Genomic DNA, 57,395 nt, shown 5'->3' with positions numbered 1-57,395 from the left:
TCCATGTGGCAGAGCACCGCGCACACCTGATGCTACGATCATATCAAAGGCAGAGCCTGTCGCTCCTTGTTTGCGCATGAAGAATTCCAATTCCAAAGCAACATCGGATTCACGTACACCTGGCTTGATGTAGCCTTGAATATGCGTAAATGCCGCTTCCGCGATACGAACCGCTTCACGAATAATAACCATCTCGGATTCGTCTTTAAACATGCGGATTTTTTCAAGCAGACCGCTTGTTGGCACCAGTTCTACTCCGTCAAATCCTTTGTTCCATTCCTGATAGGTGCTAAAGGACACGCTGCTCTCGAATGCCAAGCGCTTAATCCCTTTTTCTTGCAGGAGCTTTGCCATCGCTTCAACAGCTTTTCTCTCGTTATTTACCACCGTAAATTCAGGTGCTTGTTCTTGCGCTTGTTCCACATAGCGGAAGTCTGTGACGAGAAACGCCTCTGTTTCGGTGACAATCACCCATCCCGTTGATCCGGTGAAACCACTCAAGTAGAAGCGATTCTCTGTTTTTTCGGTAATAAACGCCTCTGCTCCAACTTGTGTAAGTGCCTCACGCAATTTATGCAGACGTTGTTTCATGGCAGCTTTTTCCCCTTTTTGAATGCTATTATTTTTTTTCGATTTTACGGACGAGCGCTCTTAGTGCCCATTCATATCCATCGATCCCCAATCCGACAACTTGCCCAATCGCGATAGGAGCGATGACGGAGTGATGGCGAAATGGTTCCCGTGCATGAATATTGGAAATATGTACTTCAATCGTTGGCAGAGCCACACTGGCCAATGCGTCTCGGATCGCATAGCTGTAATGTGTGAATGCCCCTGAATTGATCAAGATGCCGTCATGGACACCTCTCGCCTCATGAATCGCATCGATGAGGACACCTTCATGATTCGATTGGAGATGCTCAAGCTTTCCGCCCAACTCATCCATGACACCCGTCAGGATTGTCACCACATCCTCCAGCGTTTCCCTTCCGTAAACATCCGGCTCTCTTGTCCCCAATAAATTCAGATTGGGCCCATTCAGTAACAAGACGGAAGTCATCGACCATTCCTCCCCCATAATTTACAGTCTTCGAAAAAAGTTTTTTTACTAATGAAACATTTTACCACAAGCCGTCCTGGTTCCATAGTGGGCATTCATCTATACAACATTTTGAACATTGTTACATCCATTTTGACAAGGAATGGAGAAATCCTCCTACCTTGTGGACTCATTCCATGTATGATTCTCGTCTGATTGCTCGAGTATGATGGTCATCCCAATGAACAAGCCAAACGTCAAATACCAAGCGGCTTCCGTACTTAAAGTGGCCACCTCCCAATTTTTGATATGGAAGAAGAAACCCGCTATCACTAACATGACTGCGCCGTAGACGAGTCCCAACCACCACGCACGGATCCGGCTAAAAAGCAAGCTGAACACAAATGAAGCAACGGCTGTTTCAACGAACAAGACGATACCGCCAAGACACACGCTCGTAAACGTATTTTCGTCCTCGATGCGGATAAAGGGACGTGCAAAGGCTCCAACTCCATATGGAGTCATGTTCAAAAAGTGAGCCATCAAACGAACGAGCCCCCAAATGATCGTTCCCCAGAAGGCGACCTCCAAAATCTTCGAAGTGGAGATTCTTTTACTCCCTTGTCTGCCTTCTTCTGTATGGGATACGCGCGCTTGCTTGTGCTTCCGCCCTAGTTTGCTTATTTCCATTTCCATCACCTCTGTTCTCTAGTATGCTCTTCCTCTAAGCTTTTCACTTTCGCTTTACATTTGTTGGAAAAGTGCGAACTCCTTGTAGCTTCAAGTCGCCATTTCCGTTAATATAGTGGTAAGGATGGTGATAGTATTGGCGCAACAAAACGTACCTAGCTACGGCGGTCAGGCCGTCATCGAAGGTGTTATGTTCGGTGGCAAAACCATGACTGTTACGGCTGTTCGCAAAAAAAATCATGAAATTGAGTATTTTGAATCCCCAAGATCGGAATATAAATGGATTACTACGCTGAAAAAAATTCCGTTTTTGCGTGGGATTGTTGGTTTGGTCGAAGCCAGCGCCAATGGGGCCAAACATCTCAACTTCGCCTCTGAACAATACAGTATCGAGTCTGGAGAAGAGGTTTCTGAAAGTCCATCGAAGCTCACCATGATTTTAGGTGTTGCTGTTGTCGGGGTACTTTCCTTCCTGTTCGGGAAATTCGTATTTACACTCGTTCCCGTTTTCCTGGCAGACTTTTTACTCGGAAAATGGGTACCGGATGGCGTTCCACAAACGTTGGCTGAAGGCGGATTTAAAATCTTGCTCCTCCTCGGCTACATTACAGCGATTGCACAAGCGCCGTTGATTAAAAGGCTCTTTCAGTACCACGGAGCCGAGCATAAAGTGATTAACGCATTCGAATCCGGGGTAGAATTAACAGTAGCGAATGTACAAAAATTTTCCGCTCTGCATTATCGTTGTGGGAGCAGTTTTCTCATTTTCTCAGTGTTTGTCGGTGTCGTGATTTACTCACTGTTCAGTTATGACTCCCTGACGGAGAGGGTCGTACAGCGCATTGTTCTTTTGCCACTGGTAATCGGTGTCTCTTATGAGGTTTTGCAGTGGACAAACAAGCTCCGTGATGTACCAGTCCTACGTTACCTTGGTTATCCAGGATTGTGGTTGCAAAAGATCACGACTCGTGAACCAGATGACAGCCAAGTCGAGGTAGCCATCGCTTCCTTCCAAAAGATGCGGGAGCTTGATCAGAAGCACGTGCAGGAAAGAATGGTTACGACCGGATAACGTGAGGCATTTTTATTCCCATAGAGGTGAAGCCCTATGTTACGCCGTATTCCACCAGTGATTATGATAGTGATCGTATTGGCGATTTACGGATTTTTGATAACACTCATCAATGATCCTGTCAGTACGATTATCATCTTGGGATTATCCGTTGTACTTTTCTTGGTCGTGCGCAACTATTTACAAACTGGCTCCTTCTTTTCACTAGGCGCAGGGGCGGGCAAACCTAGACAACCAAAGGGCAAGGTGAAGCCAAAGCCCTCCATTGCTCGGCAAGCAGTGAAAAAGCAGTCGACCACCCCGCGAAAGGATCATCCGTTTCGTGTGATCGAAGGCAGCAAAGGGAAGCCAAAAGAGAAACAAGACGAAAAATCGCAAAATAATATCTCTCATTAAAAAACAAAAACAGGTTGCCTGAAATGGCGACCTGTTTTTTTATTAGACCAGCATTTTCGGAGAGCTATTGCGAAACACCTTGACGTAATCTTCAAAGTCCCATTGTGCCAAAAATTTGTGAGCGGCTGCCTCCCCTGACTCAAACAATTGTTGTCGCATTTCTTTTGACAGTTGAAACTGAGTAGTCCTCACCCCTAATGTATGAATGAAAATCGTCCGAACGGCTTTTGCCTTTTCCACAAACAGACGGTCATGGGCATCAAGCATGGTCGCCAGCAATCCCCGAGAGAAGGAAAAAAGACCCTTGATGCTAGTCGCTTCTCTCTTGTCCTGATCATCACTCAGGCGAAAACCAATCGTCGGCCACCGGGGAGTCCCCGGTACATCAAATAACCACACGGGGTAATTGCTCAATAAAGCACCATCGACGATGTAGTGCAAATGTCCAGCACTTGTCAGCTTTGCCGGCTGAAAAAAGAATGGAATCGAGGAAGACATACGAACGGCCCGTGCCACAGGAAAATGATCGGGTTCTACACCATACCGTGCCAAATCGTCTGGTAATATAAGCATTTTTCCGTCCGTTACATCAGATGCGACAACTTTCAGCTTACCAGGAGGAAGATCTCCGAATGTTCGTACTCCTTTTCGTAGTAACAACTCCTCTATGAACAACTCGATTCGATCTGCTCGATAAATCCCTTCCCGCACGACTAGTTCATAGATTGGTCCGATGAGAGGGAGCCTGCCCAGCCCTGAGCGCTTGAGAAAATGAAGGTAATCCAGCTCTTCAAAGATCGGTTTCAATTCATGGCTGGAATAGCCTGCGCCGAGCAAAGCTGCAACAATGGAGCCTGCCGAGGTACCAGCGAGCCTTTCCCATGTGTATCCATTCTCCTCCATGACTCGCAAGGCACCGATAAAAGCGATTCCTTTTACGCCGCCACCTTCAAAGACCGCATCCGCTTTCACCTTTTTTCCCCTCCCTAAGATTCCTCCCCATTTTCCATGTATAAGACGACAGCTTTTCCGTTACCACAAAGAAAAACGCAAGCCTGGTCGGCTTGCGCTTTAATACGATAACGATATAGACTATTCCTCTTTTTGCTCATCTAACAAACGAATGTTACGAAGCTCTTCTATACGTTTTGGATCTGCCTCGAAGTACTGAACCAGATACTCCAGGCATGTAATCGATTCCCAGCTCAGGTGGTGCTCGATTCCTTCCACATCCTGATAAATATGCTCTTCATCCAAGCCAATGATCCGCATAAATTCTTCCAGAAGACTGTGACGGTCCACTAGGCGTTTTCCGATTTTCTTCCCTTTTGGCGTCAAGACAAGCCCACGGTATTTTTCATAGACGAGATACTTGTCTTTGTCTAGCTTCTGAACCATTTTCGTGACCGAAGAGGGATGTACTTCCAACGCTTCAGCAATATCGGAGACACGAGCATAGCCCTTTTCTTCAATTAAGTTGTAAATGCGTTCCAAATAGTCTTCCATACTCGGCGTCGGCGGCATTGTGAACCCCTCATTTCCAAACCGTTATTTCATCTAGCCAAAAAAGGCACGTAGAAATATGATACCGTGTAATGAGAAGCATTTGCAAGAGAAAAGTACCTATCGCAGTTGTTTTTCTGGTGTTTGGTTCATCATTTGGACATATTGGACGAGTTGTTGACCCAACTGCTCCATGCGCGCTTGCAGACGCTCATCCTTTAGCTTGCCTTCTGGTGTAAAGGCATTGTAAGCACTCGGGATGGAAGGACTAGATGGCAACGGCCATGCATGCAGATTGCGCATGATTAACTGCAACGTGTTGACCGTGTTCGTAGCACCCATGCTTCCCCCAGCTACGCCAATGATGGCAACCTGCTTATCACGCAAAATGCGCCCTTCCAGGAAGTCGATGGCATTTTTCAAAGCACCTGTCATTGTGCCATGGTATTCAGGCGAACCAATCACAAGTCCATCTGCTTCAGAAACCGCTTTGACAAATTGATGGACAATTTCAGGGTACGTACTGGTATCATCACGATCATCATACAGCGGCAGCTTCCAGTCCGCGAGATGAATCATTTCAACATCGGCACCTGCAGCCTTCGCTGCTTCGAGTACAATATGAACCGCTTGTTTTGTCGTAGAATTGGCATTCATGCTTCCGGCTATTCCTACAATTTTCATGGTTTCACCCCATCGATAATCTAAATACTGGTATGATCATCATTATATTCCATTAAGTATATTTTGTAAACATTTATGTTTATTTAATATCATCTGTTCTGAACAGACCTGTTTGTCTCATACACTTGTACCAAGTTGCAAGTGAGGATGATGCCTATGGACAAAGTCGCTTGGCATATCGCCGTGCTTTTTGCAGGGTCTGCGTTAGGCGGATTCTACTTGGGTGGATATGAGTGGCTACGCTTTTTTACTTATTTCGGTTCCTGGGGGACAATCGGCATTGCACTTGTGGCTCTTGGCCTCGGCTGGTTCGGCGTCCAGTTGTTGACCTTTTGCCATCGCAAGCAAATTGGCTCCCTGTACGAGCTGTACTACGTATTGTGTGGCGAAGCATTCGCTTCTAGCCTATCTGTCATTACCCACATTCTGCTATTGGGCTATACAGGAGTCATGCTTGGCCAACAGGCAAATTTCCTTTTGGAGGAGCTCTCTCCTCTATGGTTCATCCTTCTGACTATTTTAGCTATCTTCTTTATCATAAATCGTTGGAGATGGATTGTCACTGCAACAGCCATATCTCTATCCATCGGTTTATTATTATTCGGATTGATTTTCAGTGCACAATCCCATGTCCCCATGCCAAGCTTGGGTTATCAATTGAATGTGAACTGGCTGATTCACGCCGTCTTTTTCCTTGCCTTGCATTTTCTTATCAGCTTGGCTACGACTCTACCTCTTGCAGTACGTGCGTCCCACGAGCGAACTGTTCGAACGGGGGCCATCATCGGAGCTGGAATCTTCCTTTTGTTCACCATGTTAGGTCAAGCTATCCTTCTTGCCCACTGGCACGATGCCCACGCCTCTGTACTGCCTATCAAACAAATTATGGTTCAAATGATAACCGGTGGCGATTGGCTTCTCGCTATCCTCTCGCTTGTACATGGTGGAGTCATTGTCGCAGCCCTACTCTACTCGCTGACACATCCAATTGTGACACGTCAACATCTACAAATACTGCCACTGATTGTCGTCATGCTGCTTACCGTATTTGTATTCGCTCTCCTCACACTCCTTGTTCCGTGGAGTATGTCTGCGATCGCCAGTGCAGCGACCTATTGCGGCATGTTCTTAATGGGCTGGTACGTTTGGAAGCATCAGAATTAACCTGGATGGTATACTCGTAGCTCCTCTTGTGGTCAAGACAAATCTTGGCCACTTTTTTTCGCATTATAGGATCGCATTCAATATACCAATCAGTACCAAAAGTACAAGGATAAACACCAAAATATTTAATGGACTCATCGTCACGTAGTCCTCCTCTATATATGGTTGCTTCCCCTCATTTTACCACAAATGAAAAACGTCCCCCGTAGGAGACGCTTACTGTAAAGCCTCACTTTCCGCTCTCAGTTGTCCCCCATTTGGAGAACCCATCGGATAAGCTGGCGTTGTTTGATCCGTAATTTTGTGAATCGCTGAAAGTACCGCTTTCGTCGCCGTGGCAATATGTTCCCAATCCAATTGCGCTAATGAGTCATCTGTTGCCTGTACCGTCCCTGCACTCGTCAAAAGTGCCGTAGGAATGCCTGCGGCTGCCAAAGAGCCCGCGGCACCGTTTCGTTCACGCCTCCCATCCTTATCGGCAGGAGACACCCCCGCTGCTCTCAGCAGTTGGATTGGCAGGTTTTCGTTGCCCAGCGAATTGGTTGCAACCAGCTCTGCCTTTTGACTGCCCACCCCATCGACATAGAAGGCTGCTATCATGGCTTGTCGGTCCTTGGCTGATAAGGCATTCGCATAAGCTATCGGGCCTCTGCTTCCCGCTGTAACCGCGCCAAAGCTTACGAACCTCACTTCCGTATCAATCGGCTTGTCAGCCATATTACGCGCTATCTCTAGCAAGGCCGCTACACCGGAGCCATTGTAATTTGCCCCAGATGATAATCCAGCGGAATCATGGTGAGCAGATACCAGGACGACCTGACCGGTGTCGTTTTGATTGGGCTTTCGGCTTGCCACGATATTATACGAGGTTTGCTTAATGGTTGCGGCTCCTTCTACCTTGACGGTTCCCTTTACGGGTCGTTTGTCCATGATGCGTTTTTGGAGCCTCATGCCATCCGCCTTGGACAAAGCAATTACAGGAACAGCGATATCCAGGGGTTCGCCCAGTGAAGCATTCCACCCTTCCTCTCGATCATTCCAGATGATAAGAGCAACGGCTCCGGCAGCGGCTGCTTGGCGAACTTTTTCTCCGAACGGAATCTCACCTCGCTTGACCAAGGCAATCTTCCCTCGGGATGCCTCATTCGCAAAATCAACTGCTCTTCCCAAGCCTGCATTCACCACTTCTGCTGTCGCGGTTCCATTGATCCCAAAAGTAAATCCGCTTACTGTCCAGTTTTGACCCGGCCATTCTTCTATCGTCAGTGATAGAGTAGTAGGCTTTCGGTACGTATAATAAGAAAACGGATCGAGCTTAGTCTTGTACCCGTAAGATCGAAGTGTATTTTCCACATAGATAGCTGCCGCAAATTCCGTTTCAGTCGCAGGTGGACGGGCCGTTCTCGCCAGTTGCTCGACATGGCTGTACAAGCGTTCACTATCGATCCAATCTTGAGCTACCTCTGCATGAGCACGATGTGAAAGGAAAGGTAACGGCAATATCGTTCCACAGACAAGCAGGGCACATAGCGCATAATGACGGACAGATCGCATGGCATTCTCCCTTTCCTTCGCTCTTTGCATTTATTATGGGCGGTTACGACAAACCGAGTCTAGTCAGAATAGTTAGTCAAATAACTTCATCCTGCGCCATCCCTGGACAGCTTTCGCTTTCTTTTGCCCAAAACGTCGATATTTCGCGTGACTCCCTTCCATATGAATTCTTAATAGAAAGGGGCTTTACTTCGTAAAATTATTGATAAAGAAAAGGCGACTTTCAAATTGACCGATGTCCTTGCCTTTTGCTAAGGTGGAATCAACAAAATACCGTTTGAAAGAAACGGATTGGAATCCTGAGGGGGAAGTACCATGCTCTATGTAGATGGCAAATGGGTAGAAGAAGGACAAGTCGCAGTTCATCCAGAAGACCGCGGTTATAACTTTGGGGATGGCATATATGAGGTAGTACGCATTTATAAGGGGCGCATGTATCAATGGGATGGACATCTTACCCGTTTGTTTCGAAGTGCCAAAGAAATAAAAATGGAGCTTCCTTGGAGCGAAGAAGAGCTGACAGACTTAGCGAATCAGCTCATGTCCAAAAACAACATCACGGAAAATGATGACGCCAGCCTTTACTTGCAAGTATCTCGTGGCACCTCTCCGCGTGTACACGATATTCCGTCTGGCATCAAGCCTGTGATCATGGGCTTTGTCCGTCGCAAGGACCGCCCTGTCGCCGATATGAAAAAAGGCTGGTCCGCTCAGCTCATCGAAGATATCCGCTGGCTGCGTTGCGATATTAAAACGCTCAATCTGCTAGGGGCTGTTCTTGTCAAACAATACGCAAAGGATGCAGGTGCCCAAGAATCGATTTTGCACCGCAACGGCGTCATCACAGAGTGCAGCTCTTCCAATTTGTTCGTCGTGAAAAATGGCGAGCTGTATACGCATCAGGCTGACAATCTGATCCTGCACGGAATTACCCGCCAAGTGGTCATTGATTTGGCTCGGGACAATGGCATCACTGTCCATGAAGAAGCATTTGACATTGCTTTCTTGAAGCAAGCCGATGAAGTATTCCTCACCAGCACGACCGCAGAAATCATGCCGCTCATCTCGATAGATGGCGTTGCTGTGGGCAACGGACAGCCGGGATCAGTCGTTCTTACGCTACAAGATTTGTTTGAACAGCATATCAACACAAGTGTACTCGTGTAATGAAAAAAAGCTCTCCCGGTGTGCAGCGTATACATCCAAGAGAGCTTTTCTTTATGGTTTAACGACGCAGATTCCATTCGTCTGTGGCATAGCGCGTCTTAACGAGTTCTTCTGCCAACGCGAGTTCTTCATCGGTAAGCGTTGAAGGCATCAGCTCCACTTCCAATCCGGATGCAAAGCCTTTCGAGAACGCCTCGATGGATTCTTGGAGACTGATTGGCCGAGGGCTTACTTCGTTGATCGTCACTGCTTTTTGTCGGAAACTATCAATCATCCGTTGTTTTACGCGCTCCGATGGGAAATGCAAGAGCGAGAATAGCAAATCTACGTCCATATCAAGCAGAATAGAGCCGTGCTGAAGAATAACACCCTTTTGTCTGGTCTGAGCGCTGCCCGCTACTTTTTTCCCCTCTACCACGAGCTCATACCAAGAGGGCGAATCGAAGCAGGCGGATGACCCTGGAGAGTTATACTTTTCCTTCTCCTCTTCACTTGCCAAGGAGACCATTTCCGCCGAGAGTCCAAGGTTTTGGAATCCGTGCAGCAGTCCCAGGCTGATGATTTTGTAGGCTTCCGTCACACTCGAAGGCATTTTCGGATGGTCTTCGGATACGATGACACTGTATGTCAGCTCCTGATCGTGGAGAACAGCACGCCCTCCTGTCGCTCTACGAACAAAGCCCAGTCCTCTATTTTGAACTTCTTCCAGGTTGATTTCCTTGATGGCCTTCTGGAAATAACCAATTGACAGTGTCGCCGGGTCCCATGTGTAAAAACGAACGGTCGGGGGAACTTTGCCCTCACTGTGCAACTGCAAAATTGCTTCATCTACTGCCATATTCATCGCGGGTGACATTGCTTCCGTCACGATATAGCGCCACTGTTCCATCTATGTACCTCCTCATTCACAACGCCTTCATTGTACGCTTCTGGCATGAAGGACGGCAAGCTTTTGATGGGCTATTTTGCGCGGGCTGTTTCCTGCAAAATGGCCAAGACCTGCGCCAATGCATCTGTTTTCTTCTCATTCTCTTCGCGCATTCGCCGCAAGATGGACTCCCTGCTCTTTTGCAAGTCATTCACCGCTTGGAAAAAGCGATCATCCGTTAGCTCTTCTTCCAGCAAAACATGACACAAGCCCTGCCTTTCAAAGGACTGTGCATTTAAAATCTGATCGCCCCGACTTGCATCACGGGACAACGGTATCAAAAGCATTGGCTTTTGCAGGGCTAAAAACTCATAAATCGCATTGGAGCCTGCTCGTGACACGACAAGATCAGCCATCGCCAACAAATCGGGTAATTCCTCCTGGACATACTCGAATTGCTTGTAGCCTGCCACCTGAATCGTTTCATCTACTTGATTTTTGCCACAAATATGTACAATTGAGAAATGCTCGAGCATGGCAGTAAGCGAATGGCGCACCACCTCGTTTATTCTCCGTGCTCCCAAGCTTCCACCCATGACAAGCAGGACAGGTTTCTTTGCAGAAAAGGAGCAGGATACCAGGCCCGCTTCTCTTCTCCCCTGCTTCAGCTCATCTCGCACAACTGCACCTACGTGAATCCCTTTGTTTTTCGGCACTTTCGAAAGCGTATCCGGAAATGTTACGCACACCTTGCTGGAAAAAGGGACAGCCAGCTTGTTTGCGAGACCGGGTGTCAGATCCGATTCATGGATAACAACAGGAAGACGGTTTAGCCACCCTCCCAATACGACTGGCACGGAGACGAAGCCCCCTTTGGAAAAAATCACATCCGGCTTCCACTTGCCGAGAAAGCGAGAAGCTTGCCAAATGCCTTTGAGGACTCGCAGCGGATCACTCATGTTTTTCCAATCAAAGTAACGTCGCAGCTTTCCTGAAGAAATGCCAACATAGCGAACATCCGGATGGCTGGCGACCAGCTCTCGTTCGATCCCTGTCGCAGAACCAATGTAGGCAACTTCCCAACCCAGCTTGATAAAGTGGGGGATGAGTACAAGATTCACCGTGACATGTCCTGCCGAACCACCACCAGTAAACACAATCCTTCTCTTCATTCGGCTCGAACCATCCCCTGCCTCTTCTTCCCTCATGATAGCACCAATCCGAAAGAAAAGCCGCCCGTAACAACAGGCGACTTTTCTGGAATCTAGAATTATGCTTGCGGTTGATAACGCAGGATTGGCTTTCTTGCCGCTGTCGCTTCATCCAAACGTTTGACTACAGTAGTATGAGGAGCTTCCTGAACGATTTCGGGCGTTTCCTCGCACTCGCGGGCGATTTGCAGCATCACGTCGATGAACTCATCGAGCGTTTCTTTTGTCTCGGTTTCAGTCGGTTCGATCATGAGGCACTCGTCGACGATCAATGGGAAGTAGATCGTTGGCGGGTGATAGCCGAAGTCGAGCAAGCGTTTTGCAATATCGAGCGTGCGTACACCCAGCTTCTTCTGGATTACACCAGACAGGACGAACTCATGCTTGCAGACGCGATCAAATGGCAGATGATAAGCCGTTGCCAGACGACGCATCATGTAGTTGGCGGAGAGCACCGCATTTTGAGAAACTTGCAGCAAGCCTTCTGGACCCATGGTACGGATGTAGCTGTACGCACGAACGAGAATACCGAAGTTTCCGTTGTAGCCTTTTACGCGACCGATGGAAGCCGGACGATTGCTGTCCCAGTAGAAGCTTCCGTCTTCCTTTTTCGCTACGATTGGTGTTGGCAGGAATGGCTCGAGAATTTTTTTCACGCCGACCGGACCTGCACCTGGACCACCACCGCCGTGAGGCCCTGTAAACGTTTTGTGCAAGTTCAGATGCACCACGTCGAAGCCCATATCTCCCGGACGGGCAATTCCCAAAATCGCGTTCGCATTCGCACCATCATAGTACAAGAGGCCGCCAGCTTCATGGACGATTTTCGCCATTTCCACAATATCTTCTTCAAACAATCCGAGTGTGTTCGGGTTCGTCAGCATCAACGCAGCCGTGTCAGGTCCTACTGCATCACGCAACGCTTGAATGTCAACCAAACCACGCTCGTCAGATGCGATGGTTACAGTATCCAAACCAGCTACAGCAGCAGAAGCCGGATTCGTACCATGTGCGGAGTTCGGCACGATTACTTTGGTACGATGTCCTTCCCCACGGCTCTCGTGGTAGGCACGGATCATCATCAGACCTGTCCACTCGCCCGCAGCACCAGCCGCTGGTTGCAGGGTAACTGCGTCCATGCCTGTAATTTCACCCAGTTCTTCTTGCAGGTTGTACAACAGCTCCAAAGCGCCCTGTACGGTTTCTTCCGGTTGGTACGGATGTGTCTGCGCGAAGCCTGCGTAACGGGCAACATCTTCGTTGATTTTTGGATTGTATTTCATCGTGCAAGAACCAAGCGGATAGAAGCCATTGTCTACCCCGTGGTTGCGACGAGACAGTTCGGTATAGTGACGAACCAATTGCAGCTCAGATACTTCTGGCAGCTCAGCCGGCGTTTCGCGAATGAGGTGCTTTGGCAAAAGGCTTGCTACTTCTACTTCTGGAACATCCAGTGCCGGCAAATTGTAGCCCACACGGCCTGGTTTGCTCATTTCAAAGATCAGTGCTTTCTCCTGGTCGTTACGCACGTGTGATCGCCTCCAATTCAGCCGCCAATGTGTCGATTTCTTCTTTGGTACGTAGCTCGGTTACTGCAAGCAAGGTATGATTCGCAAACTCTGGATAGTCGAGACCGAGATCATAACCCCCGATCATTCCGGCAGCCAACAGACCTTTGTTCACTTCTGCAACTGGTTTGTTCAGCTTCACGACAAACTCGTTGAAGAATGGAGAAGTGAAAACGATCTCCAAGCCTTTTGCTTCCAGGGCATTTTTGGCGTAATGAGCTTTTTGCAGGTTCATCATCGCCATTTCTTGTACACCCTGCTTGCCGAGTGCTGTCATGGCAATGGAAGCAGCCAATGCGAGCAGCGCTTGGTTCGAGCAGATATTGGAAGTCGCTTTTTCACGACGAATATGTTGTTCACGCGCTTGCAGCGTCAATACGAAGCCGCGTTTGCCATTTTCGTCCTTCGTCTGACCGACGATACGACCTGGCATTTTGCGCATCAGTTTGGATGTGGTAGCAAAATATCCGCAATGTGGTCCGCCGAAGGATGCTGGGATACCGAATGGCTGCATGTCTCCCACTACGATATCTGCGCCCAATTTGCCCGGCGCCTCCAATACACCCAGAGCAAGCGGATTGGAGGATGAGATCAACAGTGCGCCTTTTCCGTGTGCAATAGGTTCAATCGCTCCCAAGTCCTCTACATTTCCGAAGAAGTTCGGATACTGCACGATGACCGCTGCTGTGTTTTCATCAACAAGCGCTTCCAGAGCCGCTGTATCCGTAACGCCATCGCTGTTGATACCTACTTCAACCAGCTCAACGTTTTGTCCATACGCATAGGTTTTCAAAACACCACGCGCTTCCGGGTGTACAGCGCGGGAAACGATTACGCGCTTTTTGCCAGTGTGACCTGCAGCCATCATCGCTGCTTCTGCCAAAGAAGTCGCGCCGTCATACATCGAGGAGTTAGCTACCTCCATGCCAGTCAGCTCACATACCATCGTTTGGAACTCAAAAATAGCTTGCAGCTCACCTTGGCTGATTTCTGGCTGATAAGGTGTATAAGCAGTAAAGAATTCCCCGCGGAGCAGCATGTGATTGACTGTGCTCGGCGTGTAATGTTGATAAACACCCGCACCTAGAAAGTTAACATGCGTGCTGAAGTTTACGTTTTTATTTGCGAGGTGTGTAAAATACTTCACCAAATCTGGCTCGGAAAGTGCTTCTGGAATATTCAAAGCACCTTTGAAGCGTACTTCTTCCGGAATATCAGCAAACAGTTCTTCTATACTCGAAATGCCGAGGGTTTCCAGCATTTCGCGCTTGTCCTGATCAGTTTGGGGCAGGTAGCGGTATTTCACGGACGTTGTCCTCCTCTAAAAGGATGTATGTGGTGTATCGTTTAGTTTTTTGGGCGTTTATAAAATGGAGCGGCAACGACTTCTGCTTTCAGACGTTTTCCGCGAATTTCTACTTCTACTTGTGTACCTAACGCAGCATGCTCGGTTTTTACGAGAGCGAGACCGACGTTCTTCTTCAAGGTTGGAGATTGTGTTCCCGTCGTCACTTCGCCAATGAGCTCTCCCCCCACATAGACGGGGTAATGCGTGCGCGGAATCCCACGGTCGATCATTTCGATCCCTACCAGCTTGCGTGGAGCACCGTTTTCTTTTTGTGCCTTCAGCACTTCTTGACCGATGAACGGCACTTCTTTGTCTACCTTGACAGCAAAGCCAATGCCCGCTTCGATCGGAGTGATGTCTTTGCTGAGCTCTTGTCCGTACAGTGGCAGCTTGGCTTCAAAACGAAGCGTATCGCGCGCACCGAGACCACACGGCAAAAGACCTTCTTCTTTTCCCGCATCCAGCAAGATGTCCCACAGCTCTGCTGCACGATCGGCATCCAAATAAATCTCGAAGCCATCTTCGCCAGTATAGCCAGTGCGGGAGACCAAACCCGGAATACCGCTCACTTGCACATCACGCTCAAAACGGAAAAAGCCGATTTGAGACAAGTCTGTAGTCGTCAGCTTTTGCAGAATGGATTCTGCCAAAGGACCTTGAATCGCGATTTGTGCTGTTTGTGGCGAAATATTCTCAATCGTTACGCCTGGAATCAGATGTTCTTCTAGCCACGCATAGTCTTTGTCGATATTCCCCGCGTTGATGACGAGCAGGTAATGATCATCTGCATATTTGTAAACAAGCAGATCGTCTACCGTCCCCCCATCTGGGTAGCAAAGCACACTGTACTGCGCCTGCCCGACTGCCAGCTTGGACACGTCATTCGTAGTCACACGCTGGAGATAAGAAAGAGCGTTTTCCCCTTTTACGTCCACTTCTCCCATATGGGAAACATCAAATAGACCAGCTTTTGTCCGAACGGCTTCATGCTCTTGACCAATGCTTGTAAACTGCACCGGCAGATCCCAACCACCGAAGTCGATGGTTTTCGCGCCATACTTTGCATAAGAATCAAATAGTGGCGTACGTTTCAAATTGGACATGTGGCACCTCCTGTGAACAATAAGATCTTAGAAAACTTGGCTATCGACCAAAACAAAACAGAGGGGGAAAAACGGGTACACCAAAAGAATGGCGCCCATTTCTCCTCCTCTGTCCTTGGTACCTGAGAGTTACCTTGCGAACCACATGGGAATTACTTTCCCCACTTGCAAGTTTCCCCTTTGGTGGCTCGTGTGAGCTCTCTCCAGAGTTGCGTCCAGTAGAGGTACTTTTGCCTGAGAGATTCACCGTTACCGGCTTGCTCCTTCGGCGCTGCCAAACGTTCAAGCAGTCTCTCCCTACTACCTTCATTCGCGGTTGTTTCATGGTCATACATAAGTTTTTGCTATCATTTCCATACTAATGGATGTACTACCTCTTTATCCTACCATGAGAGACCAAAGTTGAAAATATACAAATTAACAGTCAGATTCAGAAAAACTTAACAAAACACATTGACAATACATAAACGTTCAGTTTTTTGACGTCAATCATGAAAGTTATGGCAGAGCTATGAAAAGGAGTATCTTATATGCCGAATGTTCCTATTTCATTTGACACCAGTTGGATTAATCCGCTTACAGAACGTATGCAAGAGGATGGTCCCTGGGATAAGTGGGAGCTGTTCAAGCTCTCCTTGGAAGCCGAGGAAGCGATGGCTGTTAGCGAATTTGATCAGCTGCAATGTCTGAAATATCTTCCACTCTTGTCGCCATTTCCTCACCAGTTGGAAACAGCGAAACGTGTCCTATTAGAGATGCGCGGCCGAGCCATTCTCGCTGATGAGGTCGGTCTGGGAAAAACGATCGAAGCAGGCTTGATCATGAAGGAGTATATGGTTCGCGGCTTGGCTAAAAAAATTCTCGTTCTGGTTCCAGCCTCTCTCGTGATTCAATGGACAAAAGAGCTTCATCAAAAATTCGGCATTGCAGCAGTCGCGCAAAAAAAAGAATATATGTGGCGGCAGCACGAGGTCGTTGTCGCATCCATAGACACAGCAAAACGAGATCCTCACAGGCGTCACGTCCTCGACATCGATTACGACATGCTCATCATCGACGAGGCCCATAAACTCAAAAATAAACGGACACGAAACTATCAGTTCGTCAAAGAAATCCGCAAAAAATATTGCTTGCTCCTTACCGCAACTCCTATTCAAAACGAGATGGACGAGCTGTACAACCTCATCAATTTGTTAAAACCAGGTCATCTTGGCCATACTTCTACCTTCTCTACTAATTACGTTGAGGGCAAACGCCAATCCAAAAACAGCGAGAAATTGCGGGAAGAAATTGAAAAGGTCATGATTCGCAACAAACGAAGTGATGGCGGTATTCAATTCACCAGTCGCCGCGTTCAGTCGATTCCGATTGACCTTTCTCCTGAGGAAATGACCTTGTACGAAGGTGTGACCCACTTTGTCCGCGAGCAATACCGAACAGGATTTGGGGTTGGCGGCTTCAACTCGCTCGCTCTGATCACCTTGCAGCGTGAGGTCTGCTCCAGTAAGGAAGCTGCGTTCATGACGCTGTATAACATGCACCAGCGGACCAGCGAGGACTCTCCTTTACGCGCACAAATTCTTGAGCTAGTCGAGTTGATCAAACAAATTGAAACGCATTCCAAGGCTGCCAAAACGGTTGAGCTCATTCAACAAATCAACGACAAAGTGATCATTTTTACAGAGTACCGAGCAACTCAAAACTATCTCCAAAAGTATTTGCACGACCACGGCATTACTTCCGTCCCCTTCCGCGGTGGCTTTAAACGCAGCAAAAAGGACTGGATGACTGATCTTTTCCAAAATCGTGCACAAGTCCTGATCGCGACGGAAGCAGGCGGCGAAGGCATCAATTTGCAGTTCTGCAATCAGGTGATCAATTACGACATGCCTTGGAATCCCATGCGAGTGGAGCAACGAATTGGTCGCGTCCATCGTCTCGGACAAAAAAGGGATGTACACATTTATAATTTATCGACAACCGGAACGATCGAGGAGCATATTCTCAAGCTGCTGTATGAAAAAATCGACCTATTTGAAATGGTCATCGGTGAACTCGATGATATTGTGGAACGCTTGAATTTAAGTCATTCCTTGGAAGACAATCTGATTCAAATCATTATGGATTCCCGCTCCTCCAAAGAAATGGCGTTGAAGCTCGATAACATTGGACACGCGATTCGGGCAAGCAAAATAACAAAAGACGCTGTTCCACTTTCTGAGGCGGCTGACCAATAACTCTTGTTGGAAACGAAAAAGAAATGAGGTCTCCTGATGCAGCAACAACAGGTCAGACAATTTGTCGAGCGCTATTTGGCGACGTTTTCTGCCCATATCGTTGAGTCTCACCCGGATTATTTAACAGTCAAACTCCCTGTCGAGGTGGACAAAGATATCGGCAATCGTCCTTTTTACTGGAGCTGGGTGGATAAGATGAATTTGGCTTATCAGCCATTGGTGCTCACCTTTACTTTTCATCCGGAATGCATGCCTGAAGGTTTGCGATCCGAGCATCTGCATCTAGGGGCTGCACGCATGCAACAAATTTTCGCTTCAGCCAAAAAGCATGGCAGCTTTGTCTGTATGTACGAGCAACAAGGGGGCCTCTTGGGCAATGCCGGCAAACGTCGGTCAACCCCTCTCATGCCTTGGCTCGGGATGAACCTGAAGGTATCTCTGCTTTGTGATAAGCGACGTGACATTTTATTGTACCTGGGGATAAATTTGCATCAGCCACGGATAGTGACGGATTTCACTTCGTTTTTATTTTCACTTTCCTTGACCCCTGCGATCCCCGATTACTATTACACGTTGGATCGAAAGGTAACGATACAGGAAGCCCTTCAAATGGCACAACAGGAAGTCGAGCATACATTGGAACAAGAGGATCAGCAATGGGCAGAGGAAGCGCGTACACGTCTGAGCGAAGAAATGGCCATCTTGGAAGCGTATTATGAAGAGCTGGCACGGCGCGAACCAGAAAATGAGCAGACAAACGCTGACCAAACCGAAGAAGAATCAGAACAGCCGGAAGCCCAGTCGTTACTCGAGCGAGAAGCCCTGCACCCCGAACCTGGTTCAGTTGGACCACCTTCTGTCGAACAACCCCTATCTTTTGACGAATACAGGACTTCTGGCGGACGAATCCTCGACTTTTTGCGTGCAAATGGAATCCAAACGACTCCACGTGAAGAGATTCATCAGGCAGAATGGAAAAAAAGCACGCCAGATGAGGAGAGACAACGCCGAAAAGACGAGCTGGCATGGCAATACGAGCCGCGGATCGAGGTTTCGTTCATCAACGGTGGCTTGTTCTATTTATCTTCCGTTCCTCCACTCATGCGGTCATCGAAAGCAAAAAGCATGCGACATCTCCCCGCATCAGGGCGAATCATGTAAAAGATCAACGAGAAAATGTGAAATAGAAAAGACACGTTGCAACAAATCTTTTTGTCATAGCTGGTTACAATAGGAATAGGTTAAGCCTTTACAAAAGGTGGTGCATAGTTGTGACCAGACGATTTCTTCCTGTTATCGCTGCTCTTTTGTCTCTGATGCTGCTTTCCTTACCAGCTTTTGCGCAAGACGAACCAAGCTGGGACCAGCAATTCCAAGCACAAATTCGAGAATGGATGGATGCAATCGCAAGCCGAGACCCTCAATTCAAGCAATGGCAGGACGCAAAAACGGACGTGCAAACACTTGGTGCAGGGCAGCATCAATGGCTGGTAAGTATAAAAAAAGCGGACAAGCAAGTAGGGTATTTGGTGATAGGAGAAGCACCTGATTCTACTTCCCATGAGAAATTTGTTCTGCTGGAATACGGTGTCGGGGAGTACATCTTGTTCGATGACGCTTTTGCTCCGAAAGAAATCGCGGCAGAGCCAGTTTATGACGGGTTCGCTTCCTACTGGCTGATCACCCAGAAGTCAGATACCCAAATGGTCAATGCCAAAACGGGAGAAATGTATCCCACTTCCTTTCAAATTAGTGAGCCCGCCGTCGGTGCTTTTGCAGGCGAGCAGCTCATACAAAATGGACAACGCCTGACTCAAATGAGAATTTTAAGCGCAGCCGAGGCTGATCCTTTTGATCATATCGGGTGGGTCAGCCAAATGAGTAAAACGAACGCAGATGTGTCTTGGAACCAATTGTGGCAGCAAGATTATACCTCGCCAGTAACATTAGCCGTCCCGATTCATCAGTCACAGGTTTTGGCACCCTTTGTCGTGGGGTCCCTGCATTTATGGAATGACCAAAATGCTTATGTAGGCGTATGGGATGAGGGCCTGCGCTTTGTCCCCTATTCGTATGCCCATCGCGTCGGACGATTTTTCGTAAATGAAACAAGCTCTCCTGCCGAATAACCGGTTGGAGAGCTTGTTTTTTTACGATTTCTATTCACCGATGTTCTGTAGGAGAGAGGCGTTCATGAACGGCATGAAAAATTTCATTGACCGTCATTCCCTCTGCATTAATAACGGGAGCTCCTGTAATCGTTTTGTTTTGATTACCCAGAACGTTGATATCCTGTCCAGTAATGACAATCGCATCTACCACCTGCTGCCAGTTGCCTAAATCAACAACTTCGTAACCATTTTGACGCAGCATCTTGCACACTTCAGACAGGGAATTTTCTACCGCTACTCTCGCCATATGCACCCTCCGTCTTCGTTCATAGGTTTACGAATTTTATTTGCGCCACAACAGTCGAATGGACATGGGAATGGCACCAAACCAGCGTGATGACCAGGACTCGCGTGGAGTCTTACGCAAACGGCGTTCATCTTTTGGGGTATCCATGTACTGGACAAACAGTTTCGTCAGGTACTTTAAATATTCCTGAAAGGACATCGCACTTGACCTCCTTCTTACTCGCGGATTCACACCGCGGCGCAAGCGCTGTCCCCTCTATTGTTCCCCGTCCTGCGTTCTTTCAACCACTTGGCTCGTAATTTCCATCACAATATCGGAAAGGCTCTTTCCTGTCGTATCCACCTGAATCGGCGCGAAATCGTATACACTTGCGCGCTCTGCCATTAAGGTCTTTACCCTTGTCGCTACTCCTCCTGCCAATAAGGGCCGTCCTGTATCCTTTTCCAAACGCTTGATGAGCTCCTCTTCCGTGGCATGCAGCGCGATTACGATGCCTTGCTCCATCATCATCTCTACGTTTTGTTTCCGTAATACAGCTCCTCCCCCAGTTGTTACGACCTGAGATCCTACTGCCAGTAATTGCGCAAGACATTTCGTCTCGACGTCTCGGAAATACACTTCTCCTTGATCCGTGAAGATCTCTGGAATGCTGCGGCCTTCCCTTTCCACAATCGCATCATCCAAGTCTGTATGCTTCATCCCCAAACAGGTAGCGAGTGCGGCACCAACCGTGGTTTTTCCTGTTCCCATAAATCCGACTAACACCAGGTTTTTCATTTTGTTTCTGCCGCCTTTCCAATCGTTCGGTATGTATTGATCTTCACCGTTTTTTGCTGTTGATTGTACGCTGTCTCATATCCCAATGCTTTTTCAAAAAAGGACAGTGGAACCATCGTACGTTCTTTGATTTCGATTAACGGGCTGCCTAAATCTATTCGCTTCCCATCTACGTCAGCAAAGCGCTCCCGTTCCTTTATAAATACTTCGCGCCCATTTCCTTTTACTCGGATCATTTGTTTCTTGTCGTCCCAGCTAATCGCTAATCCCATTTTCTCACCGAGCTCACGTAACGGAATATACACCGTATTTTGGGTGACCCGAGCCGGAATCGAAGGATAAAAGCTCATGTTATTGATAATCGTTGTGATATAGGGCTCCAATTGCACTGCACCAAAGCCATTCTTATTTGCACTGTTGGTATACAGGGTGAAATATTTGGCTTCCCCTTGCAAAGTTTGCCCAAGCGCCTGATCGAGATGCTCTGCACCAATGACACTGCCATGATAATTTTGCTGGACGCGCTGCAAGAATCGCTTATAGGCATCATCACCGATTTTGCGGCGGAGGTTGTCAAACAAGAGTGCTCCCCGGGAATACCAGGTCAGCTTAAACTCTTCTTCGGTGGCGAACTTCTGCAATGGCTTGTCCAGCTTTCCATTTGGATAACGCTCTTGCAAACGTTTGACATCCCGGTTGTACTCATCTAACAAAGTCGTAGCTGATTGGGCACCATAACGCTTCTGCAAGTAATGAGACACGCCGAGCTCCACCAGCCCCTCATCAAGCCACCCATGTGAGGATTCCAAGGTAGCCACACTGTTGTACCACCAAAGATGCCCTACCTCATGCGGCAGCCAATGATCGATCAGATTGTTGTGATGCATGTCTCTTTTGAATACGGCGAGATTCGCGTATTCCATGGCGTACGTCGTTCCTGTACTTGTTTCTGCAATCGCCACGTGCGGATACGGCAACGGCCCGTACATATCGATGAAAGTAGGAAATACTGATTGAGCTATGTTCTTGATTCTTTCTATGTTTCCTTTATCAACGGAAGCAATGTCAACCGTTAAATTTGGAGAAAATTGAATCGTTTCAATGTGATAAAGCGGACTTCCCACAAGTCCAAAGTTCAACAGATTTTTGGCTTGATAATGGACTTGCTGCTTACTGCCACCGATTGATTTCGTTTGTCCTCTGCCCCATGAACTGACCCATTTGTAGCCTTGTGGTGAGGTAAACGACACATCGTAATCTCCATAGTGGTAGACGAATGGATCACCAAAATCAACGCGTTGCGGCGGGTCGTACCAAACACCTTTTTGATTTTGGGCCCCGAGCATCGGGTACCATGTCGTTAACGTCCAAATATCGTCTTTGACCCCAAAACGTGTGCCCCTACGTGGAACCGGGTTCTCGAATTCAATGGTTAGAGCGCCACGAAGCTCCTTACCGAGAGGATTTGCCATCTTCACCAGCGATTGACCACGTTCAAAAGAAAGCGGCTTGTCCTTGTATCGAATCGACTTCACCGTCATTTTGTTCCAAAGGTAGTCGTAAATATACAGCCGTACATCTGGAGTTTTCGGGTTGTCGAACTCCAAGGTCATGTTTCCGGTTATTTTTGCTTCGGACGTATGTAATTCAGCTTGAATCTTATATACAGGGTTCAAATCCTTTACATAAGACGGCAGAGGCGGATCATAAGAAAATGGATCAACGAACGTCTGCTCCTCCCCAGGTGATTGATTCATGGCAATGATTTGAGAAATGGCTGGCCAATACGCGACGACCCCAACTGAGCCAAAAAATACGAGGATCGTCACACATACTAGCAAGCTCGTTTTATGTAGTGATTTCATGACAGCCCCCATATAATAAACCGCCCGGCGGCAGGCGCTAAATGTTTTTGTTTCATTGTAGCAAATATATGTCAAACTGAGTAGAAATTCAGGAGATTCTGTAGAGAAAACGCCTTATTTGACGATGTTCTTCCTGGTGAAATAAAAAAGCCGCCACTCATTGTATCGTAATGATTGGCAGCTTTCTTTAGCCTTTACCAGGTTTCGTACATAATTTTTCCGGTCTGGCTAAGATCATAGCCCCCGACTGCTTCCAATTCCATTTGAAACGGTCGCGACCCGAGAACATCAAGAACGGCCTGAATGAGTTGTTCATTGTCCTTATTTTTCAACAAGACGAGGTCATATCGCTCACGCACAGTTGGGACAAACTCGACTCCGACGAGTGAAGCTGCCTTTTCAATACCCACCCCTACGTCTGCCTCGCGCCGTGCTACTACCCCTGCAACTGCCAGGTGATTGGACTCTTCCCTTTCATAGCCAATCACATCACTTCCCGCTATTTTTGCCAGTCGAAACTGTTCTTCAATCAGCGTGCGTGCACCGGACCCTTTTTCCCGATTGACCATTCGAATGCCCGGCTTCGTAAAATCGCTCCATGCCTTGATCTGTTTCGGATTGCCAGCCTGGACGTAGAATCCGGCCCAACGTGACAACATATTGATAACAACAAAACGATGCCCACATAAAATGCGACGAACATACGGGACATTGTATTCGTTGGTATCCCCATCGTACAAGTGCGTGCTGACGATATCAGCCTTACCCGTATACATCGCCACGAGGCTGTTTAGAGAGCCCACGTACGATCGGAGCGGTCGGTATGCCGCATCCTTTTTCTCCAAATGACCAGCCAGTAGGTCCAAGCTCACATCCTGCCCGCTGATAATGATATTGCGGCCTGTACCAGCCTGCTCATGTCGTGACATTTGCTGAGCTTGTCCTGTCTGTGGGATGCTAACGGCTGAGGCTTGTCTGTACTCTCCTTTTGCCTTCGCCTTGTACGCTTCCAGATCGCTTTCGTCGACGCGCATTTGCCGGCCGACGCGATATGCGGGCAGCTCGCCTTTTTTAATCAGATCGTAAACCGTCAGCTTGGAAATGCGTAGAATCTTTGCTATTTCTTCGGTGGTATAAGAATTTTGTTGACTCATGTCCCGCCTCCGTCATCTCCTTTGCTCTATTTTCAAACAAGTGTCGTAAAATCGCAATTGATTATTCATTACGAATCCATATAATCTAGTTATGTCCAATTATAATTAATTATAACTAAAAATAATTATGGAGGTCTTTTTTTATGAAGAAGCACTGGTTAGCCTTATTGACGGCATTTTGCTTGATGCTCACTGCTTGCTCCACAACGCAAACAGCCCCACAAGCAAGTGAGCCAGCCAAAACCGAACCAGCAAAGGTAGAACTGATGATTTCTGCTGCTGCTAGCTTGACGGATGCTTTGAATGAGTTGAAAACGCAATATGAAACGGAACATCCGGGAACGACCCTCACCTTTAACTTCGGAGGCTCTGGCAAACTCGCCACACAAATTACGCAAGGCGCTCCGTCTGATGTATTTTTGTCGGCTAGTAAAAAAGACATGGACGGTCTAGAGGAACAGCAACTCATCGCCAAAGACACACGCCAAGACTTCACAAAAAACTCGCTCGTTCTCATTGCAGGTAACACGAGCGCTGTCCCTATCTCTTCTTTTGAAGAGATGAACAACGCAGCCATCAAGCATATTGCCGTCGGTGAGCCTGAGACAGTCCCTGCTGGACGATATGCGAAAGAAACATTGGATACGCTGAAAATGTGGGATTCTCTTTCGGCACAAATGGTATTTGGCAGCGATGTTCGCCAAGTTTTGACCTTCGTAGAATCCGGTAACGCAGAAGTCGGTATTGTCTATTCCAGTGATGCCGCAGCTTCGAAAAATGTAAAGGTATTGGCGACAGCCAAGCCTGAATGGCACAAGCCGATCGTTTATCCAGGTGCGGTCGTCAGCGCATCAAAGAACCCAGATGCGGCAAAAGCTTTTCTTGCCTACTTGACAAGCGACAAAGGAAAAGCGATCTTACAGAAGTACGGTTTTCAATAAACCAACCGAATCGAATTGGAGGTGGCAAGCGTGATCGAAACCAATCTTACTCCTCTCATGCTATCCCTTAAAGTAGCTGCGCTCTCCACCTCCTTTGTATTTGTCCTTGGGATGCTTTCTGCAAGGTGGATGACACAAAAGGATTTTTGGGGGAAGAATGTGCTAGAGTCCTTCTTTTTGCTTCCGCTTGTTCTCCCTCCTACTGTTGTTGGCTTCGGCTTGTTGATGCTTTTCGGAAAAAACGGTTTTCTCGGCCAGCTTCTGCATGAATGGTTCAACATTACCATCGTCTTTACGCTTTCAGGAGCCGTTATTGCTTCGATTGTCGTTTCCTTTCCGTTGATGTATCAGAGTGCAGTCGCAGCCTTCACGGGAGTGGATCGTCGTTTGGAGAATGCGGCACGCACGATGGGCGCTTCCGAATGGCGATTATTCTGGACCGTTACCTTTCCGTTGGCTTGGCCTGGCCTGTTGGCTGGCTTTGTTCTTTCTTTTGCTCGCGGTTTAGGGGAGTTTGGTGCTACGCTGATGCTCGCTGGCTACATCCCTGGGAAAACCGATACGATTCCCGTCGCCATTTATTTTGCTGTTGAGGCTGGTCAAATGGATAAGGCATTGTTTTGGGTCATCATTATTGTTTCCTTGGGTATGGGCACGACTCTCTGGCTGAATTGGTGGAGTCGTCGCAACGTGCGCAGGTACGCTAATCAAAAGTAAGGCAGGTGAATGGTAAATGCTCTTTGTCAACATACAGAAGCGTTTGCCTGATTTTATTTTGGATGTGTCCTTTTCGGTACAGAAGGAAATTGTCGTATTGTTCGGACCATCCGGCTCTGGTAAAACAACGATATTGAACAGTATTGCAGGTCTGGTACATCCTGAAACTGGCGTGATCCAATTAAACGAGAACGTTTTTTATCGCGAAGGACAGAAGCCGCTTCCCGTACAAAAACGCAACATCGGGTATTTATTTCAAGATTATGCGCTGTTCCCTCACATGACGGTCGAGCAAAATGTTCGATACGGCTTAAAAAAGGGACATGAGCTCAATTTAGCCCCATTGTTGTCCACAGTGGGCATCGATCATCTACTGCAAAAATATCCTCACCAGTTATCCGGGGGACAAAAACAACGGGTGGCACTCGTACGTGCACTGGCTACTGAACCAGACATCCTGCTCCTTGATGAGCCTTTATCGGCGCTGGACGCGGATACGCGTAAACAATGCCAGGATGAGTTGCTACGCCTTCACGCCATGTGGAACATCCCGTTTTTACTGGTCACCCATGATCGTGAAGAGGCCGAGAAGCTCGCAGATGTCATTTTGCTGATCGATAACGGCACAATCAAAGAACGGAAACATGAAAAAAGCCATTCAGCAACGTCCATTTCCCGATGATGGGATGGCATTGCTGAATGGCTTTTTACTATCGAGCTGTGATTGGTTCAATTTTCACATCGTTTTGCTTTGCCCACTTATGTACTTCGCCAAGGAATTGCAGTACGTCATGGCTCTCGTGATGGACACAAAGGGTATCGGCCGCCAAGTCAATGTGCTCGCCATTGACCGTCATCACTCTTTGTTTTAAAACGAGCTGTCGTGTCTGCTCCATGCGTTCTTCCTTGCTGATCAGCACGCTTCCTTCCAACTCACGCGGGGCCAATCGACCATTCGGCAAATAAGCCCGCTCTGCAAATACTTCCTCTGCCACCTGAAGCCCGTGTTCCAAGCCTGCCTCTACAAGCTTACTGCCAGACAGTGCATAGAGGATCAGTTCTTCATCAATATCCGCAATGGCTTGGACAACCGCTTCGGCGAGCTCTGGGCGTTCAGCCGCTTCGTTATAAAGTGCGCCATGCAATTTCACATGGTGCAGCTCCCCGCCAAGTGCTTTTGTAGTCCCAGCCAAGGCTGCGATTTGATACAGCACCAGCTCATACACTTCATTGACAGACAAGTTCATCGAACGACGTCCGAAGCCTTGAATATCTGCATAACCAGGATGTGCCCCGATTTTCACATCATGTTTGAGTGCAGCTTCGATTGTTCTGCAAATAATATGGGGGTCCCCTGCATGCAATCCGCAAGCAATATTAACGGAGGTGATCCATTTCATAATCCCCAAATCCTCTGATTGTCGACCTCTGCTGAAGCCCTCTGCCATATCGCAGTTAATATCCAGATGAATCATGTATGCTCACCTTTCTTTCGCTAATCTATCTCTTGAAAACGCATTCACACGCGTGGCTTCTCGTTTTCTTCCACTTTAGCATACCATGTACGCCAGTTTAACAAAAGCAAAAAAGCTGCCGAAAAATGGCAGCTAATGAACAACTTATGTCGAACCAACGGTTGCTTGGCTGCTTTCTTCTGTCTGTAAGGTCTCTGCTAGTGCCATTACCTGGTTCTTCTCTTGTTTATAATCGTATTCCTTTGCCTTATCCGGTCTGGCATTGTTGTATTCTACCGGGATCTCATGGCGATGGGAACGTTCAATTTTTGTTACGAAGTGCAGCTTTTCCATAATGCGAATCGTTTCATCCAACAAATTGGCATCCACATACATCGAAACGTAATTTAAGCGTTTGGAGATGTAATGAATGGTGCCAAATTTGCGTAAATTTTTAGCGGCACGCGTGTTTTTCACCCACACGGCGACTCCCAGACGTCGCTCTCTCATGTTTGGCCGTCGGTCTCCTTCCCAATCGTGGTATACTTACTGGTGAAAGCTAATTACAGAAAGGAATCGTGGTCTATGCTGGCTACGTTTTATCATCAATTCGAGGAAGCGCTTCACCGCGAAAATATCGTGACCCATAGCAGTTGGCGAACATATGCTGGCCAGCTCTTTTTCTATGTATGCAGTACGCTCCCCGCTCCTATGCTGACAAAGCAGCTCATGGAGACAGGAGAGCGCCTGACCACTGATACCAAATTACAGCCAGAATGCATTTACGTGCGTTCTGATGACGCGCAGCATGTGTATCGCTTCCGCTTTCGCGTACCTGACGAAAAGCAATTTTGCTGTGGCAATCTTTGTGAAGACTGCTTTTTGCTGCGCCAAAATGAACCGGGAACAGCGTAAATTACGATGGCTTTTTCACACTACAGCCGCAGCTTCCACCTGTCCCGCAACCACTACCCTGCGCCTCTAAAAATGGATTGTTGCTCGGTACCTTGATCGTTTCCGATACAGAATGAGCGATGGTTCTACTCACCTGATACAAGAGCTCATCCAGAGCATCCTCTGCCCGCTTGAATGCCTGCACGGAATCCCTCAGTTCAATGTTGCGCTTCAGTTCCCGTACTTCTTTGGATATATGATTGTAATCCGGGTGATACTTCCCGAACCGTTGCACATCTTCGTACTGTTCCTTCTTAGCCTCGAACACGACGAGCAGACGTTGCACTTCCTCATCTGCTTCCATTTGGCGTTTGGCCTCCAGATACTCCGAGACCTCGCGCGATTGGTTAATCATCGTGGACAGCTCATGAGACTCCATGATCAACTGTGACATATCCACAGCCTCCAATGTTTCCATAAAGCGAGACCTCCTTTCGCCGTAAAGCTAGAAAACTTTACGTCATTCTTGATTGTATCACGATGCACACCCTTAGTACAGATATTCAGGCACTACAATGCGCACTCGCTCAATGTTGTCGAGACGGTAACCCTGTTTGCCGCCTTGTCCGGCAATCGTAACCATCCAGTACCCCATTTCCAGGCGTACTTCTGTCGGTAGCCCTCGCAGCTTTTCTTTTCCGCTTTGCTGAATCTCGACTTCCAGCTTCAGTTCTATTGCGCGCTTAAACAAATCCCGCATCGATTGTGGATGATACGATTGGAAATGCTTTGTCCACATTTTGGGTAGTGCTGCGATTTGCTCATTTTGCTCAGGAAACGTGTTTTCTATAGCATATCCGTCCCAAGGTCGTTCGATGAGAAGCAAGCCTTTATTTCCCGCTTGACTGTTTTGGTGCGGCTGGAGCTCTTTGCTTGCGCTAGCAACATGTGACAGCACTTGCGGCTCATAACCGAAGTGACGAAGTAAACGGATCAGTTCTTTTTCCTGTGAGTACGGAATCAAAAACGAAGTCGGCGATATCACTTGGGTAAGGAATGAGCGAAAGTCAGGAATTTCGCGCCATTCCTCCAGAAATCCAGCATGTGCTGTCCGAACGAGGAAGTACGGCTCCATTTGAATCTGCCTTGCTGTTCTCGCCCATTGGCTGACAACTTCAATCAAGCTCTCAGGCAACGGATGAACACACGAGACACGGAGCTTTTCGATGACTTGCTCCTCCGTCCCTCCTTGTGCCAAATACGATTGCAACAGCCTTGCTTGCAATTCACCCCGAATCAATTGCCCATCAAATTGGAGCTGGCAAAATCGGCTGATTTCCCATACATCCAGCAACGGAACAAGCGGAGGGATTGTAATGGCACCTGTAGGGTCTACAAACCAGCCTTCCTCCGACGATAATCGCGGCAAGCTGCTCCAACGCCAAAAAACCCCTCGCTCCTCGTCCAGCCCAAGCTGAATCCATCCCAAGCCTAACAGCAAATGCATCCATTGCTCCACAATGAGCTCCTCTGCATGGTCGGGCAAAGGGAATCCTGCTTCTTTTAGCATGCGCAATTGCTCATGAATGGAACACCACTGCTCGACAGGAACCTGTCTCATCAATTGAATGAAAAATTCCCACCAGTCGCCATGCGGCAAAAATTGTTCCATGACGAGTTGGTACATCTCTTCCCAACGTACAAGCGGCGGTTGATGCAGCCATTGCTTCGTTCGATTGAGATCAAGCACGAGTTCTCGCTCTTTTCTATACACCAAGCCCAGTCTGAGCGCAATATCAAGGACAATGGTCAAGGATAAGCCCTCTCTATGTTCCTGATCGAGCGGCGGAATCACGATTCCTTTTACATGCTCGTCTGTAAACGAGAGCAGCGGCAGCATTTTTTGCGACATCCTGCGATGAATACTTCCTTTTTGCGTAATGGGAATTTGGTTGTCTCGAATAAACAACAGAAGCCCAAAAAGATCCAGATGTATCCCTCTGCCTGCTGATATATAATAAGGGAGCGTTTTTGAAAGAGAAACAAAAGCCAGGGAGGCTTTCGGCAGCATTTGATTCGTAAACTGCTCTCGAACCTCTTGTGGCATCAAATAGCCGATCTCACTCCACATTTTCCGTACAGTCAAGATCAGTCCAAGCCGTCGCAATTTCGTCAAGCCGACTGACAGATGTCTGTGCTCTTTTGCCGTTTCGCGTTCCCAAGTTCGTTTGCTAAAAAAGCCTCTCGTCGCTTTGGTTACGAAAAGCCGGATAACGGTTCGTTCCAGCTCATCTGCCTGTTCCCATACTCGCCCAATAAAAGCGGGATCCAATAATCTCGCTGTTAAATCTTGCTCTTCGGCAATCTGATATCGTTTGGTCTGTTCATGTAGAATCGCTTGTCGCGTTGATTCGGACAGGTATTCCAGCGAATCCTTCACACGCACGCCTGTCACCTCAGTCTATATGATGTTCGATTCATTACTTTTACCAATTGGAGGGATCTTGATGTTGCATGTATTTCCTAGCTTACTTTTAACAGCAACTTTGGCAGTAACGGGTACACAAGTCTTGTCACCTCAACATCCTACCGTATCTGAGCCTGTGGCGAAAGAGGCTGTACAAGCAGATGCTGCTTACGAGGCCGTTGCTGCTCCTTATCCGCCGGCTGTGCAGGAAGCTTTGAAGAAAGTTCGTAAAAATGGCGGACACACTATTGTTCGTGCCAATGGAAAATCCTATGTAGTCGTGGGTGCAGGACAGCGCCCTACAGGAGGATATCGTTTAGTGGCGGACCAAGTCAAGCGGACAGGCCCTCATGCCTTTGCCGTACACGTTCGGGTACAAGCACCAGCTCCAGGTTCGATGAAAACACAAGTCATTAGCTATCCGACTTTGGTGATTGCCCTGCCAGACCAGCAAGCAAAAGTCAGTGTGCATATGCGCTAATCTATCTCTATCCATGAAAAAAGCCGACAGTTCGAAAGCCACAAGGCGTATCGAAGTCGGCTTTTTTCCTTTTCCCAACAGTTACCCTTGCTTATCAGGGCTTTACCTCAATGGAAAAGCTCTCTGCAACACCATACGACTCGTGGTTATTATGGGCCAATTCTACCTTGACTTCATGCTTCCCAGCCGGGATATCCTTCATGACATAGCTAGGCTCAAATACTTTGGCGATCTTTTTGCCGTCGAGGTACAGGTGAACATGCCCTTCTCCGTGCTTGTTTTCCTTCCCCATGTTTTCAAGGGAAAAAGAGAAATTCGTAACAGCCAATTTGAGTTGCAAATCATCTTTCACAAGGGTATGCGTCACAGCGAGTGTCGGCGCCGCATGATGAGCGTGCGACTCGTCTGCTACCACTTCGGTCTGCGCTTGTTGGTTCGCGTACACAAACCATTCCACACCAGCCGCAATGGCAATCAATAGAAACAAGCGGAAAAGAAATCGTTTGGTTTTCACCGGAGCTGCTCCCTTCCAAAATGAGTCTTACCCCAGTGTGCCCGACACCTGATTGGTTCATTCATCCATTTTTTCCTCATGATCTTACTAACCATCATACATACTCAGCTTTCCAATAGGTAAAAGTAACCACAAGAAGCTCTGGGGAGGTCAGTGACTACATATGAATGTAAGGAATGAAACTCTTTCTATTTTTGCTTTAGGAGGAGTATATGAAATCGGCAAAAACATGTACGGGATTCAATGCGGGGATGAAATTGTCCTCATTGATTGTGGCTCGAAGTTCCCGGATGAGAGTTATTTAGGAATTGATCTGATCATACCAGACATTAGTTATCTGCTGGAAAATGAGGAAAAAGTCCGAGCCTTGATTGTCACGCATGGGCATGAGGATCACATCGGAGGTATTCCCTATTTTTTACGACAATTAAACGTCCCTGTTTACGGTACCCGCTTAACATTAGGACTTATCGAATTGAAGCTGAAGGAGCATAATTTGCTTCATCAGACTACCCTCATCTCCATCGACCGTCACTCTACTATTTCATTAGGCTCGCTCACGATCAGCTTTTTTCAGACGAACCATAGCATTCCTGATTGCTTGGGTGTCGTGTTTGAGACAAAAGCAGGCTCTATTGTGCATACGGGCGATTTTAAATTTGATTTAACGCCGGTGCATAAGCAATCCCCCGATTTGCACAGAATGGCTGAAATCGGGCAGAAAGGTGTATTGGCCTTGTTGTCGGAGAGTACCAATGCGGAGCGCCCAGGCTTTACTCCATCAGAAAAACACGTGGGCGATCGTCTATTAGAAGCATTCAGTAAGGCACAGCAGAAAATATTTGTCTCGACATTTGCTTCCAATGTATACCGCCTGCAACAAGTCATTGATGCCGTAGAAGCGACGAATCGAAAGCTTGCTTTGTTGGGCCGAAGTATGGTCAATGTGGTCAAAATCGCATCGGAACAAGGCTATTTACATATACCGGATGACATGCTGGTGGAAGTAGAAGAAGTGAACGAGCTCGATCCAGCCCGTGTCGCTGTTCTATGCACGGGAAGCCAAGGCGAACCAATGGCAGCCTTATCCCGGTTGTCAACCTCCGGGTATCGGCACGTGAAAGTAGAACGCGGCGATACTGTCATCCTCTCTTCTTCTCCCATTCCAGGGAACGAACGAAATGTAGCCCGCATCGTCGACAACTTGTTTATTATGGGTGCCAACGTTATATATGGCTCTGGGACAGGCATGCATGTGTCCGGCCATGGCTTCCAAGAAGAGTTGAAGCTCATGCTCACTCTCATGAAGCCACAATACTTTATCCCCATTCACGGTGAGTATCGGATGCTCCATCAACATCGTCTGTTAGCCGAATCCGTCGGTGTTGATATCGAGTCCATTTTCATTGTAAATAACGGAGATGTCGTGGATATTCAGGATGGTGTGGCTGTGCAGGAAAGAAAAATCCCTGCCGGAAATACCTTGGTGGATGGTTTAGGTATCGGTGATGTAGGGAATGGAATATTACGGGATCGCAAACATCTTTCGGAAGATGGCATTCTCGTGATCGTTGTGACGCGCAGTAAAACCGACGGCAAAATTTTGTCGGGTCCTGACCTTATTTCTCGCGGATTCATTCACGCCCCGGAATCAGAGGGCCTGTTGGAAGAAGCGACTCGCATTGCATCCGAGGTGATCACCAATTTGCAGGAAGCGAATGTGAGTCAGTGGAACCGCTTGAAGCAAGGCATGCGGGAATCGATTGGGAAATTCGTATATGCCAAAACAAAGCGCAGACCTATGATCCTGCCAATTATTATGGATGTGTGAGGGAAAAGCCTTCTCATAATAGTCATTCCACCTGCCTTTGAACCGCAGCAGCCATAAAAACAAAAAGAGAGCCCTCCAGCTCTCTTTTTCCCCCTCAAAATATCTTCTTCGCATCCCGCTCTTCCTTCAAAATCTCTACAGCTTCGCGAAAACGCATCGAGTGAACGACTTCCCGCTCTCGCAAAAACTTCAAGCTGTCCTGCAAATCAACATCATCGGTCATGTCAATCAGCCATTGATACGTCGCACGGGCTTTTTCTTCGGCCGCGATATCCTCATACAAATCCGCGATCGGATCTCCCTTGGCAGCGATATAGGCTGCCGTCCACGGTACACCACTGGCATTGTTGTAAAAGAGCGCCCGATCATGATTGGCGTAATGCTCACCCAATCCCGCTTCCTTCAACTCTTCGACAGTCGCGTCTTTGGTCAGCTTATACACCATCGTGGCAATCATTTCGAGATGCGCAAACTCTTCGGTAGCGATATCCGTTAATAATCCGACCACTTTATTCGGGATCGTATACCGCTGGTTCATATAGCGCAGTGCGGCTGCCAGCTCACCATCCGCCCCTCCATATTGCTCAATCAAATACTTCGCCATTCTTATATCGCACTTACTGACACGAACCGGATACTGCAATTTTTTTTCATAGATCCACATCGGTGTCGTTATCCCTCTCTTCTAAACTTGCCAAGGCCATGGATCATCATTCCACTGCCACGGATAGCCTGAATAGCTGCGGCCAAGATTTTGCAAAGGCCCGTACAAATTCTCATATTCGTTTGCCAAAACCCAGCGTTTCTCCGTTAAATCATTAAACTGCTGAAGCGCATTCTGATCGGTGGGATGCGTATCTAAATAAAGACTGAGCTCTACCAGTACAAAGTCGATCGCTTGCAGTTGTTCAAGCAATGCATAATATTGTTCATCGCCAAATCTATTTTCAGCTGTCATGAGTGCCCCCTCCCTAAATGACTCAGTCTGGGATCATACGGGCTAAAAAGTGCCGGCCATAACGTACCTAATTTCAACGCTTCCATCGGGCTATATTGCGGTAAGTTCTCCGGCTGAAACGTCATGAACAGCTGAGGGGGCACCTGGTACGTCTTCACCCGAATTGGCGGACAAGGATCGTAGGGACCAACGTACGGATAATAGTCGCGTGTTTGCGAATGCAATGCCAATATCCTCCTCCAACTTGCAATGTCTGTTCCTTCATGACTACACTATGCAGCCCACCCAGTAGGCGTGATTAATCCCCAAAAAGAAGAAACCGCTCTCCTCCAAAAAAGGAACGCGGTTAACATCTACGATTCCACCTGTCCAGTCCATTTCGCCATGCCACCGTCCAGATTCGCAACATCCTTGTAGCCATTTTCAAGCAGGAGATTTCCACTTTCTACTCCCATCCGGCCAGTATGGCAGACGAAGACGACTTTTTTGTCTGTGGGAATGCTTCTGTATTTCTCATTGATCTCTGCAAAAGAAATATTAATGGCATAGGGGACTCTTCCCTCTTCAAACAGCTCAGGCTCGCGCAAATCCACAATCACCATATCTTTTTCATCCGTCATCCATTGTGACAACTGTGCTGAATCAATGATTTGCAATGATTGTTTCGTATTCCAAAATACTAGTGCTACAGTCGCGAGTACAACCACCAAAGCGCTCGTTATCCATATCTTTTTCATCCGATCCACCTTTTCGTATGTTATCTTGTCGCAGCCTTACCAAAATGCCATAAAGTCCGAAATACCGAGCAGGACAAACACGATTCCAGCCAATTTTTGCGTTGCCGTACCCCATTTCCTTGTTTTCTTCATCAGAGAAGGGCTATCACTTGCGACGGCTAGCAGTAGTAATACGATGAGTAGCGGCAGCGCCGTGCCAAGTGCAAATACAGTGGGAATGATCGGACCGAACGAGCTCGTGAACATCAAGGGCATTGCTAGTCCAAAATAGAGCCAAAACATCGTCGGACAAAACCCGAGGGAAAAGGCAACGCCAAGCCAAAAGGATTGTGTCTTTCCCTCAAATCGCTCCGAAAAACGCTTGATTTTTTCTTCAAATGAGTGCGTATGTAGAATTGGCGGTTTAATCCATCCGATTAAGAACAATCCAATCAAAATAAACATCGGTGCTAGTAATTTTCTCGCCCACTGAAACAGAGGGATCGCTTGTGTAGAGAGTTGTTCGCCGAACGAAAATACAATTGCTCCCAACGCGGAATACACGACTGCTTTGCCAAGGATGAACATCCAGACATGACTACGAAAGCCACCTTTGACGACGACATTCTTCCCGAACACAGTAAAAGCAGCCACATTCCCTGATAACTGGCACGGTGCAAACGCCCCGACGATCCCGAGTAACAACGCTCCAATCAACGGTGCTTGTTCGCCCATTCCGTAATACAAATCGGAAAAGGGCTTGCTGATCCATGCTCCATATTGATACAAGTACGAATACCAATCCATGCTTCTCCTCCGAATAGGTCTTCCTTTTCTTTTATTTTACTGACAGGTTGTGTGGAAACTATGAAGAAGAAAAAAAGAAAGGCAAGATTCGCCTCTCCTTTCCTTCATCCCGTCACTTGCAAGCTTCCTATCATGCCGCTTTCTTTGTGTCCAGGGATCGTACAATAAAATTCATAAGTTCCTTCCTCCAATGCCTTCCACACGGTTTCAACTGACTCTCCCGGCTTGGCGTACAAATGAACCACGCCATCAGCCATTGCTCCATGATGATGTTCCGAGCTTGATTCTGAAATCGTTACGATTTTTCCATGAGACACCACCTCGATATCGTGCTCTACATTGCCATCATTTTGAAAGACGACTTTGATCTCCGTATTTTTTTTCACGATAAATTGGTTCGGTTTATAGGAAAAGTCTACGGCTGTGAGGTTGATTTCTGTCGCACGATCACCTGCATAAAGAGCCGGGGATGGAAACGGCAATGATTGAAACCAGAAGAAGACGGCAAGCAGCAACACAGCCGGCGTAGCAGGATGATGAAAAAAGGAGGACCGCTTCGTTTCATTTTTATGAAAATCAATCAGCTTGGCTACGAGTAGCATACATACGGTATAGAGCATGACGAAAACAAACAAGAGAGGCTCTACTTTTTCACCGGGAACCATCTCTCCCAGCATGGCGCCCATCATCCCGCCCATGACGCCCGATAAGATTCCTTCCACAATACTCAGGATCGACAATGGAACTCCTAGGAGAAAACCAGACAGTCCCCCTGCCAGCATTCCCCACATGGTGGATACATACAGGTCTCCCCTGTAAACATCGCCGAGGATCAACCCTCCGATCAAGCCAATCATCATACTGACAGACATCGTGCTCATCATGCCTTGCATATGGTCGATCCCCTGCTTTCGTCGCCATATAAACCATGTGAAGCAAACGTAAGCGAAACCGACGTAGATCAGGACCTGATACACCGCGCTCAAGATACCACCCCCGAGTATATTCCCCTCATTGTAAAGTATGTCCTACGCCAACAAAATAGGACATAACGAACAAGAAAACCCTCTGACTGCTGTCGAGAGGGCTCGCACATTTTCTAGTTCGCATGCCTATTGGTAACCTTTGTGCTCTCATATTCCCCCTGTTGATGAATACATGAAACATAGTGGTCGGGTGAGATGCGCTCTAGCATTGGTACCGTATTGCGGCAATGATCAACCTGATGGGGGCAGCGAACAAGAAAAGGACATCCTTTTTGGATTCCTTCATTCTGCACTTCCCCATCTATTATCAGCTCTTGCCTGTGTTTGAGAAAATGATTGAGATCGGATACTACGGCTACGAGTGCGCGTGTGTAAGGGTGAGAGGGTTGATACAGAATCTCATGGGTCGGTCCGATCTCGACGATATTCCCTTGATACATGACAGCTATCCGATCACACATGTAGGCAGCCGTCGACAGGTCATGGGTAATAAACAGCATCGTCAGACCCATTTCTTCTTTCAATGATTTTAATAGCTGCAAAACGCCCATTCTGACCGACACATCCAACATGGAGGTCGGCTCATCAGCCGCAACGAACTTTGGTTTTAAAATGAGGGCTCGAGCGATTGCAATCCTTTGTCGCTGACCCCCGCTTAGCTGATGCGGATATCGTTGCAAAAAGCTTTCGGCAGGTCTAAGCTCGATATGGTTGAGAATTTGAAGCACTTGCTCCCTCTTCTCTTCGAAGGTACTCGCTTTTTGATGGGCATGGAGCGGCTCCATTAAGATTTCAAGAATGGTCATTCCCGGATTCAATGAATCGTACGGGTCCTGAAAAATCATTTGCATCTCTTGCCGAATTCCCCTTACTGCCCGTTCCCCTAATCGACACAAGTCTTGCCCATCAAAAAGAATTTGACCGGATGATTCTTTTGTAAGCCGCATAATCATTCGAGCCGTTGTTGTTTTCCCGCATCCGCTCTCCCCGATGATCCCGAGAATCTCCCCCTTTTTAATAGAGAAATTCACATTGTTTACTGCATAGACCGTCGTCTTTTTACTGCGAAAAAACGCCCCCTGCTTCTTTTCAAAACGTTTGACCAGATTTTGCACCGTTACCAACTCATCGTTGGATTGCGACTTTTGCGTGATTGCCATGTCTTACCCTCCTACAAAACAGGATACAAAATGCCCTTCATGCACTTCTCTTAAAGGAGGTGACTCTGCCTTGCATTTGTCTTGCGCATGCTGACATCTCGTATGAAATCTGCACCCTTTGGGCGGGTTAATGAGCAACGGCACTGTCCCCGGAATCGAACGGCATTCTTTCTCGGGGTCATTAATATCGGGAGTGGCGGCGAGCAAACCTTGTGAGTACGGGTGTCTTGGGTTCGTAATCAATTGTTCCGTTGTCCCATATTCCACAATCTTGCCTGCATACATAATGGCAATCCTTTCACAGATGGCTGTCACCATCGGCAGGTCGTGAGAGATAAGAATAATGGACAAGTCCATGGATCGTTGCAAATCTTTCAAAATCGCAATGACCTGCGCTTGGGTCAAAACATCCAGTCCGGTCGTCGATTCATCCGAGATGACGACCTGCGGATTACAGGCTAGTGCCATCGCTATGGCTACACGCTGTTTCATTCCTCCGCTGAATTCATGTTGGTACGACTTGCGCCTTTGCTTTGGAATCCCGACCATCTCTAATAGCTGTTCGGTTCGTCGAATCGCTTCCTCCATTGTTATTTTATCGTGTAACAAAATCGCTTCCATAATTTGTTCCCCGACCGTAAATACAGGATTTAAGGCATTCATCGCACTTTGGGGAATAACAGAAATTGATTTCCAGCGGAGCTTTTCGATCTGCTCTGCTGGCGCCTGCAACAAGTCGACTCCCCCCAGCATGGCTTTCCCGCTCATGACCTTCCCCGGGTATTCAAGCAATCGCAGAATGGACTGAATCACGGTGGACTTCCCGCAGCCAGACTCTCCGATCAGCCCGAGCATTTCCCCCTTTTCCAGGTGAAAACTAACATCCTCAACCGCTTCTACTACACCATTTGCCGTAAAAAAGTGTGTGTGCAAATTTTCGACGACGAGAACTTTATTCATGGCGAGTCACCCTTTCCGCAGCCGAGGATTAAAGATTTGTTCCAGCGAGTAGCCAGCAAAAGCAAAGCCGATAACCAGCGCTGTAATTAACACACCCGGTGGCAATATCCACCATAGCCATGCATCCGTCAAAAAAGCACTTCTCGCCTGTGCATAATACAGGGTCGTTCCCCAGCTTTTATTCAAAGGGTCGCCTAGCCCTAGAAAACTGAGAGAAGCCTCCAACAGGATGGCATTACTCGCCGCCATGATGAATTGCGATAAAGCAATCGGTACGACTCCCGGCAAAATATGACGGAACATCACGGTAGGAGCGCTGCTGCCAATTGATCGCGCGGCCTCCACGAACCCTTTCGTTTTTATCGTAAGGACCTGTGAGCGAACCACCCTAGCAGGAGATACCCAGGTCAATACGGTAATGACGAAAATGAGATTCCAAAAGCTCGGACCGATAAACGCGGCGAGCAAAATCATCAAAGGCAAAAAAGGCACAACGAGTACCAAATCTACCAGTCTCATGAGAGCAGAATCGATTTTTCCCCCGAAGTAACCGGCAACGATCCCCACAAGAGAACCGAGCAAGATAGAAAACCATGCAGCTAAAATACCGATCGTCAACGAAATGCGCGTGCCGTATAAGAGCTCGCTAAAGATGTCTTGTCCAACGTCATTGGTTCCGAGTACATAATCTCCGCCTGGTGGAAGAAATGGCGTGGCTACACGTTCGTCCGGGTCAAAAGGTGCTAGGAGTGGTGCCGCTAGCGCAACGATGACAAATAGAAGAAGGATGATGCTACCAATCGCCCCGAGTCGGCTAGATTGAAAAATAGTCCAGTACTGTAGCCATTTGCCTTTATCCATTGTTCCTTCCCACCTTTGGATCGAGAATCGGGTATAAGATGTCCGCTAGGAAGTTGGCGATGACGACGCTCAACGTAATGATAAGAAAAGCAGCCTGTATTACCGGGTAGTCCCTGCTTAATACGGCCTCAAACATCAGCCTGCCGATACCTGGGTAGGCAAACACGGTTTCGATCACCGTTGCCCCTCCAAAAATATTACCGAGACTGAGCATAAAAACCGTAGCTACGGGGAGTAACGCATTCCGCATCGCGTGACGATATTTAATCATTTTTTCTTTTACGCCTTTGGCTCTGGCCATCATAATGTAGTCCTCGCCTAGCACGTTCAGCATCGAATAGCGCATCGTCATATAGGTTGTCGTAACGGTGATCAATACGAGTGTCACCAGAGGTAAAACGAGATGATGGGCGATGTCGGTAACGCGATCTAAGCCTGTCAGATTGCTCCATGCCGTCTGCGCGCCAAAAATGGGAAACAGCCCCCATTGTGCGGCAAAAATCGCTACCAGAATCATGCCCAACCAGAAGGACGGCATCGCGCTTAAAAACATAAAAATTGTCAAGAGACTAACATCGCTTCTTTTCCCCCATTTCCAGGCAGATATCGTCCCAAAAATAACGCCTAACAAGGTAGAAATCACTAAGTTCAGTCCAGTTAACAGCAGTGTCCACGGCAACCGCTCCGAAATCAATTGCGTTATCGGCATCTTTTGTTGGTAGGAATAGCCGAAATCCATCGTCGCCATATTCCCCAAATAGATGACGTATTGTTCCAAGAGTGATTTATTCAATCCGTGTGCCTCTAATATGGCCTCCTTCTCTTCTGTCGTCATGAGCATGATGTCTTCTCCAGCTATATACGCGAGGGGACTGCCTGGCATCAAACGTGGGAGGAGAAAGTTCAGTGTCAGCATAATAAAAATAACGAAAATATATTGAGTGACCTTGCCTGTTAGAAATCGGGTCATGAGTACACCTCTTCTTTCGATGATCAACAGGAACAAATGGTTCCCCCGCAATAACAGTGAGGAGCATTACTACAGGGGAAGCTGTCAACATACTTACCGTTCGCTCTTCGTTTTTCTTCTGCTGAGCAAATACCATCCACCCGCTACAATGACAATCATGATGAGAATGGTAACGATCGAAGTCGTACCTTTTCCTGTATTCGCATTCGCCTGTTTTTGAGTGGGTGCAGATGTAGCACTTTCTGTAGCAGCGGCAGGCGTTGTACTTGCAGGTGTTGTACTTGCAGGTGTTGCTGCTGGCTGTCCTGCTGTCACAGCGGCTTTTTCGCCATTTTTAACAAAGGAGAGCTTGTTGATGATGCCTTTCCCATCCTGGAATACCCATCCGTTGTATTTAGAGGGATTGTACGCACTAATTTCCTCTGCATAGTACAAAGGTACGATCGGATAATCTTTGGCTACCTGCTCTTGCATCTGATTGATAATCTGTTGGCGTTTTTCCGGTTCCAATGTAGCATCGAGCTGCTCAGCCAGCTTGTCAAACTCTGTACTTTTGAATCCGCCAATATTGGTTCCCCCCATGCCAGCGAGATCAGAGTGGAACAAGTCAATCAATCTGGCAGGGAACAACTGCATCGTAGTCGACCAGCCAAACATTGTCATGTCATAATTCCGGCCTTTGGTGACATCATATTCGGGCCAGACAAGACTAATCACGGTATCGGGGTCCATCGGTCGAACTTTCATATCAATCCCGATCGTTTTCATCCATCCGGCAATGATTTCGGCAGAGCGTATGCTAGAAGGATTGTTTGATTGGACCAGATTGACGAGTTCGAGCTTTTTGCCATCTGGCGCCTCTCGCAGGCCGTCATTGTCCGTGTCTTTATAGCCTGCTTGTTCAAGAATGGATTTGGCTTGTTCGACATCGGTTTTATGTACGACCGCCTTGTTGTAAGAAGAAGTAGCTGGATGAATAAAGCCGGGACTTCCTTTTGTGCCAAAACCGAGCAAAACCGTATCTACCAAGTATTGCGGATCGATAGCAAGACTTATCGCTTGACGAAATTTTTGATCGGACATCGGGAACTTTTCGGCGTTGAATTGGAGAAACGTTGTAGCAAAACCGGGGCCTCTTTCCACTTTAATAGAAGGATTGCTTTCAAACTCTTTGACGAGTTCCGGCTGGACTCTACGACTGATAACATCTAGCTGCCCTGCCTTTAATGCTGTAAACATGGCGTTAGCTTCTGCGATGATGGGGATGACTAACGTATCGATTTCCGGTTTTCCTTTAAAGTACTGCGGGTTCGCTTTCAGCTTATAAAATTGATCCTTTTTGTAATCCTCTAAAATAAAAGGACCGCTTCCCAAGGAATTGTTGAAGTTATCAGGATCAGTCACAGAGCTCCAAATATGTTTCGGAAGAATCGGCAAATCTGCGAGAGGTTGAATGAAGAAATCTGGCTCAGGCTTCTCAAGCTCCATGATTACGGTGGTTGGGTCGGGTGTTTGAATGGTTTTCACGAGTGCTGCCGGGGTTGTAAAGCGGGATTTTTTATATTTCAACAAGTATTCATAGGTGAACTTCACATCCTCTGAGGTCAAAGGCTTTCCGTCCTGCCACAAGATTTGGTCATGCAAAATCATTTTGTATTGCTTGCCGTCATCGGATACCGTGAATTCTTTGACCAGCCAAGGAATGGGGTTGTTGCTTTTATCGAGGATAAATAGCGGGTCGTAAAGCAGATTGACCAGCTCGAGTCCAGGAAAGCCGGTATTGTATGTGTACAGATTCAAGGAGCGTTCATCCTGTGTGATCCCTAGCTTCACCTCCCTGTGATTCTCGGCACCAGCCGGAATAGCGAACAACGTGGAAAACAGAGCGATGAGCAGCCATATCATCCCGATTCGATAATGCTTCATCCGATATCTCTCTCCTATTCGTTGATCAGTTCTTTCAAATGGAAGTTCCCATCACGTTTATATGCTTCAGCTAATGCAAAATGACCATGTGTTGCCAAACCGTGATAAACGTGAATGGCTTGATCGAGTACCTTGTGTACTGCTCTTCCCTTTTCGTAGTCAGAGGGTAACGCGGAAAACCCGGGAACGATAGCCTCCAATGCCTTCGCATCGACTGCTTCTTCAAAATGTCGGCCACTGAACTCCATCTGACTGTGTAAGACATCCATCGCTCGATTTTTTTGTTCCCACACTGACGAAATATCAACGACACAGTTGGGATGATGCGGAGTCATGTAATAGATCGTCGGGATCGGGTGAGCTTCCAAGCCAAGCATTTCATCTAAGGCAAACTCCCGGCTTGCCAATGCGATACTTTCCAGAATCAAAATCATGGCCTGTCTACGGTCTGGGTCCAAATCGTGAAAGGAATGCTCCGGGTCCTGTGTAATGATAATATCTGGCTTCACTTCGCGGATAATCCGTACGAGCTTTTTCTTAGATTCCGGACTGACATCTACATACCCGGATTGAAAGCCGGGAAAATACATCTGAACCCCCAATACCGCTGCCGCCTCTGTAACCTGCGGACGTGATTTTTCGCTAGACAGCATGATCGAGGCGTACGATTCCCCTCCATTGTTCACGTTAATGGCAAGAGCACCGCCACTCTCCACCACTTCCATGCCGTACACACCTAACAGCAACATTTTCTTGCCCATTTTTTCATCTCCCTTGTCATCCTGTATGATTGATATTTTCTGTATTATGAAAATATTCTGACTTGAAAATACTATACCCCACTAACCTATATTTCGCAATAATAAAAAAGCTTCATTTCTGAAGCTTTTTATTTCATCAGCTTATTCATCGTGGTTAACAGCTCGTCAATGACTGCGCTGTCCCCTTCTTGGATGCGTTCAATCACACAGGATTTCATATGTCCTTCCAAAAGGATACGTCCCACTGAATTTAAGGCAGATTGTACCGCAGCAATTTGATTCAAGACATCATCACAATAAGCATCCTTCTCCACCATGCCTTTAATCCCGCGAATCTGTCCCTCAATCCGATTGAGGCGCGCCTGCAAGTTTTGCTTGGTTTTTTCTGAATGATGACTGTTTCGATCAGATGTATGACAAGACTGGACAACGTTCAATTCTGCACTTGACAATGAGATTCCTCCTCTAATCATCCTCGCAAACATACGCTTCGATTATAATCCAAATTTTCAAAACGTAGCAAGTTCCCTATTCACCTATCGATCAGGAGGACAGCCCCAATTCTTTTCGGACATTTTCCAATCCATATCGCTCGACAAACTTGAAAAACTTCTCTCTCTTTTTCCCCTGCGTCTGATACAACGTTATGATGCTTTGGACGATGGAGGATAATTGTTCTTCTTTCACCTGCTCGACCAGGAGCTCGGCAGTTTTGGCCTCCATTGTTTTCGATTGACCTCCGACGTATATTTCAAAGGTTTCTTTTCGCTTGACGATCCCGATATCTTTTACCAACGGCTCTCCACAGGCATTTGGGCAGCCCGTATAACCGACTCTCATCGGAAAGGGAACGGCCATCCCTGCAATCGTATCATTCAAATTTCTCGCTGCCTCTAGCCCTTCAATCTCTGCTCCTTTGCAAAAAGAACAGACAGACAAATTCTTCACGACAGAGCCCGTTTCGTACACGCATAAGCCTTTTTCACGCAGCGCTTTTTTGGCATCCTCCGCCTTCTCTTCCTTCATCTCGACAATAAGCTGCTGAAAGGTTGAAAGTTCAATCTGTGCATCCTCGCCAACGATTTGACCGATCGTCACCATATCTGCTGGAGAAAACACAGAACCACCGACACGAATTTCTGGACTTACGGCAAACTGTACACGCTTCAAAAAGCATTCCTCCTACACATTTAAATTTGCAATTTTCGGTCAACTGTTAGGTTAAGAAAGGCTGCCATTCTACAATCACAGCCTTTCCCGCAACCTTACTTAAACGACATCGTATCCTTGATCTTCAATGGTCTCCTTCACACTGTCCAGCGAAACAACGGATTCATCAAAAGTCACGCTTACCTGATTGTCAGCAAGGCTCACCGTTGCTTTGCTAACCCCGTCTAGTTTTTGAAGAGCACCTTCTATAGAGATGACGCAGTGATTGCAGGACATTCCTTGTACGTTCAAAGTGACATTCATTTTACATCCTCCTTTGTTTTTGGGAAGCATATCTTGATTTCATTTTACGATACCCCTGTAGGGTATGCAATACCCAATTTTACATTTTCCTGCTGTGTACACACAAGAAAAGCTCCCCATCTATAAAAGACAGGGAGTTTTCCTTACGCTTCTTGGCTGAGATGATTTCTGATGGGAGCAAAAAACGCTTGCTCCACCTCATTTGCGGATAATGGGCGACTGTAATAGTACCCTTGAATTTCCTTGCAATGATTTTCTGTCAAAATATCTAACTGATCCTTCGTTTCAATCCCTTCTGCAATCACATCCAATTTCAGGTGCTTCGCCATCGAAATAATGGTGGCCACAATGGCTTTATCGTTATCATTTCGAGACAGGTCTGTTATGAAGGAGCGGTCAATCTTTAATTTGTGAATCGGAAACTTTTTCAAATAGCTCAATGAGCTGTAACCGGTTCCAAAATCATCCAGACTGATTCTCGTTCCGATTTTGTTTAACTCGTGCAGGATACTGATCGATACGGCAGGGTCCATCATCATGCTCTCCGTGATTTCCAGTTCCAAAAAGTGTGGGGAAAGCTTGGTTTCCTCGAGGATGTTTTTGATGTACTGGACGAGGTTCCGTTGGTGGAATTGATGGGAGGACAAGTTGACGGAGACGGGTATCAACGGTCCCCCTCCATCATGCCACTGCTTCATTTGCCTGCACGCTTCGCGAAGCACCCATGTACCGATCTCATAGATCAACCCTGTCTCTTCAGCAATAGGGATAAACACTCCTGGTGAAAGCATTCCTTTGGTCGGATGATTCCACCTGACAAGCGCCTCCACTCCGATCATGCGATTACTTTCGGCATGAAATTGAGGTTGGTAGTATACTACCAGCTCATTACGTTCAATGGCTTTTCTGAGATCACTTTCTATCTCAATATTCTCCAGCAATTGAACATCAAATTCGGGCGTATAGAACAGGTGACCATTTTTCCCCTGTTTTTTCACCTCGTACATGGCCGTATCCGCTTTTTTGAGCAGCACGACAGCATCCGTTCCGTGGTCTGGGAATATCGCTGTTCCAATACTTGCTGATATGTAAAACTCACTGTCTTTTAGCGAGAATGGCTGTTTCAACGCTTCAATGATCTTGTCCGCTAAACTCGCCGCTTCCCTGTGGTCCGCTCCTGTTTCGCACAGGATCGTAAATTCATCCCCACCCATCCGGGCAATTGTTGCGTGGTACCCTTCCGCACTCTTTACGATTCTGTCGCTGACCCCCTGCAAAAAGATATCGCCGTAGGAGTGCCCCAAGGAATCATTGATCATTTTGAACCGATCGATGTCGATAACCATGACGGCAAAGCTCGATGAATCTTGGCTACTTTTTTCAATCGATTGATGAAGGACTTGATTAAACTTTCTTCGGTTCGGTAAATCGGTCAACTCATCGTGATAAGCCAAATACCTGATTTTTTCTTTCACGCGATTCTCTTCGGTAATATCCTTCACAATAATGTGATTCCCCACCACTTCTCCCTCAATCTCAACCGGGACATTGAGGACACTCAGCTCTACACGCTTTCCATTCGGATGAAAGATGGTCGTCTCAAAGTTATTTCGATTTGGCTGAAAAGACTGGGCAAAAGAATCCTTCGTAAGTTCCCTTTGCTCCTCAACAATATGCATGCCAATTTTGGATACGTGTTGATTGATGAATTCATCCTCCCGCAGTCCACCAATCTTTGTGACAGCCGGGTTCATTTTGATAATACAGCCACCTGTATCTAAGGAAATAATACCGTACTCATTATTTTTATAAAGGGAACGATACCAGCTTTCATTTTCCTGAATGACCGTATCTTTTTGCGAGAGTCGTTTGTTAATAAACAAGCCGAACAATGTAATCCCGATCAGTAAAAAGGTGGCCAAGACAATGATATAGGCCAAGGTTTCCGATTCGATCTGCGTTTCTACCTCGGTTGTCGGCAGTTCCGTTACGTAGAAATGCGCCGCAACCATCCCGGTGTAATGCATACCCGCGATTGCGGCTCCCATAATAAGTGAGCTGCCCAATTTGTATAGATACGCGTATTTCGACTGATCACGGCGAAAGTAAAACAAGAGCCAAAGTGCCGCTGCCGAAGCGGTAGTCGCAATGATAATGGATAAAACAACGATCCACATATCGTATGTAATTTCGATAATCATCGCGGCCATTCCAACGTAGTGCATCCCAGATATTCCAGCAGCCATCAAAATTCCCGCGATACCTAGCTGTCTCGCATTGAGATCGCTTTTCGTGACAGTAAACAAGGCTATGCTTGAGACAAAAATGGCAAGAATGACAGATAGGATGACATACTCCATGTCATACAGAACCTTAATGGGGAGAGTAAGTGCCAGCATTCCGACAAAATGCATGGACCATATTCCAAGCCCCATCGTTGTGGCACCAAAAATCAACCAGAGTAGCTGATGCTTCCCCTTACTTATACTCACTCTGGCTGCCAGGTTGAGAGCAGAAAAAGAAGCTGCAACCGCGATTAAATAAGATAGTATCACTAGGAAACTGTCGTACGTCCCATGTATCTGGTGATCCAAGCTCCTTCACCGCTTTCCTTTTGTAAAATCTCGATAGTCTCACTTAAACCATGCTGCCTGATTCCCTATAACGATTTACCTGCAAGAAGGAATCGATTTCGTTTCCGGGCAGCGGTTTACTGTAGAAGTACCCTTGGACTTCATTACACATTTGTTCCTTTAGAAAATCAACATGTTCGTGTGTTTCTACACCCTCTGCAATAACAGCAATTTTCATGTTGTGTGCCATATGGATAATCGTTTTAATAATCGCTTGATTCCGTGGATTCAAATTCCGGACAAAGGATTGGTCAATTTTGAGCCGATCGATCGGAAATTGACTTAGATAGCTCAAAGAACTGTAGCCCGTCCCGAAATCATCGATACTGATGCTTACCCCAAGACCTTTTAAGCGATTTAAAATCCGAATCGTATAGTCTACATTTAGCGCCATGCTTTCCGTGATTTCCAGCTCTAAGTATTGCGGAGATAAGCCTGTTTCTTCAAGGATCGAGGTAATCATCTCGATGAGATTGTTTTGCATAAATTGGCGTAAGGATATATTCACCGCAACCGCGAGCTGTGTAAAGCCTGCTTCCTGCCACACTTTTGTCTGTTGGCAAGCCGTTCGCATTACCCATTCCCCAAGAGGTACGATTAAGCCTGTCTCTTCTGCGATCGGAATAAATTGAATAGGCGGGATGAGGCCAAGGTCTGGATGTTCCCAACGAATCAACGCCTCCATGCCAATGATCTGACCCGTCTGCAACTGAATCTTCGGTTGGTAGTGCAGCGTAAATTGTTTCTCATCCAAAGCTTTTCGCAGTTCTCTTTCAAGCTGTAGCTTTTTCGCTAAAACCTGATGTAGCTCCTCCGAGAAAAATTGATAATTATTTTTCCCTTGCTCTTTTGCCAAATACATGGCAGCGTCTGCATGCTTCAACAGCGCTTCAATATCGTCTCCATCATCCGGAAACATGCTGATGCCGATACTTGGTGTGATAAAGATTTCGATATGGTCTAACGTAATCGATTCGGACATGCTCGTGATGATTCGTTGCGCAATTTCACCAACCTCTTTGTGTGTGACACCTGTGAGAAAGATGGCGAACTCGTCTCCGCCTAGTCGAGAAACAGAATCTTCTTTTCGCAAACAACCGATGAGACGATTTGCTACTGCTTGTAAAAGGACATCCCCTATGGAGTGACCTAGCGTATCATTTATGTTTTTAAATCGATCCAAATCGATGAACATGACGCCGATTTTCTGATCTTTTTGTTTTGCTTTGAGCATTGCCTCTGCCAGTTTTTCATGAAAAAGCGTTCGATTAGGCAGGTTGGTTAAGGAGTCGTAATGGGCCATGTAGCGGATCGTTTCTTCCGCCTTTTTTCTCTCGGTGATGTCAATCATGGAGCCTACCATTTCTACGATTTCTCCGTTTTCCTCGATAGGTGATAACGTAATGTAATAATCTTTTCCGGATAGTTTCAGTTCGAAGGTAACGGACTCGCCAGCAAAAGCTCTGCGAAAATAGCTTTCCATTTGCTCTGCGACCTCATAAGGAAAGATTTCATACGACGTTTTTCTCAACATCCTCTCAGACGTTAGCCCGAGCTCTTCCGCAATTTTCCCTTCACACAAGGTGTAGGTGATGTTCCCTCTCGGATCAGTCACGATCTTGAATACACAGTTTTGCAAGTTTTGGACCGTCCTGCGAAAATCGTTCTGCAATGCTTCTGCCAAAGCTGCCTCTGCTTCAATGCGGTCGGTTATATCCGTACGGATCGAAACATATTGATACGGAACGCCCCGGTCGTCTAAAAATGGAACGATAGTCGTATTCATCCAGTATTCATTACCGTTTTTGGCGCGATTCTTCACTTCGCCCTTCCAGACTCGTCCTTGCTTGATCGTTTCCCACATCAATTTAAAAAAAGACTTGGAATGATAGCGAGAGTTAATGACCCGATGTGTATTTCCAACCAATTCATCCACTTCGTATCTGGAGATTTCACAAAACTTGTCATTTACATAAGTAATGACGCCTTTGTCGTCTGTAATCGCTACAATGGAAGATTCATCCAGTGCATTTTTGATATCGTGCAAGTCCTTCATCGTCTTTGAAAGAGATTCTTCCATCTGCTTTCGTTTCGTGATGTCCGTCCCGATTGCCACGTACTGATAAAGGAATCCACTGTCGTTCATGAACGGTACTAACGTCATGCTAAGCCAATATTCCGTACCGTCCTTTGCCCGATTTTTCATCTCGCCTTTCCATACTTTTCCTCGGCTGATCGTATCCCATAGCGATTTAAAATAGTCTCGCGGATGGAAACCGGAATCGACGATGTTATGGTTCTTTCCGATTAATTCCTCTCTACTATACTTGGATATTTGACAGAAGTTGTGATTGACGTAGGTGATGATTCCTTTTTCATCTGTTATCGAAATGACAGATGACTCTTCCAATGCAGATAATGCATACTTTACATCTCTGATTTGATTAAACACATGACACCCCCGCCTGTTCTCGCACTACAATTGAAACTTACGGATGGAATACTGCAGCTCTTCTGCCATTTCAGCGAGTGTACTGGAAGCGGTCGTAATCTGTTCCATAGAAGCTGTTTGTTCTTGTACAGAAGCAACTACGCTTTGCGTATTTTCCGCTGCCATTCTTGAAACATGCGCAATTCCCTCTATAAATTCCACTACGGAAACCGTTCCGTTATTGGCTTGATTGATTTGTCCCGACATTTCTTGTGTTCTTTTCGAGAATTCGTCTACTACCCCCAAAATTTTATAGAAGGCAACCCCAGCTTGTTCGATCATGATGACTCCTTCTTTAACAGCTACGTCCCCTTGACTCATGACGTGAATCGCCTTTTCCGTATCTCTTTGAATATCCCCGATGATGGAAGCGATCTGCGAAGCTGCTTGCGCGGATTGTTCTGCTAATTTGCGGACCTCATCTGCTACAACTGCGAATCCTCTTCCCTGTTCTCCCGCTCTCGCCGCTTCAATCGCTGCGTTTAACGCCAATAAATTCGTTTGACTCGCAATTTCCGTGATAATCGAAACGATTGTGCCAACTTCTTTTGATTTTTCGCCAAGCATGTTGACCACTTCGGTAGAAGAGCTCACTCTTTGATTAATCTCATTCATTTGTTCGATTGATTTGGCAATCACTTCATTGCCATCGGTTGCCGTTTTATTCGCTTCAGCGGATGAGCTGATCGCATGATCCATGCTCATTGATACTTGCTGCATAACTTGCGAGATGCTCACGGCAATCTGTGTGGCGTTCTCTGCATCATGTACTTGCTGCTCAGCACCTGCTGCTATACCTTGGATCGAATGGGATACGTGCTCTGCTGTCTGTCGTGTTAATTCGGAGCTGGCTGTAAATTCCTCGGAGGAAGCGGCTACTTGTTGTGAATGGAAGGAGACTCGTTCTAATAAATCTTGCAGATTGTGCTTCATTTGGGAAAAATGGCGGGCAAGTTCCCCGATTTCGTCGCGATTCTTGATTAGAATATCTGCTTGGGCCAAGTTCCCTGCGGCAATTTGTTCGGCTGCATGCGTGATCAGTAAAACGGGATGAGAAATGGCTCGTCCAATCATGAAGGCGATACCTGCTCCTGTGAGAAGAGCAAGTAAGCTAAGCAGGACAACCAGGAGCTTCGTAGATTGAATACTGCTATCCAGCTCGGCAATATCTTGTTCCAATAGCTTCTGTTCGAGAGCAACAAATTCTTGGGCTTTTTGAATAAACCATTCGCCGACTGGCGTACATTCATCCCTGACCAAGCGCGTGTACTCTTCTACCTTGTTTTGTTGTTTTAACGCTACAACCCGATCAATAATTTCCTCGTGTTTGGCATGCAGCTCGTTCATCTCTGTGACGAGCTTTTGCCCTTCAGAAGTCATGCCCAAACGGAACAATTCTGCTGTAAGCTCTTTATAACGGTCATTTGCTTTTGTATACCCCGTCAAGTAGCTGTCATCGCCTACAATTACATATCCACGTGCATACTTTTGTCGTTCACTGACACTTGCAATAATGTCCTTGGACAACATCTCCTTGTTGACTCGATCTTCAATCATCCTCCCATAACGGGAATCGATGGAAGAAATCTGAGAAAAACCAATCCCTGCTACTGCTACTAACAGTAATAACACTGCCAAAAATCCTAAAAAAAGCTTTTTCCTTACCGTCAACTTCATAATAGTTGTTTCCCCCATCGTAATTCTACGAATTATTCCTTCATTCTGTGAAATATGTAAGTTATTTTATAATCCCTTCCTCTTATGTAACGGTATTTTCTATAGGTCTTTTGACCTTTTTATCATACAACATCATTCTGTAACATTTTTGGAATTCTTTTCGACAATGAAAAAGCCTCGACTGCCAAGGCGGACGAGGCTTACCTATCTATTAATGCTGCTACTTTTTTCTTACAAGTTTTATCGTTTTGGCGCCCGAAAGCCTGCTTGCTGCGCTTCTTCCTCCGTCGCAAACCACATTTCTGCTGTTGTTTGCTCGTAGCTAGCGGAGCCAGGAATGTGATAAATTTTCTCGCCTTTGCTGTTGATATTGCCCTTGATGGTCTTCCCTTCTGGTGGTGCGGTGTCTGCGGCGGTAGTTTTATTGGCCTGTTTTTTGGGCTTGGCATTTTCCTTAGGAACCTCTATCTGCTGCCCTTCTAAAGCCCACAGTCCGCGATTCTGCTCCCGCGCCTCCCGCTCTGCTGCCAGGAACAGCTCTGCTTGGGCTACATTCGGTGGGATCGTCATGATTCGTGCGTAGCCGTCACGAACGAGCTTTTCATTGACAAAGGTGCCGTCCTCCAAATATACGTAAGCAAGCAAACGCTTGTATTTGTCATAGGGCTCGACATCGAACTTCAGCTTGACCTTTTTGCCAGTTAAAAGCTCCTTGGAGTAATTGCTCGCTTCTTTCCCATACGGTTCGACTGGATGGTTAGGTTTTACTGTCTCTGGTGTATCTACGCCTATCATACGGACTTTTTCCCCGCTGTCCAGCTCGAATGTATCGCCATCCACTACTCGTTTGATCATAGCATCCATCTCACCGTTAGCTTCTGGCTGGCCGGACGATCCACATGCCGAAAGCAAAACAACCAGTGTGAGCAAATATATCGTTAATCGTTTCATAGACTTCCTTCTCCTCTTCTACGTTGCATTGTTTTCCAGCGTAGTGGATTTGCCAGCGCAGGTCAATAGGAGAGGAAAAAGTACAAACGTTCAAGATTTTTGGTTCCTAACGAAAAAAACGACCTTCACCCAAGGTCGTTTTGTCTATACGTCCAGATTTTAGTCACGATCGGCGCTAAACAAGAACAACAGGACGACCACGACAATAATAATCCATATAAATTCCTCGTTTTCGCGATCAAAAAAACCGTCGAACAGACCCATGGCGGAGTCCTCCTTTCCTTCTCGCTACAGCCTATGCAAAAGGCTAGACGCGTGCCAGTAGGTGGAAGAGCCCAAAAGTGAAATGCGTGTTCAAAAGATGACTTTTAAAACCTCTCCAGGAATGTACTACTTACAAGTAGACAAGATCAAATGGGTATAGGTACCTAGCTGTCTTACTTCATTCGTAAAACCAAGGTTGGCAAGCTCCTGTAGCAATCGAGAGCGATCTGCATAACAGCGGTCCTGAATATCTGCTATCACTCGCGTTTGACCTGTCTCCTCTAGGGTATCCAGATGAGCTTGTCTATGCGCCTGATCCTTAAACATCAAATCGGCAATGATCAACCGTCCCCCTGGTTTTAACACGCGGCGACATTCTGCCAAGGCAAGCTGCTTCTGATCATCCGTCAAATGGTGCAAGGCGTAACTCGTAGCCACAAAGTCAAACCGATTTTCTAAAAAGGGAAATGCGAAAAAGGTTCCTAGCTTCGTCTCAACCTCTGGGTGTTTCGCTCTGCATTGCTTCAGCATTTGCGGAGATTGGTCAAACCCGCTCATCCTTGCTCCTTTTTTCACGAGACGCCCTGCGAGGTTTCCAGTACCCGTTCCGGCATCCAGGCCACACTCTCCCGGTTTGACTGCAACTGTCGCAACAACCTCATCTAGTACTCTTTCGTATGATTCATGACCATTCCCACCATGTGCCCATTCGTCGTAGCGGTCCGCCCATTCATTAAAATTCCAACGATCCACCCAGTTATCCCGTGTCTGCTTCAATCGCTTGTTCGCTTCTGCCAGTGTAAACAGCTCTCCTGGATCAATCGCTTCTCTCCCCTTGATCCGCTCAATCATCGCTTCAGTCGTTTGGATGACCTTGCTCATTTCTACCCACCTTGTATACATAAACGAACGCTGTAGCTCTAAATAATGGAGAAGACTGCCTTCCTGATCTTTCATTTGAATCAGGAGCTCCCGAATGTCTTCTACCGCCATCCCGACCTCGCGCAGTGTAATGATGGTTTGCAGCCTCCAGACATCTTCCTCTGTGAACTGCCGATATCCGGACGCATCTGCTTTCGATGGCTTGATCAATCCTTTTTCTTCATAATATCGAATCGCACGCGGAGTTATTTGCAAGCGATGGGCCATGTCTTTGATTTGCATGAAACTCTCTCCCTGTATCATTCTTTCCCTATCATAAACCTTGACGCAGCGTGAATGTACAGAACGAAAGAAAAAAAGCTGCCGGATTCCTTCCGACAGCTCGTTTCTATCTGATTAATGTGTCGTCGGCTCAGAAATTTGTTGGAGAGCGTCACTCGCCTCATCATGGTGAACTTGGCGAACAGCCATATCTGCCAACGCCACAATTCCGACCAGCTTGCCCTTCTCAACAACAGGCAAACGACGAATTTGATGCTGAGCCATCACCTTTGCCGCTTCATCAACTGTCATCCCCGGTTGACCGAGAATAATGTCCCGTGTCATGACCACCTCGGTGGCAGTCGATCCTTCATGCTTTTCAGCCAAACCGCGAATCACAATATCGCGGTCTGTAATGACACCGATCACATCTTCTTTTTCATCCACAACCGGAATGACCCCTACATTCCAATCGCGCATTTTGCAAGCCACTTCATACACATTATCCTTAAGCGTCACAGTAGCGACATCTTTTGTCATAATTTCGCGCAGTGTGCGATTTTCCAGCTTCGCCATTTCATTCTCCTCCTTTTGCTAATCAACGCTTGTAGTTTGTCCTCTCCCCTATCGTTTCATGCGCAAGAAAGAGTATGATATATTGCGCTTCTTCCAAAAACAGACTATGATTAATAAGTGAATATCTCACCCATTTTTAGGAGGAAAAAGAATGGTCATTAAGGACACGGGGATTGGCACGAAAGAAGTCTTTTTCGCCGATCTGGAGCACTACATGAGCGAACTTGGCTTTGATCGCGGCGCCTGGGATTACAAGCATGCTACATACGATTATAAAATCCAAGATAAAGGCACTGTCTTCTACCTACGCATCGAAGCGAACGTGACAGAAGGCAAACTTGAGGATACGCACGCCGTACTGAAGCTCGAAGATCCTTATATGGGCAAACATCTTTTCCCACACGGTCTGGATTACGATTACCCAATGCCAGACTCCGTTGTAAAAACAGCGAAATTGAAGCTGCAAATGCTGGGCGAAAAGCTGTCCTCACACTAAAAAAATGAACTGGCACGGTGTACAGAGAGGAATCCCCTCTCTGTTTCACGTAGAGGGGGGTTATTTTTATGAAGACGAGGGGCGTACCTGACTTCTTGCTCCTGTTTTTGACCGCCCTACTTGTTGGGTTTGGGATAACCATGGTGCTAAGCTCCAGCTCCATTTTCGCGTTGACAAGCTTTACAGGCGGCGGCTGTAAATATTGTGGCGGGGATGAGCTCTATTTCGTGAAACGACAATCCATTTTCTTACTGGCGGGTGTCGTTGGAATGCTTGTCGCCATGAACATTCCCTTCTCCTTTTATAAAAGGAATTTCTTATTGATTGCGCTGGTCAGCTTCTTTTCCTTGTTTCTGGTGCTCATACCAGGGATCGGCTATGAGAATAACGGGGCTCGATCCTGGTTTCGATTGGGTTCAATCACCATACAGCCTGCTGAGTTTGCCAAGCTTGGCCTTATTCTGTACTTGGCAGCGATCATCTCCAAAAAAGGGAACGGGATACAGAAGCTCAAATCTGGTTTGATGCCTCCACTGATGGTAACCGGGATGTTTTTTATGCTGATTGTAGTCCAACCCGACCTCGGTTCTGCTGCCATCTTGCTCGGATGCGCTTTGATCGTCATGATCTGTGGCGGTGCCAAAATCCGTCACCTGTTTGGACTTGGCGCTCCCGTTGTGACTGTCGCCTTGTTAGCATACATCGCGGCGAAGCCACATGCCTTGAATCGGATCTACTCCTTTCTCAATCCGTGGAATGATATGGACGGTACTGGGTACCACATTATTCAATCCTGGATTGCCATTGCACATGGCGGTTTGACGGGGACAGGCTTTGGAAAAAGCATCCAAAAATATTTGTATTTGCCAGAGATGCATACCGATTTTATTTTCTCGATCATGACAGAAGAGCTAGGCTTTATCGGCGCCTCTGTGTTCCTATTGATCTATTTGCTTTTCTTGCTGCGCGGCATCCATATTTGTCTGCGGGTAAAAGACACTTTTGCCAGTCTGGCAGGAATCGGTGTCGTCAGCATGTTCGCCATTCAGGCCCTCTTAAACATCGGCGGAGTAACGGGTTTGATTCCATTGACAGGTGTACCTTTGCCGTTTATCAGTTATGGTGGTTCTTCCTTACTCGTTTGTCTGCTCGCCACTGGCTTTTTGCTCAGTATTTCGCGGGAAGTCAGTCGCCAGAAGGTAGAAGAGCAATTACAAAAACAGCCATATGCCATGTAAGAAACAGACATAAGGGATACCGGATGCGTCCAGTATCCCTTTTTTCTTACTCATTTCGAAGGAATTCAATTGTTTCCACCCGTACATTCACGGCTTCCACATAAAGACCTGTCAATGTTTCCACCGCTTCTTTTACTTTTTCCTGCAAGACGTGACAAACGTGATGAATCTGCGCCCCATAACGGACGGACACACGCATGTCAATGATGACTCTGTCGTCTATTACGGATACGGTAATGCCTTTCGCGCCGCCATTCAGCTTTTTCGCCAAATCTTGATAAATTCCGCCTGAACGAACTGTGACTTCCAACACTTCTTCTACAGCTACAGCAGCAATGATCGCGATCACCTGATCTGCTACTCTGATTTCGCCAAGTCTGTCAGCCATCAGGACGCCCTCCTCTTCGCCCGTTTCGTACTTCCCCCACTGGTTTCATTTGCCTTTTCTTTCATTATAAACAATTCATGCTTGGGCTTGGAAGGAAATTTGTTTTTTTCTCTCGGTTAGTGTCGGAGACGTGCAATGAATGTCAACAAGTGTCAACTGATCTGCATGAAGCGCCTCCCGCAATACTGGCTCTAGAGATTGTACCTCTTTGACGACCTTCCCGCTGATTCCGCATGCATTCGCCAATTGTTGAAAATCTGGATTTTGCAATTTCACTCCAAAAGGAACCAAGCCCGCCTGACTCATTTTGACCTCTTCCAATCCTAATGTCCCATTGTTCACCAAGAGAATTACAATCGGAAGTTGGAGCTGGGCCACTGTCATAAGTTCTGCCAGATTCATTTGCAATCCCCCATCCCCAGCGACGCAGACGACCTGCTTCTCCGGATAGGTTAGCTTTGCAGCCACAGCCGCAGGCAATCCAAATCCCATCGTTCGCCACTTCCCGGAAAAGAGTGGGGTCTGCTTTTTCCCACGAAACGCACGATTAAACCAGATCGTGTGCTCACCCGTATCCAGGACGATAATCGCATCTTCATTGACCACGCCCCCAAGCGTATGCATCAAGGTTTGTGGTTTTACTAGCTCACTCGCTTGTTGAATGACCGCTTGTTCTGTCTCCTCGCCAAACTCTCCATGCCACCGCTTGATCTGATCCTGCCACGCATCGTTCTGTCTGCGCGATTGCAAACGTCTCATCCAGATCGGCAGGACATCGTCCAATTCAGCCGTGACAGACTGAAGGTAGGGATGTGCATGTATCGATCCAGGCTGATGATCTAC

At 47.0% G+C, this 57,395-nt stretch carries 60 protein-coding genes and 2 riboswitches (2 of these 62 cut by a window edge); of the genes, 15 read left to right on the top strand and 45 right to left on the bottom strand.

Going from position 1 to position 57,395, the window contains the following annotated elements; all coding sequences use genetic code 11:
- From ASG16_RS26420 to ASG16_RS26410, 3 genes are all read right to left on the bottom strand, one after another.
- A protein-coding gene (locus tag ASG16_RS26420) for a M24 family metallopeptidase (protein ID WP_056493939.1) crosses the window boundary here: on the bottom strand, nt 1-591 show its 5' portion. It extends 480 nt beyond the left edge of the window; 591 of the gene's 1,071 nt are visible here — the first part of the coding sequence; it begins with the start codon at nt 589-591; its stop codon lies off the left edge, out of view.
- A gap of 28 nt (nt 592-619) precedes the next feature.
- Nucleotides 620-1,060 carry a type II 3-dehydroquinate dehydratase gene (gene aroQ, locus ASG16_RS26415; RefSeq protein ID WP_056493936.1) on the bottom strand — a complete coding sequence of 147 codons (441 nt, stop codon included), beginning with the start codon at nt 1,058-1,060 and terminating at the stop codon, nt 620-622.
- Nucleotides 1,061-1,216: 156 nt separating this feature from the next.
- Nucleotides 1,217-1,729, bottom strand: coding sequence for a YqhR family membrane protein (locus ASG16_RS26410; RefSeq protein ID WP_056493960.1), 513 nt, complete (start codon nt 1,727-1,729; stop codon nt 1,217-1,219).
- Nucleotides 1,730-1,853: 124 nt separating this feature from the next.
- Here ASG16_RS26410 and ASG16_RS26405 point away from each other — a divergent pair, with 124 nt between their 5' ends.
- Together ASG16_RS26405 and ASG16_RS26400 are read left to right on the top strand one after the other, a co-directional pair.
- On the top strand, nt 1,854-2,801 hold the full coding sequence (locus ASG16_RS26405; RefSeq protein WP_048032519.1) for a DUF1385 domain-containing protein: 948 nt from the start codon (nt 1,854-1,856) through the stop codon (nt 2,799-2,801).
- 36 nt (nt 2,802-2,837) lie between these two features.
- Nucleotides 2,838-3,197, top strand: a complete 360-nt coding sequence (locus ASG16_RS26400) for an ABC transporter C family protein (protein WP_056493933.1) — start codon at nt 2,838-2,840, stop codon at nt 3,195-3,197.
- 42 nt (nt 3,198-3,239) lie between these two features.
- Here ASG16_RS26400 and ASG16_RS26395 read toward each other — a convergent pair whose 3' ends face one another.
- From ASG16_RS26395 to ASG16_RS26385, 3 genes are all read right to left on the bottom strand, one after another.
- Nucleotides 3,240-4,169 carry a patatin-like phospholipase family protein gene (locus ASG16_RS26395; RefSeq protein ID WP_056493930.1) on the bottom strand — a complete coding sequence of 310 codons (930 nt, stop codon included), beginning with the start codon at nt 4,167-4,169 and terminating at the stop codon, nt 3,240-3,242.
- 120 nt (nt 4,170-4,289) lie between these two features.
- Nucleotides 4,290-4,721 (bottom strand): transcriptional regulator MntR, encoded by a 432-nt coding sequence (gene mntR / locus ASG16_RS26390; protein WP_017247979.1) that lies wholly within the window; start codon nt 4,719-4,721, stop codon nt 4,290-4,292.
- A 99-nt stretch (nt 4,722-4,820) separates the two neighbouring features.
- Nucleotides 4,821-5,384: an NADPH-dependent FMN reductase gene (locus tag ASG16_RS26385; RefSeq protein ID WP_056493928.1), complete on the bottom strand. Its 564-nt coding sequence runs from the start codon at nt 5,382-5,384 to the stop codon at nt 4,821-4,823.
- Between the two features lie 156 nt (nt 5,385-5,540).
- Here ASG16_RS26385 and ASG16_RS26380 point away from each other — a divergent pair, with 156 nt between their 5' ends.
- Nucleotides 5,541-6,548 carry a YkvI family membrane protein gene (locus tag ASG16_RS26380; protein ID WP_056493926.1) on the top strand — a complete coding sequence of 336 codons (1,008 nt, stop codon included), beginning with the start codon at nt 5,541-5,543 and terminating at the stop codon, nt 6,546-6,548.
- A gap of 216 nt (nt 6,549-6,764) precedes the next feature.
- Here ASG16_RS26380 and ASG16_RS26375 read toward each other — a convergent pair whose 3' ends face one another.
- Nucleotides 6,765-8,102 carry a M28 family peptidase gene (locus ASG16_RS26375; RefSeq protein ID WP_056493924.1) on the bottom strand — a complete coding sequence of 446 codons (1,338 nt, stop codon included), beginning with the start codon at nt 8,100-8,102 and terminating at the stop codon, nt 6,765-6,767.
- Nucleotides 8,103-8,417: 315 nt separating this feature from the next.
- On the opposite strand from ASG16_RS26375, the gene dat reads away from it, so the two are divergent.
- Nucleotides 8,418-9,269, top strand: a complete 852-nt coding sequence (gene dat, locus ASG16_RS26370) for a D-amino-acid transaminase (protein WP_056493922.1) — start codon at nt 8,418-8,420, stop codon at nt 9,267-9,269.
- Nucleotides 9,270-9,327: 58 nt separating this feature from the next.
- Here the strand turns inward: dat and lipM are convergent, their stop codons facing one another.
- The 5 genes from lipM to gcvT all read right to left on the bottom strand — a co-directional run bounded on the left by lipM (nt 9,328) and on the right by gcvT (nt 15,367).
- Nucleotides 9,328-10,158: an octanoyltransferase LipM gene (lipM, locus tag ASG16_RS26365; protein WP_056493919.1), complete on the bottom strand. Its 831-nt coding sequence runs from the start codon at nt 10,156-10,158 to the stop codon at nt 9,328-9,330.
- A gap of 71 nt (nt 10,159-10,229) precedes the next feature.
- On the bottom strand, nt 10,230-11,309 hold the full coding sequence (murG, locus tag ASG16_RS26360) for an undecaprenyldiphospho-muramoylpentapeptide beta-N-acetylglucosaminyltransferase (RefSeq protein WP_056493916.1): 1,080 nt from the start codon (nt 11,307-11,309) through the stop codon (nt 10,230-10,232).
- A gap of 98 nt (nt 11,310-11,407) precedes the next feature.
- A complete protein-coding gene (gcvPB, locus tag ASG16_RS26355; protein ID WP_048032510.1) occupies nt 11,408-12,877 on the bottom strand; it encodes an aminomethyl-transferring glycine dehydrogenase subunit GcvPB in 1,470 nt (489 codons plus the stop codon).
- Nucleotides 12,870-14,222 carry an aminomethyl-transferring glycine dehydrogenase subunit GcvPA gene (gene gcvPA, locus ASG16_RS26350; RefSeq protein WP_056493912.1) on the bottom strand — a complete coding sequence of 451 codons (1,353 nt, stop codon included), beginning with the start codon at nt 14,220-14,222 and terminating at the stop codon, nt 12,870-12,872. Before gcvPA ends, gcvPB begins: the two co-directional genes overlap by 8 nt.
- Before the next feature lie 41 nt (nt 14,223-14,263).
- Nucleotides 14,264-15,367 (bottom strand): glycine cleavage system aminomethyltransferase GcvT, encoded by a 1,104-nt coding sequence (gene gcvT / locus ASG16_RS26345; protein WP_056493909.1) that lies wholly within the window; start codon nt 15,365-15,367, stop codon nt 14,264-14,266.
- Between the two features lie 99 nt (nt 15,368-15,466).
- Nucleotides 15,467-15,579, bottom strand: a riboswitch (glycine riboswitch).
- Between the two features lies 1 nt (nt 15,580).
- Nucleotides 15,581-15,676, bottom strand: a riboswitch (glycine riboswitch).
- A gap of 221 nt (nt 15,677-15,897) precedes the next feature.
- Here gcvT and ASG16_RS26340 point away from each other — a divergent pair.
- From ASG16_RS26340 to ASG16_RS26330, 3 genes are all read left to right on the top strand, one after another.
- The gene (locus ASG16_RS26340) at nt 15,898-17,604 is read left to right on the top strand and encodes a DEAD/DEAH box helicase (RefSeq protein WP_056493906.1); all 1,707 of its coding nucleotides are present in this window, start codon (nt 15,898-15,900) and stop codon (nt 17,602-17,604) included.
- Between the two features lie 36 nt (nt 17,605-17,640).
- Nucleotides 17,641-18,765, top strand: coding sequence for a YqhG family protein (locus tag ASG16_RS26335; RefSeq protein WP_056493903.1), 1,125 nt, complete (start codon nt 17,641-17,643; stop codon nt 18,763-18,765).
- A gap of 110 nt (nt 18,766-18,875) precedes the next feature.
- The gene (locus ASG16_RS26330) at nt 18,876-19,733 is read left to right on the top strand and encodes a hypothetical protein (RefSeq protein ID WP_056493900.1); all 858 of its coding nucleotides are present in this window, start codon (nt 18,876-18,878) and stop codon (nt 19,731-19,733) included.
- 34 nt (nt 19,734-19,767) lie between these two features.
- Here ASG16_RS26330 and ASG16_RS26325 read toward each other — a convergent pair whose 3' ends face one another.
- The 5 genes from ASG16_RS26325 to ASG16_RS26305 all read right to left on the bottom strand — a co-directional run bounded on the left by ASG16_RS26325 (nt 19,768) and on the right by ASG16_RS26305 (nt 23,818).
- Nucleotides 19,768-20,022, bottom strand: coding sequence for a YkuS family protein (locus ASG16_RS26325; protein ID WP_048032503.1), 255 nt, complete (start codon nt 20,020-20,022; stop codon nt 19,768-19,770).
- Nucleotides 20,023-20,058: 36 nt separating this feature from the next.
- Nucleotides 20,059-20,220, bottom strand: a complete 162-nt coding sequence (locus tag ASG16_RS26320) for a YqzE family protein (RefSeq protein WP_007725773.1) — start codon at nt 20,218-20,220, stop codon at nt 20,059-20,061.
- Between the two features lie 57 nt (nt 20,221-20,277).
- The gene (locus tag ASG16_RS26315) at nt 20,278-20,799 is read right to left on the bottom strand and encodes a shikimate kinase (RefSeq protein WP_056493896.1); all 522 of its coding nucleotides are present in this window, start codon (nt 20,797-20,799) and stop codon (nt 20,278-20,280) included.
- Nucleotides 20,796-22,664, bottom strand: a complete 1,869-nt coding sequence (locus ASG16_RS26310) for a stalk domain-containing protein (RefSeq protein ID WP_056493894.1) — start codon at nt 22,662-22,664, stop codon at nt 20,796-20,798. Before ASG16_RS26310 ends, ASG16_RS26315 begins: the two co-directional genes overlap by 4 nt.
- A gap of 194 nt (nt 22,665-22,858) precedes the next feature.
- Nucleotides 22,859-23,818, bottom strand: a complete 960-nt coding sequence (locus ASG16_RS26305; protein WP_056493891.1) for a substrate-binding domain-containing protein — start codon at nt 23,816-23,818, stop codon at nt 22,859-22,861.
- A 143-nt stretch (nt 23,819-23,961) separates the two neighbouring features.
- Here ASG16_RS26305 and modA point away from each other — a divergent pair, with 143 nt between their 5' ends.
- Genes modA through ASG16_RS26290 form a run of 3 tightly spaced genes read left to right on the top strand, consistent with a single transcriptional unit; the run spans nt 23,962 to nt 26,158 of the window.
- Nucleotides 23,962-24,759, top strand: coding sequence for a molybdate ABC transporter substrate-binding protein (modA, locus tag ASG16_RS26300; RefSeq protein ID WP_056493888.1), 798 nt, complete (start codon nt 23,962-23,964; stop codon nt 24,757-24,759).
- A gap of 30 nt (nt 24,760-24,789) precedes the next feature.
- Complete coding sequence (gene modB, locus ASG16_RS26295; RefSeq protein ID WP_056493885.1) at nt 24,790-25,476, top strand: molybdate ABC transporter permease subunit; 687 nt, start codon at nt 24,790-24,792, stop codon at nt 25,474-25,476.
- A 16-nt stretch (nt 25,477-25,492) separates the two neighbouring features.
- Nucleotides 25,493-26,158, top strand: a complete 666-nt coding sequence (locus ASG16_RS26290) for an ABC transporter ATP-binding protein (RefSeq protein WP_056493883.1) — start codon at nt 25,493-25,495, stop codon at nt 26,156-26,158.
- 28 nt (nt 26,159-26,186) lie between these two features.
- On the opposite strand, the gene ASG16_RS26285 is transcribed toward ASG16_RS26290, so the two are convergent.
- Together ASG16_RS26285 and ASG16_RS26280 are read right to left on the bottom strand one after the other, a co-directional pair.
- Entirely contained in the window at nt 26,187-26,951 is a 765-nt protein-coding gene (locus tag ASG16_RS26285; protein WP_047068803.1) for a LamB/YcsF family protein, read from the bottom strand.
- Nucleotides 26,952-27,095: 144 nt separating this feature from the next.
- The gene (locus tag ASG16_RS26280; protein ID WP_007725782.1) at nt 27,096-27,440 is read right to left on the bottom strand and encodes a YlbG family protein; all 345 of its coding nucleotides are present in this window, start codon (nt 27,438-27,440) and stop codon (nt 27,096-27,098) included.
- Nucleotides 27,441-27,515: 75 nt separating this feature from the next.
- Here ASG16_RS26280 and ASG16_RS26275 point away from each other — a divergent pair, with 75 nt between their 5' ends.
- Entirely contained in the window at nt 27,516-27,845 is a 330-nt protein-coding gene (locus tag ASG16_RS26275) for a hypothetical protein (RefSeq protein WP_056493880.1), read from the top strand.
- A 1-nt stretch (nt 27,846) separates the two neighbouring features.
- Here ASG16_RS26275 and ASG16_RS26270 read toward each other — a convergent pair whose 3' ends face one another.
- Nucleotides 27,847-28,302 carry a YlbF/YmcA family competence regulator gene (locus ASG16_RS26270; protein ID WP_056493877.1) on the bottom strand — a complete coding sequence of 152 codons (456 nt, stop codon included), beginning with the start codon at nt 28,300-28,302 and terminating at the stop codon, nt 27,847-27,849.
- 72 nt (nt 28,303-28,374) lie between these two features.
- Entirely contained in the window at nt 28,375-30,270 is a 1,896-nt protein-coding gene (locus ASG16_RS26265; protein ID WP_056493874.1) for a hypothetical protein, read from the bottom strand.
- 61 nt (nt 30,271-30,331) lie between these two features.
- Here ASG16_RS26265 and ASG16_RS26260 point away from each other — a divergent pair, with 61 nt between their 5' ends.
- Nucleotides 30,332-30,772, top strand: coding sequence for a protease complex subunit PrcB family protein (locus ASG16_RS26260; RefSeq protein WP_017247956.1), 441 nt, complete (start codon nt 30,332-30,334; stop codon nt 30,770-30,772).
- Nucleotides 30,773-30,866: 94 nt separating this feature from the next.
- On the opposite strand, the gene ASG16_RS26255 is transcribed toward ASG16_RS26260, so the two are convergent.
- The gene (locus ASG16_RS26255) at nt 30,867-31,286 is read right to left on the bottom strand and encodes a thioredoxin domain-containing protein (protein ID WP_048032492.1); all 420 of its coding nucleotides are present in this window, start codon (nt 31,284-31,286) and stop codon (nt 30,867-30,869) included.
- A 163-nt stretch (nt 31,287-31,449) separates the two neighbouring features.
- On the opposite strand from ASG16_RS26255, the gene ASG16_RS26250 reads away from it, so the two are divergent.
- A complete protein-coding gene (locus ASG16_RS26250; RefSeq protein ID WP_056493870.1) occupies nt 31,450-33,117 on the top strand; it encodes a ribonuclease J in 1,668 nt (555 codons plus the stop codon).
- 94 nt (nt 33,118-33,211) lie between these two features.
- Here ASG16_RS26250 and ASG16_RS26245 read toward each other — a convergent pair whose 3' ends face one another.
- From ASG16_RS26245 to ASG16_RS26145, 21 genes are all read right to left on the bottom strand, one after another.
- On the bottom strand, nt 33,212-33,781 hold the full coding sequence (locus ASG16_RS26245) for a manganese catalase family protein (protein ID WP_048032490.1): 570 nt from the start codon (nt 33,779-33,781) through the stop codon (nt 33,212-33,214).
- A 21-nt stretch (nt 33,782-33,802) separates the two neighbouring features.
- On the bottom strand, nt 33,803-34,075 hold the full coding sequence (locus ASG16_RS26240; RefSeq protein ID WP_056493867.1) for a spore coat protein CotJB: 273 nt from the start codon (nt 34,073-34,075) through the stop codon (nt 33,803-33,805).
- Entirely contained in the window at nt 34,072-34,299 is a 228-nt protein-coding gene (locus ASG16_RS26235) for a spore coat associated protein CotJA (RefSeq protein WP_082517280.1), read from the bottom strand. Before ASG16_RS26235 ends, ASG16_RS26240 begins: the two co-directional genes overlap by 4 nt.
- Nucleotides 34,300-34,428: 129 nt before the next feature.
- On the bottom strand, nt 34,429-34,812 hold the full coding sequence (locus ASG16_RS26230) for a rhodanese-like domain-containing protein (protein WP_056493864.1): 384 nt from the start codon (nt 34,810-34,812) through the stop codon (nt 34,429-34,431).
- 36 nt (nt 34,813-34,848) lie between these two features.
- Complete coding sequence (locus tag ASG16_RS26225; protein ID WP_056493861.1) at nt 34,849-35,598, bottom strand: cytochrome c biogenesis CcdA family protein; 750 nt, start codon at nt 35,596-35,598, stop codon at nt 34,849-34,851.
- Between the two features lie 104 nt (nt 35,599-35,702).
- Nucleotides 35,703-36,575 (bottom strand): cupredoxin domain-containing protein, encoded by an 873-nt coding sequence (locus ASG16_RS26220; protein ID WP_056493957.1) that lies wholly within the window; start codon nt 36,573-36,575, stop codon nt 35,703-35,705.
- A gap of 122 nt (nt 36,576-36,697) precedes the next feature.
- Nucleotides 36,698-37,744, bottom strand: a complete 1,047-nt coding sequence (locus ASG16_RS26215) for an ABC transporter ATP-binding protein (protein WP_056493858.1) — start codon at nt 37,742-37,744, stop codon at nt 36,698-36,700.
- A gap of 3 nt (nt 37,745-37,747) precedes the next feature.
- Nucleotides 37,748-38,704, bottom strand: a complete 957-nt coding sequence (locus ASG16_RS26210; protein ID WP_056493853.1) for an ABC transporter ATP-binding protein — start codon at nt 38,702-38,704, stop codon at nt 37,748-37,750.
- Nucleotides 38,705-38,710: 6 nt separating this feature from the next.
- Nucleotides 38,711-39,565, bottom strand: coding sequence for an ABC transporter permease (locus ASG16_RS26205; protein WP_056493851.1), 855 nt, complete (start codon nt 39,563-39,565; stop codon nt 38,711-38,713).
- Complete coding sequence (locus ASG16_RS26200; protein WP_048032485.1) at nt 39,558-40,535, bottom strand: ABC transporter permease; 978 nt, start codon at nt 40,533-40,535, stop codon at nt 39,558-39,560. Before ASG16_RS26200 ends, ASG16_RS26205 begins: the two co-directional genes overlap by 8 nt.
- Before the next feature lie 93 nt (nt 40,536-40,628).
- Nucleotides 40,629-42,461 (bottom strand): ABC transporter substrate-binding protein, encoded by a 1,833-nt coding sequence (locus ASG16_RS26195; RefSeq protein ID WP_056493848.1) that lies wholly within the window; start codon nt 42,459-42,461, stop codon nt 40,629-40,631.
- Nucleotides 42,462-42,475: 14 nt separating this feature from the next.
- Nucleotides 42,476-43,222 carry a PIG-L deacetylase family protein gene (locus ASG16_RS26190; RefSeq protein WP_056493845.1) on the bottom strand — a complete coding sequence of 249 codons (747 nt, stop codon included), beginning with the start codon at nt 43,220-43,222 and terminating at the stop codon, nt 42,476-42,478.
- Between the two features lie 128 nt (nt 43,223-43,350).
- Nucleotides 43,351-43,674: a metal-sensitive transcriptional regulator gene (locus ASG16_RS26185; RefSeq protein ID WP_016739861.1), complete on the bottom strand. Its 324-nt coding sequence runs from the start codon at nt 43,672-43,674 to the stop codon at nt 43,351-43,353.
- Between the two features lie 91 nt (nt 43,675-43,765).
- Nucleotides 43,766-44,392: an NAD(P)/FAD-dependent oxidoreductase gene (locus ASG16_RS26180; RefSeq protein WP_056493843.1), complete on the bottom strand. Its 627-nt coding sequence runs from the start codon at nt 44,390-44,392 to the stop codon at nt 43,766-43,768.
- 99 nt (nt 44,393-44,491) lie between these two features.
- A complete protein-coding gene (copZ, locus tag ASG16_RS26175; protein WP_056493841.1) occupies nt 44,492-44,695 on the bottom strand; it encodes a copper chaperone CopZ in 204 nt (67 codons plus the stop codon).
- Nucleotides 44,696-44,838: 143 nt separating this feature from the next.
- Nucleotides 44,839-47,289 (bottom strand): bifunctional diguanylate cyclase/phosphodiesterase, encoded by a 2,451-nt coding sequence (locus tag ASG16_RS26170; RefSeq protein ID WP_056493838.1) that lies wholly within the window; start codon nt 47,287-47,289, stop codon nt 44,839-44,841.
- Nucleotides 47,290-47,332: 43 nt separating this feature from the next.
- The gene (locus ASG16_RS26165) at nt 47,333-49,780 is read right to left on the bottom strand and encodes a bifunctional diguanylate cyclase/phosphodiesterase (protein ID WP_056493836.1); all 2,448 of its coding nucleotides are present in this window, start codon (nt 49,778-49,780) and stop codon (nt 47,333-47,335) included.
- A 24-nt stretch (nt 49,781-49,804) separates the two neighbouring features.
- The gene (locus tag ASG16_RS26160) at nt 49,805-51,496 is read right to left on the bottom strand and encodes a methyl-accepting chemotaxis protein (RefSeq protein WP_056493835.1); all 1,692 of its coding nucleotides are present in this window, start codon (nt 51,494-51,496) and stop codon (nt 49,805-49,807) included.
- 240 nt (nt 51,497-51,736) lie between these two features.
- Entirely contained in the window at nt 51,737-52,447 is a 711-nt protein-coding gene (locus ASG16_RS26155; protein WP_056493834.1) for a thermonuclease family protein, read from the bottom strand.
- 390 nt (nt 52,448-52,837) lie between these two features.
- Nucleotides 52,838-53,875, bottom strand: a complete 1,038-nt coding sequence (locus tag ASG16_RS26150) for a MerR family transcriptional regulator (RefSeq protein ID WP_056493831.1) — start codon at nt 53,873-53,875, stop codon at nt 52,838-52,840.
- A gap of 114 nt (nt 53,876-53,989) precedes the next feature.
- The gene (locus ASG16_RS26145) at nt 53,990-54,430 is read right to left on the bottom strand and encodes a CBS domain-containing protein (RefSeq protein ID WP_048032476.1); all 441 of its coding nucleotides are present in this window, start codon (nt 54,428-54,430) and stop codon (nt 53,990-53,992) included.
- Between the two features lie 151 nt (nt 54,431-54,581).
- Here ASG16_RS26145 and ASG16_RS26140 point away from each other — a divergent pair, with 151 nt between their 5' ends.
- Together ASG16_RS26140 and ftsW are read left to right on the top strand one after the other, a co-directional pair.
- Entirely contained in the window at nt 54,582-54,926 is a 345-nt protein-coding gene (locus tag ASG16_RS26140; protein WP_048032475.1) for a YugN family protein, read from the top strand.
- Between the two features lie 68 nt (nt 54,927-54,994).
- Complete coding sequence (ftsW, locus tag ASG16_RS26135; RefSeq protein ID WP_048032474.1) at nt 54,995-56,164, top strand: putative lipid II flippase FtsW; 1,170 nt, start codon at nt 54,995-54,997, stop codon at nt 56,162-56,164.
- Between the two features lie 46 nt (nt 56,165-56,210).
- Here the strand turns inward: ftsW and ASG16_RS26130 are convergent, their stop codons facing one another.
- Nucleotides 56,211-56,552, bottom strand: coding sequence for an Asp23/Gls24 family envelope stress response protein (locus tag ASG16_RS26130; RefSeq protein WP_056493828.1), 342 nt, complete (start codon nt 56,550-56,552; stop codon nt 56,211-56,213).
- 75 nt (nt 56,553-56,627) lie between these two features.
- Nucleotides 56,628-57,395, bottom strand: partial view of a thiamine pyrophosphate-binding protein gene (locus tag ASG16_RS26125; RefSeq protein ID WP_056493825.1) — the final stretch only. 861 nt of this gene lie beyond the right edge of the window; 768 of the gene's 1,629 nt are visible here — the last part of the coding sequence; the start codon falls outside the window, past its right edge; its stop codon occupies nt 56,628-56,630.

This window comes from Brevibacillus sp. Leaf182 (assembly GCF_001423865.2).
In the GTDB taxonomy this organism is placed as follows: Bacteria; Bacillota; Bacilli; order Brevibacillales; family Brevibacillaceae; genus Brevibacillus; species Brevibacillus brevis_C.
Note: the sequence above shows the minus strand (reverse complement) of the source record. Positions and strands in the feature narration are given on the sequence as shown.

Coding starts and splice junctions, on each gene's coding strand:
- aroQ (WP_056493936.1), bottom strand. CDS start 1,060: ATGACTTCCGTCTTGTTACTGAATGGGCCCAATCTGAATTTATTGGGG.
- ASG16_RS26410 (WP_056493960.1), bottom strand. CDS start 1,729: ATGGAAATAAGCAAACTAGGGCGGAAGCACAAGCAAGCGCGCGTATCC.
- ASG16_RS26405 (WP_048032519.1), top strand. CDS start 1,854: ATGGTGATAGTATTGGCGCAACAAAACGTACCTAGCTACGGCGGTCAG.
- ASG16_RS26400 (WP_056493933.1), top strand. CDS start 2,838: ATGTTACGCCGTATTCCACCAGTGATTATGATAGTGATCGTATTGGCG.
- mntR (WP_017247979.1), bottom strand. CDS start 4,721: ATGCCGCCGACGCCGAGTATGGAAGACTATTTGGAACGCATTTACAAC.
- ASG16_RS26385 (WP_056493928.1), bottom strand. CDS start 5,384: ATGAAAATTGTAGGAATAGCCGGAAGCATGAATGCCAATTCTACGACA.
- ASG16_RS26380 (WP_056493926.1), top strand. CDS start 5,541: ATGGACAAAGTCGCTTGGCATATCGCCGTGCTTTTTGCAGGGTCTGCG.
- ASG16_RS26375 (WP_056493924.1), bottom strand. CDS start 8,102: ATGCGATCTGTCCGTCATTATGCGCTATGTGCCCTGCTTGTCTGTGGA.
- dat (WP_056493922.1), top strand. CDS start 8,418: ATGCTCTATGTAGATGGCAAATGGGTAGAAGAAGGACAAGTCGCAGTT.
- lipM (WP_056493919.1), bottom strand. CDS start 10,158: ATGGAACAGTGGCGCTATATCGTGACGGAAGCAATGTCACCCGCGATG.
- murG (WP_056493916.1), bottom strand. CDS start 11,309: ATGAAGAGAAGGATTGTGTTTACTGGTGGTGGTTCGGCAGGACATGTC.
- gcvT (WP_056493909.1), bottom strand. CDS start 15,367: ATGTCCAATTTGAAACGTACGCCACTATTTGATTCTTATGCAAAGTAT.
- ASG16_RS26340 (WP_056493906.1), top strand. CDS start 15,898: ATGCCGAATGTTCCTATTTCATTTGACACCAGTTGGATTAATCCGCTT.
- ASG16_RS26335 (WP_056493903.1), top strand. CDS start 17,641: ATGCAGCAACAACAGGTCAGACAATTTGTCGAGCGCTATTTGGCGACG.
- ASG16_RS26325 (WP_048032503.1), bottom strand. CDS start 20,022: ATGGCGAGAGTAGCGGTAGAAAATTCCCTGTCTGAAGTGTGCAAGATG.
- ASG16_RS26320 (WP_007725773.1), bottom strand. CDS start 20,220: ATGTCCTTTCAGGAATATTTAAAGTACCTGACGAAACTGTTTGTCCAG.
- ASG16_RS26315 (WP_056493896.1), bottom strand. CDS start 20,799: ATGAAAAACCTGGTGTTAGTCGGATTTATGGGAACAGGAAAAACCACG.
- ASG16_RS26310 (WP_056493894.1), bottom strand. CDS start 22,664: ATGAAATCACTACATAAAACGAGCTTGCTAGTATGTGTGACGATCCTC.
- ASG16_RS26305 (WP_056493891.1), bottom strand. CDS start 23,818: ATGAGTCAACAAAATTCTTATACCACCGAAGAAATAGCAAAGATTCTA.
- modA (WP_056493888.1), top strand. CDS start 23,962: ATGAAGAAGCACTGGTTAGCCTTATTGACGGCATTTTGCTTGATGCTC.
- ASG16_RS26290 (WP_056493883.1), top strand. CDS start 25,493: ATGCTCTTTGTCAACATACAGAAGCGTTTGCCTGATTTTATTTTGGAT.
- ASG16_RS26285 (WP_047068803.1), bottom strand. CDS start 26,951: ATGATTCATCTGGATATTAACTGCGATATGGCAGAGGGCTTCAGCAGA.
- ASG16_RS26280 (WP_007725782.1), bottom strand. CDS start 27,440: ATGAGAGAGCGACGTCTGGGAGTCGCCGTGTGGGTGAAAAACACGCGT.
- ASG16_RS26275 (WP_056493880.1), top strand. CDS start 27,516: ATGCTGGCTACGTTTTATCATCAATTCGAGGAAGCGCTTCACCGCGAA.
- ASG16_RS26270 (WP_056493877.1), bottom strand. CDS start 28,302: ATGGAAACATTGGAGGCTGTGGATATGTCACAGTTGATCATGGAGTCT.
- ASG16_RS26260 (WP_017247956.1), top strand. CDS start 30,332: ATGTTGCATGTATTTCCTAGCTTACTTTTAACAGCAACTTTGGCAGTA.
- ASG16_RS26250 (WP_056493870.1), top strand. CDS start 31,450: ATGAATGTAAGGAATGAAACTCTTTCTATTTTTGCTTTAGGAGGAGTA.
- ASG16_RS26245 (WP_048032490.1), bottom strand. CDS start 33,781: ATGTGGATCTATGAAAAAAAATTGCAGTATCCGGTTCGTGTCAGTAAG.
- ASG16_RS26240 (WP_056493867.1), bottom strand. CDS start 34,075: ATGACAGCTGAAAATAGATTTGGCGATGAACAATATTATGCATTGCTT.
- ASG16_RS26230 (WP_056493864.1), bottom strand. CDS start 34,812: ATGAAAAAGATATGGATAACGAGCGCTTTGGTGGTTGTACTCGCGACT.
- ASG16_RS26225 (WP_056493861.1), bottom strand. CDS start 35,598: ATGGATTGGTATTCGTACTTGTATCAATATGGAGCATGGATCAGCAAG.
- ASG16_RS26215 (WP_056493858.1), bottom strand. CDS start 37,744: ATGGCAATCACGCAAAAGTCGCAATCCAACGATGAGTTGGTAACGGTG.
- ASG16_RS26210 (WP_056493853.1), bottom strand. CDS start 38,704: ATGAATAAAGTTCTCGTCGTCGAAAATTTGCACACACACTTTTTTACG.
- ASG16_RS26205 (WP_056493851.1), bottom strand. CDS start 39,565: ATGGATAAAGGCAAATGGCTACAGTACTGGACTATTTTTCAATCTAGC.
- ASG16_RS26200 (WP_048032485.1), bottom strand. CDS start 40,535: ATGACCCGATTTCTAACAGGCAAGGTCACTCAATATATTTTCGTTATT.
- ASG16_RS26195 (WP_056493848.1), bottom strand. CDS start 42,461: ATGAAGCATTATCGAATCGGGATGATATGGCTGCTCATCGCTCTGTTT.
- ASG16_RS26190 (WP_056493845.1), bottom strand. CDS start 43,222: ATGGGCAAGAAAATGTTGCTGTTAGGTGTGTACGGCATGGAAGTGGTG.
- copZ (WP_056493841.1), bottom strand. CDS start 44,695: ATGAATGTCACTTTGAACGTACAAGGAATGTCCTGCAATCACTGCGTC.
- ASG16_RS26160 (WP_056493835.1), bottom strand. CDS start 51,496: ATGAAGTTGACGGTAAGGAAAAAGCTTTTTTTAGGATTTTTGGCAGTG.
- ASG16_RS26155 (WP_056493834.1), bottom strand. CDS start 52,447: ATGAAACGATTAACGATATATTTGCTCACACTGGTTGTTTTGCTTTCG.
- ASG16_RS26150 (WP_056493831.1), bottom strand. CDS start 53,875: ATGCAAATCAAAGACATGGCCCATCGCTTGCAAATAACTCCGCGTGCG.
- ASG16_RS26145 (WP_048032476.1), bottom strand. CDS start 54,430: ATGGCGAAGCTGGAAAATCGCACACTGCGCGAAATTATGACAAAAGAT.
- ASG16_RS26140 (WP_048032475.1), top strand. CDS start 54,582: ATGGTCATTAAGGACACGGGGATTGGCACGAAAGAAGTCTTTTTCGCC.
- ftsW (WP_048032474.1), top strand. CDS start 54,995: ATGAAGACGAGGGGCGTACCTGACTTCTTGCTCCTGTTTTTGACCGCC.
- ASG16_RS26130 (WP_056493828.1), bottom strand. CDS start 56,552: ATGGCTGACAGACTTGGCGAAATCAGAGTAGCAGATCAGGTGATCGCG.